General features: G+C 47.0%; 51 protein-coding genes (1 of these 51 running past the window's edge). 32 read left to right on the forward strand and 19 right to left on the reverse strand.

Annotated features, from left to right (window positions below):
- Positions 1 to 342 precede the first annotated feature (342 nt).
- On the forward strand, positions 343 to 1,662 hold the full coding sequence (locus tag Q0224_RS03600) for a hypothetical protein (protein ID WP_297949153.1): 1,320 nt from the start codon (positions 343 to 345) through the stop codon (positions 1,660 to 1,662).
- A gap of 195 nt (positions 1,663 to 1,857) precedes the next feature.
- On the opposite strand, the gene nth is transcribed toward Q0224_RS03600, so the two are convergent.
- Complete coding sequence (gene nth / locus Q0224_RS03605) at positions 1,858 to 2,493, reverse strand: endonuclease III (protein ID WP_297949154.1); 636 nt, start codon at positions 2,491 to 2,493, stop codon at positions 1,858 to 1,860.
- 106 nt (positions 2,494 to 2,599) lie between these two features.
- Here nth and Q0224_RS03610 point away from each other — a divergent pair, with 106 nt between their 5' ends.
- Genes Q0224_RS03610 through Q0224_RS03625 form a run of 4 tightly spaced genes read left to right on the forward strand, consistent with a single transcriptional unit; the run spans position 2,600 to position 6,788 of the window.
- A complete protein-coding gene (locus Q0224_RS03610) occupies positions 2,600 to 3,409 on the forward strand; it encodes a peptidyl-prolyl cis-trans isomerase (protein WP_297896504.1) in 810 nt (269 codons plus the stop codon).
- Between the two features lie 14 nt (positions 3,410 to 3,423).
- On the forward strand, positions 3,424 to 4,488 hold the full coding sequence (gene fbaA, locus Q0224_RS03615) for a class II fructose-bisphosphate aldolase (protein ID WP_297949156.1): 1,065 nt from the start codon (positions 3,424 to 3,426) through the stop codon (positions 4,486 to 4,488).
- Position 4,489: 1 nt separating this feature from the next.
- Positions 4,490 to 5,779, forward strand: a complete 1,290-nt coding sequence (locus Q0224_RS03620) for a MotA/TolQ/ExbB proton channel family protein (RefSeq protein WP_297949158.1) — start codon at positions 4,490 to 4,492, stop codon at positions 5,777 to 5,779.
- Positions 5,766 to 6,788: an OmpA family protein gene (locus Q0224_RS03625; protein WP_297949159.1), complete on the forward strand. Its 1,023-nt coding sequence runs from the start codon at positions 5,766 to 5,768 to the stop codon at positions 6,786 to 6,788. Before Q0224_RS03620 ends, Q0224_RS03625 begins: the two co-directional genes overlap by 14 nt.
- 347 nt (positions 6,789 to 7,135) lie before the next feature.
- Here the strand turns inward: Q0224_RS03625 and Q0224_RS03630 are convergent, their stop codons facing one another.
- Positions 7,136 to 8,809, reverse strand: coding sequence for a hypothetical protein (locus Q0224_RS03630; protein ID WP_297949161.1), 1,674 nt, complete (start codon positions 8,807 to 8,809; stop codon positions 7,136 to 7,138).
- A gap of 147 nt (positions 8,810 to 8,956) precedes the next feature.
- Between Q0224_RS03630 and hisD the strand changes: the two genes are divergently transcribed.
- Together hisD and Q0224_RS03640 are read left to right on the forward strand one after the other, a co-directional pair.
- Positions 8,957 to 10,246 carry a histidinol dehydrogenase gene (hisD, locus tag Q0224_RS03635; RefSeq protein WP_297949163.1) on the forward strand — a complete coding sequence of 430 codons (1,290 nt, stop codon included), beginning with the start codon at positions 8,957 to 8,959 and terminating at the stop codon, positions 10,244 to 10,246.
- A 257-nt stretch (positions 10,247 to 10,503) separates the two neighbouring features.
- Positions 10,504 to 10,794, forward strand: coding sequence for a DUF5339 domain-containing protein (locus Q0224_RS03640; RefSeq protein WP_297949165.1), 291 nt, complete (start codon positions 10,504 to 10,506; stop codon positions 10,792 to 10,794).
- 454 nt (positions 10,795 to 11,248) lie between these two features.
- Here Q0224_RS03640 and Q0224_RS03645 read toward each other — a convergent pair whose 3' ends face one another.
- The 9 genes from Q0224_RS03645 to Q0224_RS03685 all read right to left on the reverse strand — a co-directional run bounded on the left by Q0224_RS03645 (position 11,249) and on the right by Q0224_RS03685 (position 19,178).
- A complete protein-coding gene (locus Q0224_RS03645; RefSeq protein ID WP_297949166.1) occupies positions 11,249 to 11,911 on the reverse strand; it encodes a hypothetical protein in 663 nt (220 codons plus the stop codon).
- Between the two features lie 150 nt (positions 11,912 to 12,061).
- On the reverse strand, positions 12,062 to 12,763 hold the full coding sequence (locus Q0224_RS03650) for a YbaK/EbsC family protein (protein WP_297949167.1): 702 nt from the start codon (positions 12,761 to 12,763) through the stop codon (positions 12,062 to 12,064).
- A 584-nt stretch (positions 12,764 to 13,347) separates the two neighbouring features.
- Positions 13,348 to 13,761, reverse strand: a complete 414-nt coding sequence (locus Q0224_RS03655) for a hypothetical protein (protein ID WP_297924389.1) — start codon at positions 13,759 to 13,761, stop codon at positions 13,348 to 13,350.
- Positions 13,762 to 13,778: 17 nt separating this feature from the next.
- Complete coding sequence (locus Q0224_RS03660) at positions 13,779 to 14,204, reverse strand: ecotin family protein (RefSeq protein WP_297949168.1); 426 nt, start codon at positions 14,202 to 14,204, stop codon at positions 13,779 to 13,781.
- A 68-nt stretch (positions 14,205 to 14,272) separates the two neighbouring features.
- Positions 14,273 to 15,004: a hypothetical protein gene (locus Q0224_RS03665; protein ID WP_297949169.1), complete on the reverse strand. Its 732-nt coding sequence runs from the start codon at positions 15,002 to 15,004 to the stop codon at positions 14,273 to 14,275.
- Positions 15,005 to 15,252: 248 nt separating this feature from the next.
- Complete coding sequence (locus Q0224_RS03670; protein WP_297949171.1) at positions 15,253 to 15,600, reverse strand: hypothetical protein; 348 nt, start codon at positions 15,598 to 15,600, stop codon at positions 15,253 to 15,255.
- A gap of 399 nt (positions 15,601 to 15,999) precedes the next feature.
- The gene (locus Q0224_RS03675) at positions 16,000 to 16,302 is read right to left on the reverse strand and encodes a hypothetical protein (RefSeq protein WP_297949172.1); all 303 of its coding nucleotides are present in this window, start codon (positions 16,300 to 16,302) and stop codon (positions 16,000 to 16,002) included.
- Positions 16,303 to 16,318: 16 nt separating this feature from the next.
- On the reverse strand, positions 16,319 to 17,761 hold the full coding sequence (locus Q0224_RS03680; protein WP_297949174.1) for a hypothetical protein: 1,443 nt from the start codon (positions 17,759 to 17,761) through the stop codon (positions 16,319 to 16,321).
- A gap of 181 nt (positions 17,762 to 17,942) precedes the next feature.
- Positions 17,943 to 19,178 carry a hypothetical protein gene (locus Q0224_RS03685; protein WP_297949176.1) on the reverse strand — a complete coding sequence of 412 codons (1,236 nt, stop codon included), beginning with the start codon at positions 19,176 to 19,178 and terminating at the stop codon, positions 17,943 to 17,945.
- A gap of 249 nt (positions 19,179 to 19,427) precedes the next feature.
- Here Q0224_RS03685 and Q0224_RS03690 point away from each other — a divergent pair, with 249 nt between their 5' ends.
- A complete protein-coding gene (locus Q0224_RS03690; protein WP_297881746.1) occupies positions 19,428 to 19,751 on the forward strand; it encodes a multidrug efflux SMR transporter in 324 nt (107 codons plus the stop codon).
- An 89-nt stretch (positions 19,752 to 19,840) separates the two neighbouring features.
- Here Q0224_RS03690 and Q0224_RS03695 read toward each other — a convergent pair whose 3' ends face one another.
- The 4 genes from Q0224_RS03695 to pyk all read right to left on the reverse strand — a co-directional run bounded on the left by Q0224_RS03695 (position 19,841) and on the right by pyk (position 23,415).
- Positions 19,841 to 19,984, reverse strand: coding sequence for a hypothetical protein (locus Q0224_RS03695; protein ID WP_297949179.1), 144 nt, complete (start codon positions 19,982 to 19,984; stop codon positions 19,841 to 19,843).
- Positions 19,985 to 20,081: 97 nt separating this feature from the next.
- Positions 20,082 to 20,789 (reverse strand): cytochrome-c oxidase, encoded by a 708-nt coding sequence (locus Q0224_RS03700; protein ID WP_297949181.1) that lies wholly within the window; start codon positions 20,787 to 20,789, stop codon positions 20,082 to 20,084.
- Positions 20,790 to 20,985: 196 nt separating this feature from the next.
- Positions 20,986 to 21,936, reverse strand: a complete 951-nt coding sequence (locus tag Q0224_RS03705; RefSeq protein WP_297949183.1) for a hypothetical protein — start codon at positions 21,934 to 21,936, stop codon at positions 20,986 to 20,988.
- A gap of 9 nt (positions 21,937 to 21,945) precedes the next feature.
- Entirely contained in the window at positions 21,946 to 23,415 is a 1,470-nt protein-coding gene (pyk, locus tag Q0224_RS03710; protein WP_297949184.1) for a pyruvate kinase, read from the reverse strand.
- Positions 23,416 to 23,524: 109 nt separating this feature from the next.
- Between pyk and Q0224_RS03715 the strand changes: the two genes are divergently transcribed.
- Entirely contained in the window at positions 23,525 to 23,692 is a 168-nt protein-coding gene (locus Q0224_RS03715; protein WP_297949186.1) for a hypothetical protein, read from the forward strand.
- Positions 23,693 to 23,726: 34 nt separating this feature from the next.
- Here the strand turns inward: Q0224_RS03715 and Q0224_RS03720 are convergent, their stop codons facing one another.
- Positions 23,727 to 25,073 carry an FAD-dependent oxidoreductase gene (locus tag Q0224_RS03720; protein WP_297949187.1) on the reverse strand — a complete coding sequence of 449 codons (1,347 nt, stop codon included), beginning with the start codon at positions 25,071 to 25,073 and terminating at the stop codon, positions 23,727 to 23,729.
- A 121-nt stretch (positions 25,074 to 25,194) separates the two neighbouring features.
- On the opposite strand from Q0224_RS03720, the gene dctP reads away from it, so the two are divergent.
- Positions 25,195 to 26,379, forward strand: a complete 1,185-nt coding sequence (gene dctP, locus Q0224_RS03725; RefSeq protein WP_297944883.1) for a TRAP transporter substrate-binding protein — start codon at positions 25,195 to 25,197, stop codon at positions 26,377 to 26,379.
- Positions 26,380 to 27,435: 1,056 nt separating this feature from the next.
- Here dctP and metK read toward each other — a convergent pair.
- A complete protein-coding gene (gene metK, locus Q0224_RS03730; protein WP_297949190.1) occupies positions 27,436 to 28,635 on the reverse strand; it encodes a methionine adenosyltransferase in 1,200 nt (399 codons plus the stop codon).
- Between the two features lie 144 nt (positions 28,636 to 28,779).
- On the opposite strand from metK, the gene sstT reads away from it, so the two are divergent.
- From sstT to Q0224_RS03805, 15 genes are all read left to right on the forward strand, one after another.
- Complete coding sequence (gene sstT, locus Q0224_RS03735) at positions 28,780 to 30,039, forward strand: serine/threonine transporter SstT (RefSeq protein ID WP_297949192.1); 1,260 nt, start codon at positions 28,780 to 28,782, stop codon at positions 30,037 to 30,039.
- 111 nt (positions 30,040 to 30,150) lie between these two features.
- A complete protein-coding gene (locus Q0224_RS03740) occupies positions 30,151 to 32,064 on the forward strand; it encodes a M3 family oligoendopeptidase (protein ID WP_297949194.1) in 1,914 nt (637 codons plus the stop codon).
- A 1-nt stretch (position 32,065) separates the two neighbouring features.
- On the forward strand, positions 32,066 to 32,473 hold the full coding sequence (locus Q0224_RS03745) for a hypothetical protein (RefSeq protein WP_297949196.1): 408 nt from the start codon (positions 32,066 to 32,068) through the stop codon (positions 32,471 to 32,473).
- The gene (locus tag Q0224_RS03750) at positions 32,470 to 34,530 is read left to right on the forward strand and encodes an ATP-dependent helicase (RefSeq protein WP_297949198.1); all 2,061 of its coding nucleotides are present in this window, start codon (positions 32,470 to 32,472) and stop codon (positions 34,528 to 34,530) included. The genes Q0224_RS03745 and Q0224_RS03750 overlap by 4 nt, the downstream gene beginning before the upstream one ends.
- Complete coding sequence (gene truB / locus Q0224_RS03755; protein WP_297949200.1) at positions 34,523 to 35,371, forward strand: tRNA pseudouridine(55) synthase TruB; 849 nt, start codon at positions 34,523 to 34,525, stop codon at positions 35,369 to 35,371. The genes Q0224_RS03750 and truB overlap by 8 nt, the downstream gene beginning before the upstream one ends.
- An 805-nt stretch (positions 35,372 to 36,176) precedes the next feature.
- Positions 36,177 to 36,920: a 4-(cytidine 5'-diphospho)-2-C-methyl-D-erythritol kinase gene (locus Q0224_RS03760; RefSeq protein WP_297949202.1), complete on the forward strand. Its 744-nt coding sequence runs from the start codon at positions 36,177 to 36,179 to the stop codon at positions 36,918 to 36,920.
- Between the two features lie 125 nt (positions 36,921 to 37,045).
- Entirely contained in the window at positions 37,046 to 37,510 is a 465-nt protein-coding gene (smpB, locus tag Q0224_RS03765; RefSeq protein ID WP_005871759.1) for an SsrA-binding protein SmpB, read from the forward strand.
- A gap of 55 nt (positions 37,511 to 37,565) precedes the next feature.
- A complete protein-coding gene (locus Q0224_RS03770) occupies positions 37,566 to 38,264 on the forward strand; it encodes a TlpA family protein disulfide reductase (RefSeq protein WP_297949203.1) in 699 nt (232 codons plus the stop codon).
- A complete protein-coding gene (locus tag Q0224_RS03775) occupies positions 38,254 to 38,559 on the forward strand; it encodes an ATP-dependent Clp protease adaptor ClpS (protein WP_297895840.1) in 306 nt (101 codons plus the stop codon). Before Q0224_RS03770 ends, Q0224_RS03775 begins: the two co-directional genes overlap by 11 nt.
- 15 nt (positions 38,560 to 38,574) lie before the next feature.
- Positions 38,575 to 40,956 carry an AAA family ATPase gene (locus tag Q0224_RS03780; RefSeq protein WP_297949205.1) on the forward strand — a complete coding sequence of 794 codons (2,382 nt, stop codon included), beginning with the start codon at positions 38,575 to 38,577 and terminating at the stop codon, positions 40,954 to 40,956.
- Positions 40,956 to 41,639: a leucyl/phenylalanyl-tRNA--protein transferase gene (gene aat / locus Q0224_RS03785; RefSeq protein WP_297949207.1), complete on the forward strand. Its 684-nt coding sequence runs from the start codon at positions 40,956 to 40,958 to the stop codon at positions 41,637 to 41,639. Before Q0224_RS03780 ends, aat begins: the two co-directional genes overlap by 1 nt.
- 62 nt (positions 41,640 to 41,701) lie before the next feature.
- Positions 41,702 to 43,522, forward strand: a complete 1,821-nt coding sequence (locus Q0224_RS03790) for a penicillin-binding protein 2 (RefSeq protein ID WP_297949209.1) — start codon at positions 41,702 to 41,704, stop codon at positions 43,520 to 43,522.
- 103 nt (positions 43,523 to 43,625) lie between these two features.
- A complete protein-coding gene (locus Q0224_RS03795) occupies positions 43,626 to 43,814 on the forward strand; it encodes a hypothetical protein (RefSeq protein ID WP_297949211.1) in 189 nt (62 codons plus the stop codon).
- 199 nt (positions 43,815 to 44,013) lie between these two features.
- Entirely contained in the window at positions 44,014 to 45,249 is a 1,236-nt protein-coding gene (locus Q0224_RS03800) for a nucleotide sugar dehydrogenase (RefSeq protein ID WP_297949213.1), read from the forward strand.
- Between the two features lie 232 nt (positions 45,250 to 45,481).
- Positions 45,482 to 46,801 carry an ankyrin repeat domain-containing protein gene (locus Q0224_RS03805; RefSeq protein ID WP_297949215.1) on the forward strand — a complete coding sequence of 440 codons (1,320 nt, stop codon included), beginning with the start codon at positions 45,482 to 45,484 and terminating at the stop codon, positions 46,799 to 46,801.
- A 159-nt stretch (positions 46,802 to 46,960) separates the two neighbouring features.
- Here the strand turns inward: Q0224_RS03805 and hemH are convergent, their stop codons facing one another.
- Together hemH and Q0224_RS03815 are read right to left on the reverse strand one after the other, a co-directional pair.
- A complete protein-coding gene (gene hemH / locus Q0224_RS03810) occupies positions 46,961 to 48,058 on the reverse strand; it encodes a ferrochelatase (RefSeq protein ID WP_297949217.1) in 1,098 nt (365 codons plus the stop codon).
- Complete coding sequence (locus tag Q0224_RS03815; protein ID WP_040304050.1) at positions 48,055 to 48,927, reverse strand: Gfo/Idh/MocA family oxidoreductase; 873 nt, start codon at positions 48,925 to 48,927, stop codon at positions 48,055 to 48,057. The genes hemH and Q0224_RS03815 overlap by 4 nt, the downstream gene beginning before the upstream one ends.
- 122 nt (positions 48,928 to 49,049) lie before the next feature.
- Here Q0224_RS03815 and alaS point away from each other — a divergent pair, with 122 nt between their 5' ends.
- The 7 genes from alaS to Q0224_RS03850 form a co-directional block, all read left to right on the forward strand.
- Positions 49,050 to 51,593 (forward strand): alanine--tRNA ligase, encoded by a 2,544-nt coding sequence (gene alaS / locus Q0224_RS03820; protein ID WP_297949219.1) that lies wholly within the window; start codon positions 49,050 to 49,052, stop codon positions 51,591 to 51,593.
- Positions 51,590 to 52,099, forward strand: coding sequence for a hypothetical protein (locus Q0224_RS03825; RefSeq protein ID WP_177386618.1), 510 nt, complete (start codon positions 51,590 to 51,592; stop codon positions 52,097 to 52,099). Before alaS ends, Q0224_RS03825 begins: the two co-directional genes overlap by 4 nt.
- Positions 52,099 to 52,644, forward strand: coding sequence for a septum formation inhibitor Maf (maf, locus tag Q0224_RS03830; RefSeq protein WP_297949222.1), 546 nt, complete (start codon positions 52,099 to 52,101; stop codon positions 52,642 to 52,644). Before Q0224_RS03825 ends, maf begins: the two co-directional genes overlap by 1 nt.
- Entirely contained in the window at positions 52,638 to 54,548 is a 1,911-nt protein-coding gene (locus tag Q0224_RS03835) for a transglycosylase domain-containing protein (RefSeq protein WP_297949224.1), read from the forward strand. Before maf ends, Q0224_RS03835 begins: the two co-directional genes overlap by 7 nt.
- Positions 54,549 to 54,693: 145 nt before the next feature.
- Positions 54,694 to 55,344, forward strand: coding sequence for a hypothetical protein (locus Q0224_RS03840; protein ID WP_297949226.1), 651 nt, complete (start codon positions 54,694 to 54,696; stop codon positions 55,342 to 55,344).
- Between the two features lie 41 nt (positions 55,345 to 55,385).
- The gene (locus Q0224_RS03845; RefSeq protein ID WP_297949228.1) at positions 55,386 to 56,036 is read left to right on the forward strand and encodes a hypothetical protein; all 651 of its coding nucleotides are present in this window, start codon (positions 55,386 to 55,388) and stop codon (positions 56,034 to 56,036) included.
- Positions 56,037 to 56,180: 144 nt separating this feature from the next.
- Positions 56,181 to 57,671: the 5' portion of a nitric-oxide reductase large subunit gene (locus tag Q0224_RS03850; RefSeq protein ID WP_297949230.1), read on the forward strand. It continues 747 nt past the right edge of the window; 1,491 of the gene's 2,238 nt are visible here — the first part of the coding sequence; its start codon is at positions 56,181 to 56,183; its stop codon lies beyond the right edge, outside the window.

The following is a 57,671-nucleotide window of genomic DNA, read 5'->3' on the forward strand; positions in this document are numbered from 1 at the left end:
GTTTGAAATTTTAAGTCTGCGGCAGACTACTTGTCTAGCCTTGACTTAAAATTTCCGCACAACATTCAAATCCATCTCAAAAATACTTCGCCTTAAAATTTTTGCGGTAGTTTGTCTTTTTCCTTTATACATCGTTGGAAACTCGGTCGGCTTCGGTCACGTATTACATATACGCTCTCTCGCCTCCGTCGTTTCCGCCTAGTCTAAAGAAAAAATACTGCGCCTTAAAATTTTCGGCGGCTCGTCTCGCGAGTGCTTTTTCGAAATTTGGCAAAATTTTTATTCTGCAGGCTATATGACGGGACCACCCGCCGCAAATAGCAAATTTAAAAGGATATAAAAATGGAAAACCAGATCAAAAATTTTCTGCAAAATTGCGAGCAAATTGCTAAATCACAAGCAAAGCGATACGAAAGTCGTAGCTCTTTTGCGACGAAAATTCCACCCGTTTTTATACTGCCTTATGATGAATTTGAGAAAAAATACGGCTCAAATTTATATTTGGATCGTAATTTTGACGTGCTGATGTTTGACGGCGATCTTAGTCTTTCGGAGGACACGATAAATTCCGCTTGGCTTAAGGATAAATTTAGCGAAGCGGGTGGCAAAAATAGCGCACGAGCGATGTTCGTTAACGGAAATTTATCCACCGGCGGCGATATCATCGATGATGATTATCTGTTTTTGCAAGTCGCCAAAGATACGGCGTGTGATTATCTGCATTCGCAGGACGGCGTTATCGCAATCGGCGGCAATCTAACGGCGCTTTGGGGCATAAGCGGCGAATACAACGACGGAATGTTGCAGGTTTTTGGAAAAACGCAAGCGCCGTATATAGTCTCAAACGATCACGCAATGCCTGATCATAGCGCTAGCGAATGCGTCTATGTCCTGGACGGACGGATCGGTCAAAGCTACATGGATGCGCTTGATGGTTGGGAGTTTTTTGAAAATAGCGAGCTGATGTTTAAGGACGGAATTGGCGAAGATGAGTATCAGATCAATATTTCCGCCTTTTTTGAATTCGTAAAAAAGGGCGTTAATCCGCTGGTGGATTTTAAAACTTTTGAAGCTAGAAAAGCCGCCATGGATGAAGAGAATGAAGAGCAGGAGCCAGAATGCGCGGGTGATTTGCCTAAAAATTCCGAGACGATATATTTAGAAAATTTCAGCGGCAACGACGAGGAGCTATACGAGTATATGATGAGCGAATTCGAGGCTATAGAAAAAATCGGCGACGAAAGCGAAAAATATGCTTATGGCGGCAGAGCTTTCAAGCTGTCTATCATTGCGGCGAGGATGGCGGAAAATTGGCGGCTGATTACCCAGCGTTACTCTGCGCAGCAGATAGACGATCTGCGCAAAATCATCATCAAAAGCGCGACGAATTTAGCCGATTATTTTTTAAAAATCGGCGATAAAAAACAGCTTGCGTTCATCTATGAATTTTTAAACGATGATGCGGTAAGCATCGAAAAAGACGAGCCGTTTTTATACGAAACGCTGGTGCGCGCGGGCTTGGAGCTGCAAGATTACGATAGTACTTACGCGTTAGTGTCCGTCATCGATAAAAAGTCTGAATTTTTGCCGCAGGAGATGGCAGAAAGCATCGCGGACGTGATTAAAAGCGAAGGATACCGGGCTTGGCTAGAAAAGCAGTAAGCTCCGAAAAGCAAAATTTTAAATTTTTCTAAAAGATAAAAATCAAAGAGGCGTTTATAAAATTTCAATCTAAATTTTTTGCGCCATAATAAGCCGAACGTCTGCTATAAAGCGGGTTTAAGCAAGGCGTCAAAATTTTAAAATTCCGTCAAATTTAAGTGCGTAAATTTAAGCTCACATTTGCAGGCTAAAATTTTACGGAAAATTCTTATCCTTGCTGCTGCATAGCTCGTTTAAAAAGCACTCCTTGCAGTTCGGCTTTATCGCCTTACAGGTGTAGCGGCCAAAAAGCACCATGCCTTGGTGCAGCTTACCAAGATCTGTTTTAAAAGCCTCGCTCAGATCGCGCTCCGTAAGCTCGGGCGTCTTTGCACGGCTCAGTCCCAGGCGATGCGCGACGCGAAATACGTGCGTATCCACCGCCATCACATTTGCGCCCGCGCCCTCTAAAAGCACGACGTGAGCGGTCTTTTGCCCCACGCCTGCAAGAGATTTGAGTCCCGCTTCATCAAGCGGCACGACGCCGCCGAAGTCGCGAACCACCGCCTGCGCCATTTTGATTAAATTTACCGCTTTGTTGTTGTAGAAATTGCACGAGCTGATTAGCAGCTTAACGCTTGCCAGATTGGCCTTTGCAAGCTCTGCAACGCTTGGGAATTCCGCAAAAAAGCGTGGCGTGATCAAATTTACACGCTTGTCGGTGCACTGCGCGCTAAGCATCACGCAGACCAAAAGCTGATAGTTGTCTTTAAATTTCAACTCGCTGCGCTCTTCCGCGAAGTTTTGTAAAATTCTCTTTTTTATCTCTAAAATATCTTTTTTACTTCTCATTTGCATTTCCTCAAGGCGGAATTCTACCCTAAAATTCTAAAAGTACAGTTTGATTGTTAACAACTTTGAGTTATAATCGCCGTTAAAATTTTTTTAAGGAATTGTGATGAAAAAAGTTTTATTTACAGCACTTAGTTTGGCTGCCGCTATCAGCCTTAACGCTACCGTTTATGCTACCGTAAATGGCAAAGACGTAACTGAAAAAGAGCTCGCTCCACTACTTCAAGGCATAGGCAATGTAGATATCGCTGCTCTTAATGCCGATCAAAAAAAGGAGCTTATCGATAAAGGCATTGATCTGATGCTGCTAACGGATGAAGCTAAAAAATCGGGCGTTATGGACGAAGACGTTTATAAAAAAGAGCTTGAAATCGTAAAAGATAACTTAGCGCTTCGTGTATGGCAGGCTAAAGAAGCCAGCAAAATAAATATTGATGATAAAGAAATAGCTGATTTTTATAACAAAAACAAAGCGCGCTTTACCGAGCCTGCGAGAATCAAAGCGGCTCAGATCGTCGTTAAAACCGAAGCTGAGGCAAACGATATTATTAAGCAGTTAAAAGGGCTTAGTGACAGTGCACTATTTACTAAATTTGCAGAGCTTGCCAAAGCCAAATCTATCGATCCGCAGGCTAAACAAACCGGCGGCGAGCTAGGCTGGATGCCTAGCGATCAGGTCAAGCCTTTTGCCGATGCGATCTCTAAGATAAAAGATGGTCAAATCACTACTAAAGCTATTAAAAGCAGAGTCGGATACCACGTCGTATTAAAAGAGGAGTCTCAAGCTAAAAAGCAGTTAAGTCAAAGCGAAGCAAAGCCTTTTATTGAGCGCGTGCTTAGACAGCAAAAAGCGGCGAAAGTAGTCGAGCAAAAAGCGGCAGATCTTCACAAAAACGCTAAAATCGAGTATAAATAATATAGGAGCTAAAAATGGGCGTTTTAGATATAGTAAAACCGGGCGTTTTAAGCGGCGATGACGTAAGTAAGGTCTATGCGTATGCGAAGCAGCAAGGCTTTGCGATCCCTGCGGTAAACGTAGTGGGGAGCAACTCCATAAACGCCGTCTTGGAAAGCGCTAAAATTGCAAATTCGCCTGTAATAATTCAGTTTAGCAACGGCGGCGCAGCGTTTTATGCGGGCGCTACTTGCCCTAATGCCGCAGTTTTAGGCGCTATCGCAGGCGCACATCAAGTGCATGCTTTGGCGGCTCATTATGGCGTTGCGGTGATTTTGCATACCGATCATGCCGCAAGGAAGCTGCTTCCGTGGATTGATGAGCTTATCAAAGCTAATACCACTCATAAAAAAGCCCACGGCGTGCCGCTGTTTAGCTCACATATGCTTGATCTTAGCGAGGATGATTTGGAGCTAAATTTAGCGACCTGCGAGAAGTATTTGGAAATTTTAAGCGATCTTGGAATTTCGCTTGAGATCGAGCTTGGCGTCACGGGCGGCGAAGAGGACGGCGTCGATAATACCGGCGTCGATAACGCGCGGCTTTACACCCAGCCTGCAGATGTCGCGCTTGCTTACGAGCGACTTGGCAAAATCAGCGACAGATTTAGCATTGCGGCGAGCTTTGGCAACGTCCACGGCGTGTATAAGCCGGGCAATGTCGTGCTGAGACCTGAAATTTTGAAAAATTCGCAAAAATTCGTGCGCGAGAAATTTAATCTGCAATCCGAAAAGCCCGTAAATTTTGTCTTTCACGGCGGCAGTGGCAGCGAGACCTCCGACATCAAGGCAGCCGTTAGCTACGGCGTCGTTAAGATGAATATCGACACCGACACGCAGTGGGCATTTTGGGACGGCGTGCGCGCTTATGAGGCCAAAAATCGCGGCTATTTGCAAGCTCAAATCGGCAATCCGGAAGGTGAGGATAAACCGAATAAAAAATTCTACGATCCTCGCAAATGGCTGAGAGCAGGCGAGCAGAGTATGGTGGCGCGCTTGCAGGTCGCATTTGACAATCTAAATTGCCTAAATAGGAACTAATATGGATCGCCCGAATAACGAAGTGCTCGATATCACGCTACCTGAGGCGAAGGAGCGCTCGTTAGCGGGCGTTTTTTTTAAGATTGCAGCTCTGCCTATCGCGGTTTTTGTGGTGTTTTTGCTGGGCTATTTGGGGCTTATTGGGCTGAAGGTAGAGACGCACTCGATCCTAATGCTTGCGGTTTTGCTCATTATTGCACTAATTTTAGCTCGTCATAATGCAGAATATGGCTGCTTAAATTTTCAAAATAATATCGATGATTTCAAGCGAGAGCTAAAAAATTACATCGTCGCCAATCTCCTAAGCATTGGCGGTAAGAAAAAATCCGATGCCAGCTTTGATCTTTTTGTGGACGAATACGGCTACTCGCTGCGTAATCAAAACTACGCTTCCGTCGCGTCGGCAGTCTTTCCGATGCTTGGAATTTTAGGAACTTTCATCTCGATTGCGATTTCGATGCCGCACTTTTCCTCAAGCAATATCGATGGGCTCGAAACCGAGATCGCGCAGCTTCTAGGCGGCGTGGGCACAGCGTTTTACGTCTCGATCTATGGAATTTTCTTAGCGCTTTGGTGGATATATTTTGAGAAAAAAGGCATTAGCAAATATGAGCGTCTGCTCATCAAATACAAAAATTCCACTAAAAATTTTTTCTGGAACAAAGACGAAATAACACAGGGCTATCTGAGTGAAATTTTAAACGCTAATTCTGAAATTTCGCGCTCATTTGCGATGATGAGCTCTACGAATTTTACTGAAAGGCTAAACCGCCTAATCGATGAAAAAATCGGCGCTTTTGAAAGCGTGATGGAAGCCGAGAAGCGAAGTATGGCGATTACACAAGAAGAGCTTGAAAAGGCAGGAGAGATGATCCAAAGGACAAATCTCGCTCACGGTGAGTTAGATAAGAGCTTCGCTCAAATTTTATCTGCGCTTAAGTCCGTGTCTGCAAGCCTAATCGAAATTCAAAACGGAATTTCCGCGCAGTATCTAAGCCAGTCCAAGGCTTTAACGGACGGGCAAGGCGAGCTGGCTAACGTTACGAGTGCATTAAGCGCTCAAATCAAGAGCCTAAATGCTTCCTTGGGCGGGTTTGCGGGCGAAATTTCAAGTTCGCAAAATGCTTACGCCGCTAAAATTGACGCTAGCTTTAAGGGACTAAGCGCGGATTTGAAGGCACTTTTAGGTGGAGAGGGCGCTGCGCGGACGAGCAACGAAAGCATCATCGAAGAGCTTCGAAAAACGCTTGCGAGCATCGATGAAAAAGCACTTTTAGATGAAAACGAATAACGAAGAAAAAGAGACCTTTTGGATCGCATACGCCGATTTGATGGCGGGGCTGCTTTTTGTTTTCGTGCTTTTAGTAGGCGGCATCATCGTCAAATACTTCCTCACGCAAAGCAGCCTGCAGGAGAAAGAAAGTCAAATTTCAAGCGCTCTAGCAAGCCTGCAAAGCCAGGAGAAAAAAAGCGCCGAGCTTGAGGCGCTGAATAAAATTTTTAGCGACCAGCTCGAGAAGCTAAATATCGAAAACACCGACCTTCGCAAGCAAAATTCCATCTACTTCATACAGATCGAAGATCTAACCGAGATGGCTGAGAAGCTGAAAAAAGAGAATTTAGACATCAACTCGCTTCTGCAAAAAGCGCGCGACGACGCCAACGCTACGATCAGTCAAAACGAGCTTAAAATCGCCTTTTTGCTCGATCAACTCACGCAGAAGCAGAGCGATTTTAATAAAATTTTACAAGACCTCAACGTCACGAAAAATCGCATCCGTAACCTAACCGGAATGAAGGTCAAGATCATCGCCGATCTGAAGGAGAAGCTGGGCGGCAAAATCCGCATCGACAACGAAAGCGGCGCGATGACGCTAAGCTCGTCGATCCTTTTCGACAAAGGCTCAAGCGAGCTGAAAGAGGGCGCCAAAGAGACGCTCCGCTCGACGCTGCAGAGTTATTTCGCCGCGCTTTTGAATAACGATGAAATTCGCGAAAATTTAGATCAGATCATCATCGAAGGGCACACAGATAGCGACGGCGGGTATTTGTACAATCTCGAACTCTCGCAAAACAGGGCGTTTGCGGTGATGGATTTCATCAACTCATGGAATAAAGATGAGCGGCTGCAAAAATATCTCATCGCCAGCGGTCGCAGCTACACGCAGCCCGTGATGCGCAGAGGCGTCGAGGACAAAGACGCCAGCCGCCGCATCGAGATCAAATTTACCCTTTCAAACAAAGAGGCGATGGAGGAGATCAGGAAATTTTTGCAGTTCGACGCGAACGCTACGAATTAGTAGCTCGCCCTTAACGGCTCGCTCGAAATTTTAGCCTGCAAAAAAGAGGGCTTAAAATTTTAAAATTCTTAACGAATTCGCGAATTGCTTGAAATTTCAGCGGCGACGGAACGCATCCTTTTATTTTGACGCGAATATTATGAACGAGCGTCTCGCTAAATTTTACCGTAGCCCTTACGTGGCGTTTATGTAGTATCTGCTGCGGCGGAATGGGTTTAAATTTTAAACCCGCGTATTTTGCCGCGCTTTTAGTGCTGCTGTGCGCGACGATATAATTCAAATTTTGACCTTTAAATTTAAGTCGCAAATTTAAGCAGGTTTAACGGGCGGCTTAAAATTTATGTAGGTTAAAATCCTTGTTCGTTCAGTTTTCTATATCCGTCACAACCGGCTTGATCACCCAAATCGCAAGCCTTGCTGAAGTATTTTTTTGCCATACTTATATTCTGACTTATGCCTTTTCCTAAATAATATGAAATTCCGATATTATAGCATCCGCTTCCATCTTTTAAATTGCAAGCTTTTAGATATAGTTCATTTGCCTTTTTATAATCTTGCTTTACGCCTTTGCCAGAGCTATACAAAACTCCTAGATTATAGCACCCTTTGCCATATTTTAAATCACAAGCCTTAGAATATAACTCATTTGCTTTATTATAGTTTTGTTCTACACCTTCTCCTTGTTCATATAAAAACCCTAGATTGTTGCATCCTGCGTCATATTCTAGGTCGCAAGCTTGAGAATATAGCTTGCTCGCTTTTTTATAATCTTTATTTATGCCTTTGCCGTGTTCATATAAAATTCCAAGATTAGTACATCCTATGCCATATCCTAAATTACAAGCTTTAGAATACAATTCACTCGCTTTTTTATAATCTTGTTTTTCATATAAAGCCCCTAGATCATTACATCCTAACCCATATCCTAGATTACAAGCTCGAGAAAGTAAGTTTCTTGCTTTCTCGATATTTTGTTTTATGCCTTCGCCTAAATAGTGTAAGACTCCAAGATTGTAACATCCTTCGGCAATTTCTAAATCGCAAGCTTTAGAATACAATTCGCTTGCTTTCTTATAGTCTTGTTTTATACCTTCGCCCGAGGCGTATAAGAGCCCAAGATTATTACATCCTGTGCCATGTCCTAAATCACAAGCTTTAGAATATAGTTCACTAGCTTTTTCGAAGTTTTGTTCTACATCTTTTCTTGAGTCATACCAAAGCCCTAATATATAGCATCCTTCGCTATATCCTAGATTGCAAGCTTTAGAAAGTAATTCATTCGCTTTTTTGTCGTCTTGCTTTATAGACGTACCTAAATAGTATGAAGCTCCAAGATTGTAACATCCTTCGGCAACTTCTAAATCGCAAGCTTTAGAATAGAATTGATCCGCTTTTTGGTAGCTTTGTTTTACGCCTTCCCCTTTTTCATATAAAATTCCAAGATTATGGCAGCTTTCGCCATGTTTTAAATCGCAAGCTTTAGAATATAGCTCGCTTGCTTTTTTATAATCCTGTTTTACACCTTCGCCCGAGGCATATAAAAGCCCGAGATTGTAGCATCCGCGGCCTTCTTGCAAATCGCAAGCTTTGGAAAGCATTTCGATCGCTTTTTTGTAATCTTGCTTTACTCCCTTGCCTGAGTGGTATAAAACACCCAGATTGCCGCAAGCTATGCCATTTTTTAAGTCGCAGGCCCTAGAATACAGTTCGGCCGCTTTTTTATAATCTTGTTCTGCGCCCTTGCCGTATTCATATGACGCCCCTAAGGTGGTGCAACCCCAGCCGTCTCCCAAATTACAGGCTTTAGAATTTAGCTCTTTTGCTTTCTCATAATCCTGCTTCACGCCATCCCCTGAATAGTATGCCATGGCGAGATTCACGCATGCTAAGGTATTGTTGCTATCGCATTCGCTTTGTAATCTGCTTATACCGGGATCTTCTTGTTCCGCCGATGGCAAAGCCGTGGCTTCTGCTATCGATAAAGCCGCCGTAGCGATCAGCGCTAAAAATATCTTTTTCATACATCGCTCCATTTAAAATTTCGGCTATTTTATTTCATTTTCGCTTAATCTTTTGAAAATCGGCGAGCTGTAAATTTACATCGCCGCGAGCTTAAAGGCGAAATTTAGCAAAAAGCGTTAAAATTCCAAGCATTACAAGGAGCAAAAATGAAAATTTTAAAAAGCACGGACGCAAATTTCAAAGAGGAATTTGCGAGGTTGGTGCGCCGCGGCGAGACGGATATGAGATCGGTAATGCCCGTCGTAAGCGGCATCATCGAGGAGATCAGAGCGCGCGGCGATGAGGCGCTAGCTGAACAGATTGAGAAATTTGACAGATGGCGCGTGCAGGGCGATCTGGCTATCACGCAAGAGCAGATGAGCCGCGCGTATGAAGGCTTAACCGCAGAGCTTAAAAACGCGCTACAGGTCGCATACGAGCGCATCTACGCTTATCATGAAAAACAGCTTGAGAGAAGCTGGTTTAGCTTCGATCCAAGCGGCGCGATGCTCGGACAAAAGATCACGCCGGTAGATCGCGCGGGGCTGTATATCCCGGGGGGCAAGGCAGCGTATCCGAGCTCGCTTCTGATGAACGCGATCCCCGCAATCGTCGCGGGCGTGGAGGATATCAGCGTCTGCACCCCCGCCGTGGGCGGCGTCGTAAACGAGCTACTGCTTGCGGCGATGCATGTGCTAGGGATCAAAAAGGCCTACAAAGTGGGCGGCGCCAGCGCGATCGCGGCGATGGCATACGGCACGCGCACGATCGGCAAGGTCGATGTCGTCACGGGCCCCGGGAATATCTTCGTCGCAACCGCTAAAAAGCTCGTGTTCGGCGACGTAAATATCGATATGATCGCGGGCCCTAGCGAAGTGGGCATCATCGCAAACGCCGCGGCAAATCCGCGCAACATCGCCGTGGATCTGCTCAGCCAAGCCGAGCACGACGAGATCGCAAGCAGCTTTTTGATAAGCGACGATGAAAAATTCGCCCTCGCCGTCGCCGAGCACATCGAGCGCGAGCTGCCTACGCTCGCGCGTGAGCCGATCGCTCGCGCCAGCATCCAAAACAAAGGCGCGATCATCATCGCGCGCGATATGAGCGAGTGCGTGGGGCTAATGAACGAGCTTGCGGTCGAGCACCTCGAGATCGCGACCGAGAACGCCTACGAGCTGCTTCCGCGCATACGCCACGCAGGCGCGATATTTTTGGGTCACTACACGCCCGAGGCGATGGGCGATTACCTCGCAGGTCCTAATCACACGCTGCCGACCGGCGGAAGCGCGCGATTTTTCTCGCCTCTGGGGGTTTATAACTTCATCAAACGAAGCTCGATCATAGCGCTAAATAAACGCGCCATAGACGAGTTAGGGGGCGCGTGCATGGCGCTAGCGGATGCCGAGGGGCTGGGCGCGCACAAAAAATCGGTGCAGATTAGATTTGATGAGAAGTGATTTTGCGCTGCAGCCCCAAGAGGCGGTGGGGACGGAATTTTAAAAAGCACTGGCGGCAGTTGCGAAACCGCGAACCGAAATTTTAAAATTTAAATATGCGTTAAATTTTAAAAAGCAGTAGCGTCTTAGCGAGGGCGAAATTTTAAAATTTAAAGACGCATTAAATTTTAAAAAAATAGGTGATATTTAGGTAAAATTTAAGGTAAATTTGCCAAGCCAGATGCTATACTTTCGCTGATTTTTTACAAGGAGAGAAAATGAAAAAATCACTTTTAGTTTTGGCTAGTTTTGGCTTTGCGCTAAGTCTTAGCGCCGCAGATCTTGCAGATAGCTGCAAAGAGTACTTCGCAGATCTTGACAAGATGGTCGATACCTACAAACAAGCAGGTCAAGAGCAGCAGGTCAAGATGTACGAGGATCAAAAAAAACAGTCCATGGATCAGATCAGCGCACTTCCTAAGGAGCAGCAAGAGGCCACTTGCAAACAAGCTAAAGAGATATTTAAGCAAATGATGGATCAGATGAAACAACAAGGCGCTATGAAATAAGCACCTTCGCAGGCACGATGATGCCTTCTTCAGTCGCGGCGATGTGATATCGTCGCGATTAATTCTCTTTAATCTCACATTTTTTTAAAAATTTTTAAATTTTAAAATTTGGATGTTTTATCCTCGTTGCTTTCAGGGCTTGCTAAGAATTTCAGATTTGATATTTAGCTTGTTGCAGGAAGTCAAAACCAATAAAGCGCTCGTCGTCGTTAAAATGCTCCGCAAGGCGACGCATCTTAGTGGGACGCTGCGGTGCACCAAAGATTTACGAGCCGTTTTGGCGCGGCTCGAAACAGCGCCTCATCAATATGATGAATTCGAGGCTCGGTTTAAGCGTTATTTTATCGCGATTTGAAATAGCCGGGGCTCATAGATAGAGCGAATTTACGTATAAGTTTGCGGCTCTGCCTATGAAATTTACGGCCAAAAACATCTCGCAAAATCGCCTCGGATTTTAATCCTTAGTAACGATCGCGCCGTTTTTTATTTCGTGCACGCAGACATTTCTGTGCAGCTCCTTGCCGGCATCTAAAGTATAGTAGTGCGTTGTTACTGTGCAGCGTAAATCGGCGTCGATGACGAACTCCTGCTTGGCGCGCATCGGCGGCTTGCTTTTACCGCAGTGCACGTAATCGGCGTAAATTTCGCGACAATCGCTTATATGAAATGCGTCGTTTAAAAGGCAGATAAAAACGTATTCGTGCCCCTGTTTGCTATCTTGAAAATCCATCAGATAAAGCCTTAGCAGAATTGTTTTGGCGCTCTTTTTTGGCAAACGACAAGCCCTTATGTCTCTGATCCTCTCCCAATACGCGCTTAGATTGTCGATTAAAAAATTCTCCTTTGCGAACGAAAACAGCTCATTTTTATCAAGTAAATTTTTATCGATAGCTGCTAAGGGCGAAATTTCTCCCGGATAGCGCATTGGCAGTTGCGCGATCGGTAGATCGTCGTAGATATTTTTCATACTCTGATAAATCTCTGGCCGCGGCGCATCGTCTTCCTTGACCGCGGCATTTTCCATGCCGCATAGCGCAAGTAGGCACAGCAAAAATATCCACACCTGCTTCATAACATTTCCCCTCGTTTCGGTCGCGATCTCTTTACTCCTGATCATACTGCAAATTTTAAAGCCTTAATATGAAGAAAAAAAGATCAAAAATCAAAGCGCCCTTTTTACAACCACTCTCGCGCTGTCTTTTTCTGCCCTTACTTTTGGGTTAATTTAATCAGAGTTTTCTTCTTGTGTGAAACGGACGATGCGCTGCTATTCGTCTTCCGTAGCCTTTTCGGTGAAGCTAACGATGCGCGGCGCTGCGATGCGCGCGTAATCCCGCGCGTTTAAAATGATCGAGTGATCGAGCAAGCCTGCGTTGAAAGCGATCTCATCAAAGCGTCCGAATAGCGACGGATCGGCGATTAGCAGCAGCTTGTCGTGGAAGCTAAAGGGTGGCACCGAGCCGATGACGCAGTCCGTGAGATCGCCCACTTCATCGGGGCTTACGAGCGATGCTTTCGTGCCGCCGAGCCCCTCTGCCAAGCGCTTTAGATCGGTTTTATGATCGGCTGCGAAGACCGCTAGGACGTAGATTCTGCCGTTTCTGCCCGCGGGTTTGTCGCTAGGAAGCTTCAGCTGCTGCGGCACGTTGGCGCAAATTTGATCGGCGGTTAAAGCTAAATTTGCTGCGCAGGCGCCGTTTTCGCAGCCTTGAGCGCTCGCAAAGCTGGAAGCGTTAGGGTTTTGCGCATCATCGACGTTTGCTAAATTTAAATTTTGCGCGAAAGAAATTCGCCCGTCCTTAAAGCCCTTGATCGTGCAAACTAGCGCCTTTGCGCCTTGTCCCAGCTGCGTGCCTCGGGCTTTGGCGACTTCGGCGGAGGTGCCCGCGCTTTGGTGAGCTACTACGCGGAAGTGCGCGCCCTGCTGCGTCAAAAGCTCTTTTAGACTTTCAAAAATTCTCTCTGACATGCTCTCTCCTTGTTTTTGCGAAATTATACTGAAATTTTAACTAAACGACGCATCGGCGCCAAATTTTGCAACCTCGCCACTTTTGTTGGCGCAATGCTTGCCGCCGCCGCATAGGCTTTGTATGTCGCGCATTTTACGGCTAAATTTTTAAAATTTAAAAGGCGGATAGGCTGAAGGCGCGCTAAATTTTACGGCCGCAATCTACGCAGAAGCGCGATAAGGTCCCGTCGCGCATAAAATTTACGCAAAGCCCGCGGTAAAATTTCGCGGTTAAAATTTGTGCAAAGGCGCAGCATAGTTTTTAAAAAGGGCGGTTAAATTTTCTACGCGCAGTTCAGCTCTTGCGAGCGATTTGACTTTTGTGAGCAGTTTGGCTTTTGCAAGTAGTTCGGCTAGTCGGCTCGTTTGCAAACGGCTAGGCTTTCCTTGCGGCGCGGACATCTATAGGCGGGGCTTAAAAGCAGATCGCGTATCTCTTTTGCAGGCGGTTAGGCTTTTCTGCGTGCACGCACCCGTGCGACGACCTGCCAAAGCCCTGTATCATTTCGCAGCTCCTTCCGCCACGAAAACGACGCCTCGCTCATCTATGAAAAGACGTAGCGCATCGCCCCCTCGCCGTTTTGCACGAGCACAATCTCCTCCGCTTCTTTGTGCGCGGTTAGGCGCAGCGCCGTGCCGACGCAGCCGTAAAAAATATCCCACGTCCCGCTTGCGGGCTCATAAATCCTTATCGTCGTGCCGTATTCGGCGTCCGGTTGCGGATTTGCGAGCCGCTGCGCGCGCGAGGGCACGATAAATACGTCCTGTACCGCGGATCCGTCCAAAACCCGCGCGAAGAGCCACTCGCCTCTGACTTCACGCGGCGTGCCGCTCTGCAGGCCGTCCGTCCACCATATGTCCCAATCGCCGATGAGCGGTGCGAAAAAATCGTGCTCGCTCGGTATCTTTGCGCTCCGTGCGTCGCTGCACAGAGCCTTTGCAAATCCGCTTTTTTGCATTAACGCTCCTTGTGAAATTATTTCATCTTGCGGATTTTAGGCTCTTTGCTCTCTACGAGCTCGTAAATTCTAAGCTCGACCTTGACGTCTTTGGGCGCTAAAATTCTAATTTCGCCGCCGTCGTAGGCGAATGGATGCGTAAGCTCGTAATAGATCCGCTTCTTTTGCTTCTTGCCGTCGCAGAGCATCAGCGTTTGAGCAAGCTCATCGCCGCCGCTAAACTCGTAATAAAGCCCGTCCGAGCCCTCTTTTTGCTCTATTTTGCCGCCGATTAGATACGCGTCGTTGCAGTCGGCCTTGATCTCTTTTGAAAAGATCGCTTCGACCTTAAATTGCTGCGGCGGCATCTTTGACGGCATTAGCTGAAAGACGTTTAGCTGCTTTTGCGCCTCGCCGCCGAACAAAAATAGCGGCAAGAGGAAAAATAAAACGATTTTTCTCATTTTTTACTCCTTGAAAAGATATTTTTATTCAAAATTTTAGCGAAATTTTTACTCATTAGTCTGAATTTTCAATTGACTTCGTTTTTGCCTACAATACAGATGATGTCTTTTAGCGCCTCCGTCTCTGATTTTAACGCCTCGCTATCGGTTTTTTGCGCGGCACTCTTTTTGTTTGCTAAATTTTTGCTAGAGCCTTGCGGCGAGGGTTTTTCGCGCGAGTTTAAAATTTCGGCGGCGTCGCGCGATATTTCGCCCTGCGTCTGCGCGATGGAAATTTCGCCGCTAGCCCCGCTGGCCTTACCCGTGCGGCGGCTTAGCACGCTTTTGACGCTTATCTTTTCGCCTGCGTAAAACGCCTCGCAAAGCCCGTCTCGCGCCTCATAGTCCGTCACCTTGACGCTGCCTTCTTGAAATTTATAAAATTTCACCCGTTTTGCTCCTCGTAGTTCTTCGGCTCCGCGCCATACGTCGCTCTGCGCATCGAGACCCGCGAGCGCAAATGCGCCGTCTGCCGCCTTATACATATCGCCGAGCCTTATCGGTATTCGTTCGCCGCTCTTTTTGGTAAGCACGAAGCCGATCTTTTCGCCATCTTTTGGGTGCGGGCGGAACTGCCCCGAGAAAAACGCCGTGAAAAACGCGACCTCCTTGATCTCGCCGTCGGTGCCTAGGTATCTCGTCCAGCCATCTTCGGGCACGTCGATCTCGGCGACGTCTCGCCCGTCTTTTGCGCCGCATTTTAAGCCCGCGCAGCCGCTAAGCGCTAATGCTGCAAGCGCGGCTAAAAATAAGTTTTTCATATTTTCCCTTCAAATAAATTTTGGCTCAGAGCAGGGCGCCCGCCCCGCCTCGGCGCGTAAATTTGCGCAAAATAGGCGCGCTAGCTTGCTCTGCGGTATTGAGGCGCTACCGCATCTAAACACACATAAATCGCGCGAGATAAGCGGTAGCGCGGAATTTTAACGTCGCTCGGCGCGTTTTGCAAGCGCTTTGCGGCAAATCCGCTTGAAACCTCGGGCGCGCAAAGCCCGTATTGCGGCTAAATTTATCAAGCCGACGTCGCCCAGATGCGTAAAAATCGCTGTCCGCTCGTCTCAAACGAGCACTCCTGCCAGTCCCAGTCGTTTTCGCCGCCCATTGCAAAATTTTGAGGTTCGCCTGATAGATCCGCCGCGCTCAAAGCAGCCGTTATCCGCTCTTTCATAAAATCATCGGGCTCGCAGGACTTGAATTTTTCAAATTTTATCTCGTGAAGGGAGGCGAGCCCAAAGTCCGCGCGCACGAGCTTGCCGCACTCTCGCGCGAACTCCGCCGCGCTGCATTCGTGCTTTGGGGCGTAGTACCAAACCTCCAGCTCCTCGATGCTTTCGCCCCCAAATTTTATGGATTTTATCATTTCGTCTTCCATTTCGCTAGTCGCGGCGGTTTAAATTTGATCGCTTAAATTTCACTTGCCCCATACGGCGCATGGCTTACGCGCAAGATAAAACCTTCGCCATTTGGCGCAAGCGCGCTGCGCGGTCAAATTTTAAATTTATCCGCCGCGCTTTAAATTTAGACGCCGAAGTCCGCCCGCATCCCCTCTTTGCCTTTCGGCGTAAAATAGCAAACGACGTAGCAGAGCATTCGGTCTTTGCAGTCGTATTTGGCTTCGAGAGCCTCGATAATGCGCGCAAACTCCTGCGGCGCTCTGCCCTCAAAGGCGCCTCGTAGCTCCTATGCGGCTATGTGTTTCGGACTAAGGAGCAGATATGTCGCGCCGCCGTCCTCATCCTCGCTTATCGCGCGTAAAATTTCACCGCTCGCGCGAATGCCCCTTGCCGTCCCACTCGCGCAGGCTTAAAAACGTCGTGCCGCCGTCAGCGTCCAAAGCCTTTTCGTTTAAAATTTGAGCGCGTAAGGCGCCTTCATTTAAGCTTTCCTCGCTCGCGACCTCGATAAAAACGTCCGTGCCGAGTAGATAGCTGGTCCGCTCAAACTCGCTTTCGTACTCCCAGCTGTCAAATTTAGCGACAAATTCGCGCACCCGCTCGTCTGCTTCGCAGCCGAACATCATCGCGTCGCTATCTGAAATTTTAACGATATAAGGCTCGTTCATGAGGCTTTTCTAAATTTTATTGCGGCTCGCATTTGCCGTAAACCCACTCGCGAGTTTCGTTTAACTTAAACTCGCCGTCTTTTAGAAAGTACTGCTTGCTGCTTTTGATCGCGTTTTTGCCCGCGGCTATGTAGTCGCCGATGAAGCCGCGATCCAGGACGTCGTGCGCTAAAATTTCAGGCTCAAAGACGTTTTGCGTCTTTTGCGTTTCGTGCCATTTGCCGCTCTCATCAGGCTCGCGCAGGGTGATCGAGATGTTGTTGCCCGCCTCGTCGTAGTCGTAGATATACTCGTACTGCTTGCCATTGGAAACCTGGCGATTTTTTATCACGTTGCCGCGCGCATCGTAGCTAAACTCGTTTTCAAACACGACCTCCCAGCGCTGCAGCTCCTCGCGCCAAAGCACGGTTTGCTCGCGTAGAGGCCTGCTTTCCTCGGTCTCCTCGTGTACGTTTTTGTAGTACTCCCTCCACTCGTTTTTTGCGGCGTCCCAGCGCGATCTTAGCTCGGTAAAACGCCTATGCTTAGGCTCGATTTTGCGCAAGATCTTTTCATCGCGCTGCCATGTGTCGTCCTTCCATATAAAATTTATCTCGCTGCGCGTCCCGTCCCCTGCCGTAAAGACGGTGTGTTTTGTAAGAGGTACCCATTTGCCGCGCCACGCGTAGCCTTCGGAGCCCGCGTAAACGTCGCCGTTATAGTGATATATCGATTTTTCGTATGGCATCCATTTTTTTGCTTTGGCGTTCCATTCATAGGTCGCTACGAAATTGTTTCTATCGTTTTCATCGACAATCCTTTTTGTAAGGTGCGTCGGCGTCCATCTGCCCTTTTTTAGCGTGAAATTTTGCAAAATTTCCGTTTTGCCTTCGCGCTTTTCGACGGCTTTTTCACCCTCGTATGGCTTGCCGTCCTTGCTTTGCAGGCTGAAATAAATTTTTGAGCCGTCAGCAGCGATCTCCTGCTTGCTCATCGCCGTTTCGCGCAATTTGTTTGTATTCGCGTCCCAGTCGTATTCGACATTTTCGATTTCGCGCTCGCCGCTTTCGTCAAATTTGCTAAAGCTTTTCGATACGGATACCCCCTCTTCGCCGCTCTTTTTGTAGATTTTTTCTAGGCGGCGGGTTTTGGCGTCGTAGTTTTGGCTCACTTCATATTCGTAGCGCGGTACGGCGCCGCCCTCTGTTTTGTAGCTCGTCTTTTGCAGGCAAATTTTATCCGTTCGCGCTTTGAAATTTGATGCCGTTTCGTGCGTCTCGCCCGTCTCGGCCGCGCCCACAGGCATCGCAAGCGCTAATGTCGCCGCCAAAATAAAGCCTGCTAAAACCGCCGTCCGCGCCCTCGAATTTACCGCCGTCCGCGCTCTAAAAGCGCCCGCCGAAATAATCGCTCGCGCCTTTAAATTTAGCGCTGCAAAATCTGCCGCACCCTCGGGCGAAATTTTAAAAACACCTCTCATGACCGCTCCTTTTATTGTCTAAATTTTAATCCATGCTATGTCCGCTAAATTTAAACGCAAAGCTCGCGCAACGCCGCGTCCGCATAAATAGCGTCGCACCTGCTAAATTTAACCGCGACGTTCGCGTAAGGCTGCGCAGGTAAAATTTATCCGCGAAATTTTACCTGCGCATCTTCAAACGCTACTTTATCTTTTTATATTTCCACGTCTGCTCCGTTATGAGCTCGAGTTTTCCGTTTTTAAGCTTAAATTCCTTAAAGCTCGTTATCGCGTAGATACTAGGCATCTCAAACATCATCAGCGCGGCTCCGTGCCCCACGCTGTCTGCCGGGATTGCGGTATCGTAAGTAGCCTCCGAGCGCCCGGTTTGCACCCATTTGCCGCTCGCATCAAGCTTGTAGATATCCATCGCCGTATTGCTGCCGTGCTCGTCGTAGCTATAGACGTATTTGCCGCTGCTGGAATTTGATTCGTAGCTTTGCACGAGCGGGCGCTCGCCCGATTTGTCGTAAATTTCGCCGTTTGAGTAGCTTTTGATCCAATCTTTAAGTTGTTCGTCCCACAGATACGAGGTCATATTAAGATCTGCGCCCTTCTTTATAGCGGTCTGTTTGCTCATATTATCCCACGCGCCCTTCTCGTCGTTCCAGATGAAGCTCGTAACGACCTCCTCGCCCTTTGCGGCATCAAGCTCATGCTTACTCATCGTCGCGTTTTGCCATGCGCCGCCCCTAAAAGTGCTGCGGATCTGCTCGTAGCTGCCGTTTCGATCGCCGTTAAGCATCTCTCGCTCGCTGTTTTGCCACGCGCCGTTTACAAACTCGTAGCTCACGTATCCGCTCATTTCTCCTGCGGCGTCGTAGAAAATTTCGGTTTTATCTTTGGGCTGCCAGCTCTTGCCGTCCCATTTGAAGCTTATCGTAAGCTCCTCCTTATCCAACGCGTTTTTTACGGATCTGTTCATGCTATCTTTCTGCCATTTGCCCTTTACAAACTTATATCGCACGTCCTGCGTCGCGTTACCGTCGTAGCTGGAGACGGTTTTACTCGCATTGCGCGTGCCGTCATCCGCTATCGAATTGCTTTCGCGCGTCGTGACGTTACCCTTTACGCTTTCCGTGTAGTCTTCTATTTTTTTCCACTTGCCGCTTTTAAGATCGAGGTTAAATACTTCAAATTTAACCATATCCCCCTTTTCGTCAAAGTAGCTGATCTCTTTGTAGCTAGAGCCTAGGCCGTCCGAGGAGTTCGTATCTCTTACCTGCTCCAGCTTGCGCGCCGCCGCGTCGTAGCTTAGATGCGTGCTCTCCTTGCGCTCCCCGAGTGAGCTGTAGCTCATGCTTTGCACCATATACTCATACTCCTTGGCAAACGCCGCCGCACAGAGCAGCGCAAGTATCGTAGCGAGCTTTTTCATCCTCTCTCCTTGGAAAAATTTTTGATAATTATATAATATTCGTATATAAAAACGGATAAAATTTCGGCGCGCGGCTAAATTTAAAAAACTTCGATTTCTAGGCGGTAGCGGTGGAATTTTACGTCGCCGAAGCGCCGGTTTTACTCAAATATGTGGCGCAAATTTTACGCAAGCCGCCAGGGACGCCTTTGGGTGAAATTTAAGAGAAATTTCTATAAAATTCGGCTCAAATTACATTAAGGAGCGCTTATGGGATACGTTTATTTGGGGCTTGCTATAGTTTTGGAGCTAGCGGGGACCAACTGTATGAAGCTCTCGGACGGATTTAGTAAGCTGAATTATTCTCTAGCCACGCTAGCGGCATACGGCGCGTGCTTTTATTTTTTAGCGCTTGCGCTAAAAACGGTAAAGCTTAGCGTCGCTTACGCTACGTGGGGTGGGCTCGGCATAGTATTAGCATCGCTGCTTTCGGTGTTTTACTTCCACGAAAAGCTCTCTGTGCCCGCGATATGCGGCATAGCGCTCATCGTGATAGGCACGGCGATGTGTAATTTCTTCGGCGCAGGACACTAAGGCCGCGCGCCTTTACGAGCTAGCAATGCGTTTAAATTTGGGCGAGGAATAGGGTGTAAAAGCGGATCGAATGACGCAGTGGCTAAATTTTAAGCCGCCCAATCTCGCAAAAATTTCTTATCGATCAGGTCGTAGTTTTTATACAGCCTGTGCAGCTCGTCTCGCACCTCCATCAGCGCAAAGCCGAGCAGATTTCGCTCACGCCTTTTCCTTAAAATTTTATTTTGAAGCATAGTTTGAAATTTGCCTAAATTTAGCCTGTAAGCTGAAATTTAGACAAAATACGGCTAAGCTAGCAAAGCCCGCCAGAGGGCAAGCTTAGCCGCAAATTTAGTCGCAGAAGCGCTCGTCCGTACGGTATTTCTTGCGCTCGGCGATGTAATCGGCTCTGTTTTTCGGATCGGCAAAATACTGCTTTTGCTTCTGCTGATCGGCTTTGAGCTTTTCTATCACTTCCTTTAGAGCCGCCTTGCGGTCGCTAGCCATGGATGGGAATTTATCCGAAAATATCGCCTTGTACGGATGATCCTTTACCCAATCGACCGCCTTTTCGACTATGATCTGCTGCTTATCGATGTCGCAAAACGCGTATGGGTTGATCACGTCGCCCGCAAGGTGCATGAAAGCGGAATTTGCCTCTACCGTCTCCATAAACATCGCGCCGCTGACGTCGATTACCGAAGCGAAAGAGATAAAGCGGTATTTGCCCGCGTAGAACCAAAACACCGCGTCGTCCTTGAGCCCTAGATCATAAGCGCGCGCAGCGACGGTCATCAGCGTGGTCGGAGCGACCATATCCGGGGCGTCCTCGATGATTTTGATCGCCTTTTTTAGGCTCGGCACGTCGTTTTTCATCAACAGATCGTCGATCGGCTCGTAAACATGCACGTATTCGGGCTTACCCTCCTTAGCCGAATAAAACGGCGAAACATAGATGTCGATCGAAGTGATTTTTTCCACCTTACCCTCACCCTGGTCTTGGGCGCTCAAAGTCGCAGCCGCCGCCGCGCAGAGTAGCAGTGAGCGAAATTTTTTCATGGTTTCTCCTTCGGTTAAATTTTGTAAATTTGCTTCGTAATTATACCTTGAAATTTAAGAGCGCGAGCTTGATTTTTAACGAATATATTTTTGCGGAATTTTAATTTTTGCGGCGGCTCTATTTTCTTTTTATTCGGCTTTATCGCGACGCTTTACGCGGCTAAATTTAAGCGCCGTTAGCTGCTAAATTTACATTTCAATTTAGCTCGCTCACGCAAATTTTATAAATTTTGGCGCCTTTTAAAAGAGCTAAATATTCGCCGTTCCCGTACGAGCCGCAGCCCTCATTTTTGTTATTTTTCGATCCGTCTGCGCCGAGAAAATTTAGGCTGATTTTTCTGTCGAATTCTAGCGTTTCGCCTTTAAATTTAAACAAAAACAGCTCATCTTTGTCGTTATCAGCCGGGCAAAACAGCACGCTTCGCTCATCCAGCGCGAAGTCGCGGCTCGCAAAAATATAATCGCTCTTTGAAAATTCTAGCTCGCACGTTTCAATAGCCGCGGAGCCTGGTTTATAAGAACTGATTTTCGGAGTATACGCCGTGGCTTGCCCGTCCTTGATACGAACGAAATCAAAGCTACTGCAATAGTGCGCGTAGCACGCGCCGCCAAATAGATTTATTGCGTAGCAGTCGTGAATCCGGCTGAGGTCAAATCCATAGAGCTTTTCGCCCGCTTCGTTCCAAACGGCGAGTTCGCACTCGTCTCCGCCGAAGTTGCCGAAGAGCCCGTCGCCAAAATATGAAACGTAGAGGTGCCCGCCTTGCGCTATGATCTTTGCTATGCCGTCGCCCACGCAAATTTTGCCCGTTTGGGCGCCCGGCTCATCGATAAATTTTAAATTTTCCTCGCTGCGTCTTAACTTCTCATCGTAGCGCGAGCGAGCGTTTAGCAGCGCCCAACGGTTTGGAAAATCCACGGGCACGGCGAAGCGGTAGCCGTTTTCGTCCGCGCCGGTTTTTATCTCGCGCAGCCGCCCGTCTCGCATAAATTTTATGACGTATTCGCCCGCATCCTCGCATAGAAAATATATCTCGCCGTGCTCGGTGATGCCGATGCTGACGAGCTCTCGCGCCTCTTTTGGCGTTAGTTCATAACAAGGGGTTAAATTTAACCGCGATTCTTTGATTTTAATGGACTTTGACATTTTGATTTTTTAAATTTTACCGCTAAAGCCCGTTTCCGCCGCGTCGCGGTAGAAATCGATCTGATCTTTTTTGATGATGCGGATGTAGTCGGTGCTGCCGGGATGACCGCTTTGAAAGCCCGCCGTCATCACATAGGTGCCGTCCTCTTCGATGAGCCCGCGCTGTAGAGCCTCGCTTATGATACGTGCGAGCAGCGAGTTGATGCTCGTTTTTTCCCTGACCATCGCTGGATTTACGCCCCACACGAGACTTAACGCGTGCGCGGTTTGCTCGTCGTGTGCGATTGCGATGATGTCGATTTTGGCGCGGTTGCGTGCGAGTTTGATCGCCGAACGCCCCGAGCCCGTGATCGAAAGTATCGCGCCCGCGCCCAGCCTTGCGGCAAGCGCTGCGGTGCTTGAGGTGATCATATCGGTCTCGTCGTAGAAATCGTAATCGTTAAATTTATCGTAAGGGTAGATCTTTTCGGTCTCGCGGATCGTCTCGCTCATCGCGGCGACCACGGCTGCAGGGTTTTTGCCGATGGCGCTTTCCTCGCTTAGCATCACGGCGTCGGTGCCGTCGAGCACGGCGTTTGCGACGTCGCTGATCTCGGCTCTGGTAGCGCGCTCGTGCTCGGTCATGCTAAGCATCATCTGCGTGGCGGTGATGACGGGCTTTGAGCGGGCGTTGGCAAGAGCTATGATGCGCTTTTGTATACGCGGGATCTCATAAAACGGCATCTCGATGCCCAGATCTCCGCGCGCGACCATTATGCCGTCGCTTGCTTCGATGATCTGCTCGATGTTTTCTACAGCGTCGAATTTTTCGATCTTGGCGTAAATTTTAGCCTTTGAGCCCAGCGAGTTTAAAATTTCGCGCACGCGCAGGATGTCGTTTTGCGACTGCACGAAGGAGATGCCTACGAAATTTACGCCGTGCGCCGCGCCCCAGCGCAGATCCTCGAGGTCTTTTTGCGTTATAACGTCGATATTTAGGCGGGTGTTTGGGAAGTTCACCCCCTTATTCGAGCTCAAAAAGCCGTCGTTTTCGAGCACCGCTCGCACGCCTTGCTCGCTTACCGCGACTACCTTGGCGCGGATTGAGCCGTCGTAGAGGTAGATAAACTCGCCTACCTTCATCAGCGGCAAAATTTCGGGGTGGTTGATACACAGCTCGTATTCGCCCTCTGCGGTCTTTTTGCCGATGATTTCGCGAGGAAGGAAGGTGATTTTATCGCCCGTTTTTAGTTTAAAATTTTCCTCGAGTTTGCCGACGCGGATCTTTGGGCCGCTGATGTCCTGAAAGACGCCTACGCGCACGCCCAGGCTCTTTTCTATGGTGCGGATTTTGTTTAAATTTGCCTCGTGATACTCGTGCGTGCCGTGGCTGAAGTTCATCCTAAAGGCGTTGCAACCCGCCTTTACCATCGCGCTCATCATCTCTTCGCCATCGCTTGCGGGCCCGATGGTCGCTAAAATTTTGGTTTTTTTAAGCATCTTTTCTCCTTTAAATTTAAAATTTATCGCCGCATTAGGCGAAATTTTACGTGAAATTTTAAAATTTCTAAATTTTAAAATTCGCTAGACGAAGGAATTTTAAAATTTTATGGCTCGAGAGAATTTCAGAATTCTACGGCATGGTGAAATTTTAAAATTTCATAGCTTGCTGTGTGGGTTAAATTCTAAAAATTCGCGTTTGAATGAAATTCAAAAATCCCCTATATATGTGAAGCGCGAGCAAAATTCTAAAATCCTCGCCGAAGTAAAATTTTAAAATTCTTGCCCGAGCGAAATTTAAAAATTCCTCTTTATCGCATCATTTCCGCGTCAAATTTTGCATCATCAAAGCTCACTCCCAAATATTCGCAGGCACTTTTTGCGTCGCGAAGTGCGTTGCCTAGGCAGCTCGTAGCGCCGGGGCTTGGGGTCATATTAAAGATAATCCCCGGATTTTCGCCTATTCTAGCTTCGCCTAAAAGCAGCTTTTTTTGCGAGTGTGAGATTACTTGTGGGCGCACGCCGCCAAAGCCCTTGGCATAATAAATATCCTCCTCGCGGATGCTAGGTATGATCTTGCGCGCATTTTTGACGAAAAGCTTTTTACCTAAAATCGGTATCTCAAAGCCTATATTGCGGATTAAGAAGTCCCTTACCTCGCTATCGCCAAAATTTTGCCAAATGACCTTGGCTACGTCCATGTCAAAATTTAATGATTGAAAAAATTCCGGCACCGAACGACAGCCCTTGTAGCGCTCAAGCTTCGGCATCGTAAGCGCGGTAGGACCAAATCTCGTGCAGCCGTCTGCGAGCAAATCCGGATCGCCGTGAAGCGCGGCAAATGGAAGCTTTGGGTTTTGTACCATGTAAACCTTGCCGTTTAGAAGTTTTTGCTTGGTTAGATAGAAGCTGCCAGCGATGCAAATCGTGCTAAGATCCTGCCCAAGCCCCATTTTGTGCGCGAGCCATAGCGAGTGAGCGCCCGCATCTACGACTACGAAATCAGCACTTAGCGAGAGTCTATTTGCGGTGCGGATATAGAACTTATCGCCTACTTTAGTGATGTTTTGCACCTCGGTGTTTAGGTACAGATCGCAGGTTTTACCCTCCACGTTTTTAGCGTTTTGCACGAAGGAATTCGCCATCGCGCCGTAATCGATCGTCGTGTAAACTCCCGATTGCACGCCCATTGCTACGATATCCTCCACTCGCTCCTCGCCGCGTCCGTCAAAAACTAACTTGGGCTCGATTTTTTTGAGCTCTTCCTTGTCGAAAAGCTGCAGATACGGATAAAGCTCTTTAAATTTTTCAAAGCGCTCTTTAATTAGCTCTACCTCGCTCTCGCCCACGCCAAGAGCCATTTTCTGCCCCTGAAATAAAAATTTATTCTCATATCCGTGCTTTTGGCAATATTTCACGATCATATCCGCCTTGCGCTTGACTTCGGTCGCTTTTTGCAGGTCGTAGTTGGTCTCGATGTCGCCGCAATGAATCGTCTGGGAATTTGCACTGGCTTTAGAATTCAGCGTCGCAAGCCCTTCGTATTTTTCAAGTAGAGCTATATTTTTGATTCCGCTAAATTCCGCCAGTACATATGCTAGCGCGCTGCCCGTGATACCGCCGCCTATGATGATTACTTCGTAATGTTTTTCTTGCATGCCCTTTCCTTATCGAATTTGGCTGCAATTGTGCGAAAATTTCGCTTAAAAGCTAGTTATAAAAGCGTGAATTTAGATGATTTTATATAAAATTCGCACCATTTCATTTTGGGAGTAGTATATGAAAAAATCGATTCTTGTCGGATTAAGTTTGATTATAGCCACGTCGCTGTGGGGCGCGGATAAGAAAGTTTATCACCTTAAGCTAGCTCAGACTTACGAGCTTAGTATGCCTATCGTAGGCGATGTCGCCAAGCGTATGGCAGATCTTGCAGATAGTATGTCTGATGGTAGACTAAAAATCAGCATCGACGCGCCTAGCAAGCATAAAGCGCCTTTTGCAATCTATGATATGGTCAAAAACGGACAATACGATTTAGGCTATACTGCGAGCTACTATTATAAGGGTAAAAATAGCGCGAATATGCTGTTTACGACGGTGCCTTTTGGTATGACGAAAGACGAACAGCACGCTTGGTATTACTTCGGCGGAGGCAAGGAGCTAGCCGATAAATTCTATGCTAAAAGCAATCTAAAGGTCTTTAATATCCTAAATAGCGGTATGCAGATGGGTGGTTGGTTTAAAAAAGAGATTAATACGCTAGACGATTTAAAAGGGCTTAAATTTAGAATTCCAAGCTTTGGCGGGGAGGTTATGAGCCGCCTTGGCGTCGCAGTCGCTACGATACCGGTAGGTGAGCTATATATGGCGCTAGAGATGGGCACTATCGATGCGGTCGAGTGGGCAAGCCCCAGCTTTGATATACCTCTAGGCTTTCACAAGGTCGCAAATTACTATTATACGGGATGGCAAGAACCCGCTAGCGAGCAGCAGATCGTGATAAATCTACAAACTTGGCAGAAGCTTCCTAAAGACTTGCAAAATATCCTAGAGGCTTCGATCGCAAAGGCGCGCGAATACGCAGAAAACGAGACGTTTTATAAAAATGTAATAATTTGGGACGAGATCAAAAAGAAATATCCGAACGTTCAGATTCGCTCTTTTTCGCCCGAGATCATGCGTGCGCTTCGCAAGGCGACGGATGAAATTTTAGCCGAAGAAAGCGAGAAAAATCCTGATTTCAAAGAGATTTGGGAGAGCCAAAAGGCGTTTTTAGCTAAAGCTAGAACGTGGACGAAGATGGGCGATTTTACATATATCGAAAAAACGGGCGACGTTGAAGCCGAGCAGAATTTCACCGCTTCGGTGAAAAAAATCTCTGTTCCTGAGCCCGTAAATAGCGCAGCCAGCGAGATAAATGCAAGCACTGCTGCGCCAAAAAACGAGGATAATCAGACGAAATAGTGCTTCGCTTTTAAGTTGCGTTTTTATGCCACGCGGCTAAACTAAGCGCCAGATAAAGGTGTATGCGACTTAAATTTGATCGGCAATTTAGGCGAGGTGCGGGTGATTAAAATGCAGGCGATTTACTTATTTGCAGCTGCGTAGTTCGGCAATATCTTTAAAATTTTAATTTATGAAAGCGGCGATAAAATTTTATCGCCGCTTTAGCATTTAAGTTAAGGCGTGCAATTCGCATCACTGCGTTTAAAGCCCAATTTAAAAGCTGCTCGGTTGCCGCCGCACAAGGCTAGAATTTTAGAAAGCTTTGAGCCTCCTCCTTTTGTCTTATTCTTTTATCTCTTATGTTATTTAATCTTGATATTTTGCCGTGCTTGCTTGCGGGTGACATTGAGCGAGAGAGAATTTAATCTTGCTTTTTCATTTCGCGTAGTTAGCGGAGGAGCTTTGGCGAAGCGCGCCAATCTGAGATTTTAAATTAGTAGCGTTCATAAATTCCACATTTTAAAATTTTAATGTTTTTGTCTTGCCGATACCGCTTTTAAATAGAATTTGCTTTGGGTTTTCTTGCTGTATAAAACAGTGAACTTCAAATAAAATGCAAAATTTTAAAATTTTGGGCCTGAATATCACAAGTAATGAGAATTTAAAATTTTGTCTTTCGGAGGTTAAGTACAAAGCGCGTTAGGAAAAATTTTATAGGTCAAATTTCATTTTAAGCGATTGCAGATTTAAAGCTTGTATGCAAATACTTTTAAAGCCTGCTCTAGTTAGAATTTATCACTAAACTAGACGGGCTTAGCCTTGGAATTTCACCGCGTCAATTTTAAAATTTTGCGCGAGTTAGGCTTAAAATTTTAAAATTCGATTCTACCTGCGAAAACTCTTAAATTCCACGGTTTAGAATTTTGATGGAGAATTTTGCCATAACGCTATTTCTTGGGATGCGATAAAACTACGCGGCATGCAAAAGCCGCGTAGAATATTGAGCTAGGCTCGCTGCTGCAAGCCTAGCGAATGTCGTAAGCTAAAAAAGGCGCTACTGCAAAGCGTAAAATTTTATTTCAAAGCCCTAAAAAGCTCCACGCCGTCAAGCTGCTCCCACGGGTATTCGTCGTTTCCGACTTGTCCGCGCGCTGCGACGTCGGCGTAGAGAAAGCTTTCTCTACCGGGGCGATCAAGACCGAATTTATCGATGATCCAGCGCGGCGTGAGCGGGAATTTTTCAAGCACGAAAGCGGACAACTCATCGTCACTCGCCGCGCCTAAGTTCGTCCCCATGCAATCGACGCTGACGCTGACGGGTTTAGCTACGCCGATTGCGTAGCTGAGCTGGACGATGCATTTTTTCGCAAGCCCCGCTGCGACGATGTTTTTGGCGATATAGCGCGCCGCATAAAGCCCGCTGCGATCGACCTTGGTGTAGTCTTTGCTGCTTTGAGCGCCGCCGCCGATCGGGCTGTAGCCGCCGAAGCTATCTACGATTAGTTTGCGCCCCGTTAGGCCGCTGTCGTGAAGCGAGCTATGATTTACGTAGCGGCCGGTAGGATTGATGTAGATGATCGTTTTGCTTTTGTCGTAAAGCTCCTTTGGAAGCCCCGCCGAATCGATTAAATTTCCGATTAGATCTCGGACTCGCTCGATACTCATGCTCTCGACGCATGGCGCTGAAACCACGATCGTATGGATGCTTTGCGGCTTACACTCCTCAAAATTGCTCTTCGTGCCGTAATCGACCGTAACCTGCGTTTTAATATCGACGCCAAGCTCGTTGGGATGAGATTTTGCGTAGGCATAAACGTGATCGCAAAGCGCTCTTGCGTAGGTGATCGCCGCCGGCATAAAATTTTTCGTCTCGCAGCTTGCGAAGCCGAACATTATGCCCTGATCCCCCGCTCCGATCTCACCGCCCTCTTGATCGACGCCTTGGTTGATGTCGGGGCTTTGCTGGTTTAAAAATACGTCCACTTGCAGATCCTGCGGATGCAGGCACTGCGCGCGCGTGAAATGAGGGTTGTCATTGTAACCAATCTCGCTAAGCGCGCCCTTTACGATGTGGCGGTAATCGTCGTGGGTAAAATCGATCTTGGCGTTTACTTCGCCGCCGATTACTACGTGTTTGCCCGCGATGAAAACCTCCGCCGCGACGCGCCCGTTGGGATCTTGCTTTAAAATTTCATCCACGATGCTGTCTGCGATGATATCGGCGCATTTATCCGGATGTCCGGGGCTTACTACTTCGCTTGTGAATAGATACATATCTGCTCCTAATTAAAATTTCGGGGCATTTTATCTAACGAGGTTTTAAGATTAACTAAAAATTACGAAATTTCGCCCAAATTTAAATGTGCTTAAATAAAATTTCGATATATTTCAAACGACGTTTTGATTGAAAGGTAAAAAATGAGTTCGATTCAAAAATTAGTAGCCAGCTACAAAGATAAAAATCTAGTTCTGCGCATAGTTACAGGCTTGATAATAGGCGCCATTTTGGGCTTTGCTGCGCGTTCGACGGCGGGCGATATTGCGGCAGAGCACGCTTCATTTTTAATAAACGTAGTAGCTTTTGGGGAAATTTTAGGAAATTTATTTGTAGGTGCCCTTAAAGCGGTAGCTCCGATTTTAGTTTTTATCTTGATTTTAAGCTCGATCGTAAATAAACAATACGGCAGCGCAAGCGGCTTAAAACGCGTGGTTGTTCTATATATCGTAGGCACCTTTTTAGCCTCGTGCGTGGGGGTAGCAGCCAGCTTTTTATTTCCGACGGAGCTTGCTCTAAGCAATGTCGGTGCGGCGGAAAATGCGGTCCCTGCGAGCGTTTGGATCGTGCTAAAAGATCTGCTTTTTAAGGTCGTAGATAATCCGCTAAACGCTATCGCGCACGGAAACTATGTAGGAATTTTAACCTGGGCGATAGGTCTTGGCGTCGCGCTTAAATTTTGCACTAATGAAACAAAGAAGATTTTTACCGATCTGAGCGAAGCGGTAACTAAAATCGTGCAGTTCGTAATCCAGCTCGCGCCGTTTGGAATTTTCGGTCTAGTAGCTTCTACCGTGTATCAAACCGGCGTCGATGCGCTGCTTGGATACGTGCGAATAGTAGTCGTGCTAGTAGGCGCGATGGCGTTCGTAGCCCTCGTGGTAAATCCGCTCATCGTCTTTGTGGTGATTAAGAAAAATCCGTATCCGCTCGTATTTACTTGCCTGCGCGAAAGCGGCCTCACGGCGTTTTTCACCCGCAGCTCGGCGGCGAATATCCCCGTAAATTTAAATTTATGCAAAAAGCTCGGCATCAGTGACGAGCTAAGCTCGATCTCGATACCTTTGGGAGCTACGATAAATATGGCGGGCGCTGCGGTGGTAATCGCGATCTTGGCGCTTGCTGCGGCTCATACGCTTGGCGTGCGTCCCGATTTTTGGACGGCGCTACTGCTTTGCGTGGTCTCAGCAGTCGGTGCGTGCGGCGCTAGCGGCGTGCCCGGCGGCTCATTGATGCTGATACCGCTTGCGTGCTCGCTCTTTAATATCTCAAACGATATCGCAATGCAAGTAGTCGCGATCGGCTTTATCATCGGCGTGATCCAAGACTCGGTAGAAACCGCGATCAATAGCTCCACCGACGTGATTTTTACGGCGATCGCGTCGCAAAGTATGCAAAAATAACTCACCTTAAAATTTTACCGCGAATTCCGCTGGAGCGGCGGATCTCGCGGTTTTTAACATTTTACTTATTCTTTTTTGATAAAATTATCCAAAAATTTTAAAAGGAAATCGATGAATTGGAATTTAGGCGAGCTATTTGCAAACGAAGCGGAATTTAGTGCCGCGATAGATAGTGCGGCCGCGCAGGCTAGGGATTTTGAGCTTAAATTTAAAGATAAGCTGCACGCCCTTAGCGCGGAGGAATTTTTAGGCGCGCTTGAGCTTTACGAGAGCATCAGCGAGCAGATCGGCAAGATAATGAGCTTTGCGCATCTAAGATTCGCGCGAGATACGAGCCTTGGGGCGCAGCAGGCTAAGACGGAGCAGGCTTGCAACGACATTTCGCAGAGCCTGCTCTTTTTCGAGCTCGAGTTTAACGAGCTTGACGCCGCAAAACAGGACGAGTTTATCGCGCAAGGCGGTAGGTTTAAATATTATTTGAGCCTGCTTAAGCGGCGTAAGGCCCATCAGCTAAGCTTGCCGCAAGAAAGCGTGCTTTTAAAAACTTCGCCCGTAAGCGGCGAGGCGTTTTCGCGGCTTTTTGACGAAAGCATGGCGCGGATGAGCTTTGATTTTCGCGGGCAAAAGCTTGGAGAGGAGGAAATTTTAAGCCTGCTTCATAGCCCTGATCGCGAGGTGCGAAAGGATGCCGCAGCCTCGCTAAGTGCGGTGCTGCAGCAGAACTCCCACCTACTTGGCTATATCTACAATATGATCAAAACCGATCTTAAAATTCGCTGCGAGCTGCGGGGTTACGATAAAGCCGAGTCGGTGATGCACGAAGAAAATCAAATAAACATCGCAAGCGTCGATACGCTGATCGCAGAGGCGGAGCGAAGCTTCGCTCTGGTCGGCAAATTTTACGCCAAAAAGCGCGAAATTTTAGGCTACAACGCGCTGTATGATTACGACAGATACGCGCCGCTCGGCGGCGATGAGAGCGAGTTTAGCTTCGAGCAGGCTAAGCAGATCGTGCTTGCGGCGTTTGAAAAATTTAGCCCGAAATTTAAGCAGATTGCGCTGATCGCGTTTGAGCAAAACTGGATCGACGCGATGCCCGCGCAAAATAAGCAAAGCGGCGCGTTTTCGCATTCGGGCTCGCGCGATACGCACCCATTCGTGCTTTTAAATTTCACGCGCAAGCGCCGCGACATATTTACCCTCGCGCACGAGCTGGGGCACGCGATACATCAGTATCTAAGCTACGGCGTGGGCTATTTTAACTCCTTCACGCCGCTAACGACGGCTGAGACCGCATCGGTTTTCTGCGAGATGCTGGTGTTTGATTATATGCGCGAAAATTTTTCAAATTTAAGCGGCTCTCAAAATTTAAAAAGCGCCGTCGCCTCGGACGACTCGCAAAATTTAAAGTGCGATGCTTCACAAGAGGCTCAGAGCGGTGAAATTCCAAACGAGCACGCCGTAAAAAATGCCGCTTCGCAAGGCTCTGCGGGTTCGTGCGAGCTTGCAGCACGCGATACGGATACGCCATCGCAGACCGCAAGCGATAAGACCGCGCTAAGAGCGATGCTTGCGGCAAAGATCGAAGATATCTTCGCTACGCTTTACCGCCAGATCGGATTTACGACCTTTGAACGGCGCGTGCATGCGAGCGCGGATGAGCTAAGCACGGGGCAAATAGATGAGCTTTGGATGGAGGAATCGCGCAAGATGTTTGCGGGCGAGCTGATCTTGCAGGATCATTACAAAAGCTGGTGGAGCTACATCCCGCACTTCGTTCACTCGCCGTTTTACTGCTACTCCTACGCCTACGCGCAGCTTTTGGTGCTCGCGCTTTACGGGCTGTATAAGAGCGGCAGGCTCGAAAATTTCGTTCAAATTTACACCGAGTTTTTAAGCTCGGGCGGCAGCGACGCGCCGCAAAAGCTAGTGGCGAAATTCGGGTTTGACATCAATAAAAGCGAGTTTTGGCGCATCGGCATAGAGCAGGTCGCGGCGCTTGTAGATGAGTTTGTGAGGGGTTAGGATGATAGATAAAATTTTAAAAGACGATAAATTTATCGCTGCGAGCAGCGCGAATATAGGCGCGGTTTTGGATTACGTTTTGGCTCTTGGATGCGGATTTGGCATCGTTGTGAGGACGGATCAGATAAAATTTGACCCGCCGCTGCCGGAGGAAATTTTAAAAAGCTTCAAAATGCCCGCGATCTTTTTGCAGCTGGAGGAATACACGCTTTCTAGCGCGCATCTTAGCAAGGATGAGCTGGTTTTCGAGGCGGGATTTGGACCGCAGGATTTTGCAAGCACGCTTAGCGTGCCGTTTTACGCGGTTTTGCAGATCGTCGTGGACGGCAAGCCCATCGCGGTAAATTTTTCTCGTCCCGAGTCCGAGTGGCTTAAGCGCGAAAAATCGCGTAAAATTTTTTCAAAATGAGCGATATTTTAGAAGGTCTTAATCCCGCTCAGCGCGAGGCTGCGAGCCACGTGGACGGAGCGATGCTAATCTTAGCGGGTGCTGGTAGCGGCAAAACCAAAACGATCACCGCGCGCCTTGCCTATCTGCTATCAATCGGCGTGCCTCCGGGAAATACTCTCACGCTTACGTTTACGAATAAAGCCGCCGCCGAGATGCGCTCGCGAGCGCTTAATCTGATAAGCGGGTTAAATTTAAGCGGCGTGCCGCTTCTGTGCACCTTCCATAAATTCGGGCTTTTGTTTTTGAAATTTCATATTAGCGAGCTTGGTCGCAGCGCAAACTTCCAAGTAATCGATACCGATGATAAGAAAAAGATCATCAAGGGCTTTGAGATAAATTTGCCCACATCGCTATTAGCGGCTAAAATTTCAACCTACAAAAATTCTCTGATCGATCCCAAGGATATCGACGAGATTCTAAAGGGCGAGGACGACGAGCTAAGCAGGATGTATAGCGGATTTTACGCGCATTGCGCTAGAGCGTATAAGCGCTACGAGGCGTATTTGGCGGCGAATAATCTTGTGGATTTTGATGATCTACTGATCTTGCCGTATAAAATTTTAAGCGCGAATGAGCGACTATGCGATGAAATTTCGCGCCGTTACGCCTACATCACGGTCGATGAGTATCAGGACACCAACGACATTCAATTCAAACTGCTGCAAAAGCTCTGCACCGCGCACGAAAACCTCGTGGTGGTGGGTGATGACGATCAGAGTATCTACGGCTGGCGCGGCGCGCGGATAGAAAATATTCTAAATTTTAAAGATCAGTTCTCAAACGTAAAATTTATCAAACTCGAGCAGAACTACCGCTCCACGGATGAAATTTTAAATGCCGCCAACGAGCTCATCTCGCATAACAAAAACCGCCTCGGCAAGAGCCTTACTAGCATGAACGGCGGCGGCGAAAAGATCGAAATTTTGCGTTCAGACGAGGAGAGTATCGAGGCGGCAAAGATCGCAGAAGCTATCAAAAAGCTGCTTTCAAGCGGCGTAGCGCCCTCTCAAATCGCCGTGCTTTACCGCGTAAACGCTCTTTCGCGCGCGCTGGAAGAGGGGCTGAATCGCGCCAAAATCCCGTACAAAATGGTAGGCGGCGTGAAATTTTACGAGCGAGCCGAGATCAAGGACACGATCGCCTATCTGCGCTTGGTAAACGACGAGCACGACGACTTTTCGATGAGGCGGATCATAAACGTGCCCAAGCGCGGCATCGGCAAGGTCTCGCTGGCAAAGCTCGAGGAGCTTTCGCGCCTGCGACTCATAAGCCTATTTGACGCTTTTAGCGAGCCGGACGCGGGGCTTAGCGCCAAGGCGGCGCAGGCTCTAGCGGAGCTTAAAAGCGGCATCGCTTCTATCTCTGCGCTAGCCGATACGATCAAAAAAATAGAGGCTTTGGAGCCCGCTTTCGGGCTAAAGGCTTACTACGCCTCGCTTCCGGACGGCGCCGATCGGGTAGCGAACATCGACGAGTTTTTGGCTATGCTAAAGGATGAAGCTAGCAATAAGCCCGATTTTGATCTGGCGGAATTTTTAAACGAGCTGAGCCTTCTTAGCGATCAAGACGCCATCATGGGCGATGCGATAAATATAATGAGCGTGCACGCGAGCAAAGGGCTTGAGTTCGAGCATCTTTTCGTAATCGGACTGGAGGAGGGCTTTTTCCCGCTTTTGGGCGACAGCAATGACATCGAGGAGGAGCGTAGGCTCGCATACGTAGCGATTACGCGCGCCAAACGCACTCTCACGCTTAGCTTTGCCGCTAGCCGCTTTTATCGCGGCAAGCGCGAGAGGCTTGATGCTAGCAGGTTTATAGCCGAGGCGGGTTTGGTGGCTAAAGAGCCTCCGCGCGAGCAAAGCAGCGGCTTTAGTAAGGGCGAGCTGATCAAACACAAACTCTTCGGTATCGGACAGATCACGGCGGTAAACGGCGATCGGCTCACTATAAATTTCGGCGGAATTTCGCGCGTGATAATGTCAAATTTCATAGAAAAGATCGGCTCTTATGAATAGATTGTTTTTGGCGGACAAGCCCGCGGGCATCGGCAGCAATAAATTTTTAAGCGCTCTTAAACGCAAATACGGCGTGAAAAAGGCTGGCTTTAGCGGTACGCTCGATCCCTTCGCAAGCGGCGCGCTGATCGTGGCATTCGGGCAATACGCACGCTTTTTTAGGTTTTTGAAAAAGGAGCCAAAAGTCTACGCCGCGACGCTGTGGCTGGGCGCGCAGAGCCCAAGCGGCGATAACGAAAACATCGAGCGCGTGAAGCAAATCCCGCCGCTTTCGCGCGAGGTTTTAGATGCCGCGATGGCGCAAATGCGCGGCGAGATAAAATTTATCCCACCCGCTTTCAGCGCCAAGAAAATTGACGGCGTGCGCGCATACAAGCTCGCTCGCGCGGGCGAAGAGGTGAGCTTGAAAGAGAGCTCGATGCGGGTTTTTGATGCCGAAATTTTAAGCTATGCTCACCCCTTCGTAAGCTTTCGCGTAGCACTCAGCGAGGGTGGCTACGTGCGCTCTTACGCGCAAATTTTAGCAGAAAAGCTAGGCGTTTGTGGCACGCTAAGCGCGCTTAGACGAGAAAGCGAGGGGGTTTTTGATTTGAAAGATCCGCGCTTTGCGGACGAGGCAGCGCTAAATCCGCTCGAGTTTTTGGACCTCGCGCCGAACTTTTACGACGGCGACGCGCGCGACGTGATCTTGGGTAAGAAGCTTGCCGCAAAGGATCTGGCGAGCCGCGCGGACGGCCGCTATCTGCTTATCTGCGGCGATTTTTACTCGATCATCGAGATAAGCTCGGGCGAGGTGCGCTATCTTTGGAACGACGTTCCGATCGCAGGCGGCATGTTTTAATCAGCGGCTCTAGCCTGCGGCGGAATTTTGATCGGGCGGCCCTGGCTTGAAATTTGAGCGGTTATAAATACGGTGCGTTTTAAATTTGCTCGCATAGCGCGCCGCCATGCGCGGTTAAATTTTATCACGGGCGGCGGCGGGATTGCGCTCTTTCGTTGCGAGCAGATCGCAAATCGGCATCGGGCGGAGTAAATTTAAAATTTAAACATGCGGCTTCTTGGGCGGCGCTCGCTCGTGAAAGGTATAAATCCGCGGGGGCTAAATTTAAACGCGGCGAAGCGGCGTTTAAATTTGCTTTTGTCGCGCGATGGCGACGCGCTGCGAGATTAAAATTTCTCGATTTAAAAAGCGCGTAGGTTGGAGCTTAGTGCCGTGGCAAGCGGTCTTTGCCGAATAAAATTCCGGCTCGCGGCGGCGCATAGTATGCAACGATAGACTTGATTGCGGCGTACCGATAAGCTAAATTACGATCTATCGCAGCGCGCGGCTGCACGGTCTTGGTTTATAGCGAGGCTTAGAATTTTAATCACGCAGATAGATTTGCACCGCGAGTTGAAATTCGGCCGCATGCGTTGCGGATTAAAATTTCGCGCTTTATAAAATTTACGTATCAGGCGCCGCGATCGCGGGTTAAATTCTGCGGTGCGCGCTTCACGGTACGCGGTTTTAATTTTGATTGCACTGGGCGGGCGCGCCGCAGGCTGAAATTTAACTCGCGCACGGATTGAAATTTTAATCGCGCTAGATAAGCTCGCCGCCGGCTAAATTTAACGCAAGCGCGCCAAAGCGTGGAAGGAGTAAAATTTTGAAAGCTTATGCAAAGATTAACGTTTTTTTAAAAGTCGTCGGCACGCGCGGCGGCTACCACGAGATCGCCTCGCGCTTCGTGCTGCGCAGGGAGCTGTTTGATGAGATAAGCTTTGAGCGCGCGAGCGGCTTTGCGCTTGAATGTGACGCCGCGCAGATCGCGGATAATATAATTTTAAAGGCCAAAGCGGCGCTTGAGCGGGCGGGCTTTGCGCGCGAGCTTGCAGAATTTTTCAGCTCGCACAAGATCGTGCTTAAAAAACATATTCCGATCGGTGCGGGTCTTGGGGGCGGTAGTAGCGATGCGGCGGCGTTTTTGCAGCTTGCGAACGAGGAATTAAGCTTAAAAATTCCGCGCGAGCGGCTTACTAAAATCACGCAAAGTATCGGCGCGGACGTTGCGTTTTTTGTTAGCGGGCTAGAGGCCGCAAACGTGCGCGGCATCGGCGAGATCATCGAGCCTTTCGAGGACCGGCTGCCCGCGATCGAAATTTTAATGCCCGCGATCTTTTGCTCTACCGGCGCGGTTTATAATGAGTTTCGCGCAAGCTTTATGCAAAATATAAACGCCGCGCAGGCGCAAGAGATGTTGCGTTTAAGCAGCGAGCAGCTGCTGGCACGATACGGCAGCTTTACGTTAAATGATCTTTTCGCGCCGTGCATAAAGCTATATCCGCAGATGAGCAAGTATCGCGATATGTTTCTAAGCGGCAGCGGCAGCAGCGTGTTTTTCTTAAAATAAGAATTCCAAGGCGCGCGGTTAAAATTTAAAAGCTAAATTTAAAGATAAAATTTAAAATTTGCTCGCCCGCTTTTAAATTTAAGCAAAAACGGGCTAAGCTTAGGACTAAATTTAGAAGGAAAAAGATGAAAGAACTGAGTAAAAATCGCAAGGCATTTCACGATTTTACGATACTTGAAAGCTTTGAAGCGGGCATCGTGCTAAAGGGAAGCGAGGTCAAAGCTCTGCGCGCGGGCAGGGGCAATCTCAAAGATAGCTTTTGTCGCGTGATCCGCGGCGAGCTGTTTTTGCTAAACGCGCATATCAGCTATCTTGAAAGCACAAACGCTCACTTTCGTCCCGATGAAGGAGCTGCGCGAAAGCTTTTAATGCACCGAAAGCAGATCGATAAACTGCTTGGCGCGGTTAGCAAAGAGGGCCTTACCATCGTGGTTTTGTCGCTGTATCTCAATGATAAAAACCGCGTAAAGGCACGTATCGCTTTAGCAAAAGGCAAAAATCTGCACGACAAGCGCGAATCGCTAAAGCGCAAGGAAGCCGACCGCGAAGCGCAAAGCGCGATGAAGCGATACGACAAGCATTCATTTTAAATTCACAAAACTTTGGTTAAAATGCGGGCTTAAATTTAAACCCGAAGGAAATGCAATGAAGAAATTTTTACTATTATGTTTGGCGATTTTTGTTTTAAGTGGCTGCGGAGATGATTCGCAGAAAAAGACGGGCTCTGCTGGCGAGAATCCTGCCGCGAGCGAGAATCAGATGGCAAAAAATTCCGCTCAAGATAAAAATGGCGAGCGTATTGGCGGAGAAAGTGGCGAGGAGGTAGCTTTTGCGCCGTTTAAAACGGGCGAGCGCCTTACGCTTAAAAGCGTCGTAGGCGGCGAGGTAACGATTGAGCGGACAGAAAAGGGCTTTAAGCTTGCGGACAGCGATAAAATTTTAATGTTTGATATTTTTGGTACGTACTGCCAGCCGTGCCGCATCGAAGCGCCGCATCTGATGGACTTTCAGTTAAAAAATTCCGCGGATTTTCTAATGGTCGGCTTGATTTATTTTGAGGACATTACGGACGCGCAAGTGATCGAAAATTTTACGAAAAAGTTTAATGCGTATTATTTCATCTCCAATTCAAAACAAAACGAGCGCATAGTGGGTCAAATTTTAAGCGACATCGGTTATCGTCACGCGCTTTCGATCCCTTTTAAGGTAGTACTTAAAGATGGAAAATATCAAAGGCTTACCGACATCAATGAGGGCGATGAGCGGGGCAAGCCGTATTACTTAGGCATGGTCGATACCGATGTGATAAAAAGCGATATTGCCAGGATAAAAAATGGCAACTAAAACCGGTGTGCAGATTCACACTCGCGCCAAAACAAAATCTTTCGTGCCTCGCCCGTATAAAGTAATTTTGCTAAATGACGACGTGACGACGATGGATTTCGTGGTTTATATTTTGATGGAGATTTTCGCCAAAAACTTTAACGACGCCGTAGATTTAATGATGAAAGTTCATAGGCAGGGTCGCGCGGTTTGCGGCGCGTATCCCAAAGAGATAGCCGAGTGCAAGCAACAAGCGGTTTTACAAGCGGCAAAGGCCGCAGGATTCCCTCTTAGATGCGAGATCGAAGAGGATTAAATTTAAAGGAAAGCAATGATAGGATTTTTTTTAAACAAACATTTTGAACAAGCAATCAGCGTCGCAAACGACGGCGAGGATGAATATATCACCACTTCGCACGTAGTTTATGCGATTTTTAAATACAATAAGCCCTTCCATGGGCTCATCGCCAAAGAAATTCCGGATATTAACTACCTAAATATCTTGGATAATCTGGGCGGGCTTTTGGATATGATGCCTAAATCAAGCGGCAAGGCTCCGGCGCAGACGATAGAATTTAAGCAGTTCTATACTGAATTAAATAACGCTAAAGAGCCTAAAAACGAGCTTGATTTTATGCTTAAAATTCTAAATGATAAGGAAAACGACTGCACTAAAATTTTAAATCACTACGGTATCAATGCCGCGATTTTTGAGCTCATCGTGCGAAAGTACAAATCCGCTTTCGATCACCGTGATGAGGTCGTTTCTCGCGACGAAGCCGCAGCGATTAAGCTAAACTCATACGATATCGATGATATCACGCATGCGATGAATTATGACGAAAGTCGCAGGCAGTGGCAGAATACGGAATTTGAGCCTGCGTTTGAGGGCGAAAAGGACGCCATAAACGAGCGCGATATTAAAAAGGACTCGCCTAGCTCGCTTTATACAGCAAACCTCAATAAAATTGCGCTTGAAGGTAAGATCGATCCACTCATCGGACGCGAAAAAGAGATCGAAAAGACGCTGCAAACCCTCTGTCGCCGCAAGAAAAACAATCCGATCTTAGTGGGCGAAGCAGGAGTTGGTAAAACCGCGATCATTGAGGGTATCGCGCTAAAAATCGTCCGCGGCGAAGTGCCAGAAAAGCTAAAAAACAAGGTGATTTACGCCCTTGATGCTGGCGCGCTGATCGCAGGCACTACGTTGCGCGGTGAATTTGAAGAGAGGCTAAAGGATCTCATAGACGAGTTTAGCGCTAATCAAAATGCGATTTTATTTATCGATGAAATTCACACGATCGTGGGTGCAGGCACGGGCAATCGCAACGAGCTTGATATGTCAAACATCCTAAAGCCTTCGCTTGCAAGTGGTGAGCTATCGGTCATCGGCGCTACTACATACGGTGAATACCGCTCGTTTTCGCAGGATAAAGCGCTTAGCCGCAGGTTTTGCAAAATTGACGTGAGCGAGCCTAGTATCGACGATAGCGTCGAAATTTTAAAAGGCGTAGCCAAAAAATATGAGGAATTTCACGGCGTAAAATTTAGCGACGAAATTTTGCGTGATAGCGTAACGCTTGCTAAAAAATATCAAAGCGATAAATTTCTTCCCGACAGCGCCATTGATCTCATCGACGAGGTGGGCGCGAGCTTTGCGTTTAAGCCGCATGAAGCTCCGCTTGAAATCAGCAAGGACGATTTAGTAAATACGCTTTCGATTAGCGCAAATATCGCAAATTTAAGCAGTAGCGTCGATAATAAACAGGTACTAAAAAATCTGGAAGCTAATATCAAGCGTGAAATTTTCGGTCAAGACGAAGCGGTTAGCAGTCTTTGCAAGGCGCTTCTGCGCTCTTACGCCGGGCTTGGAGGCGCAAGCTCCCCAATCGGCGTATTTTTGTTCGCAGGTAGTAGCGGCGTGGGCAAAAGTGAGCTAGCTAAGGTCTTAGCCGCGCAGCTTGGAGTACATTTTGAGCGCTACGATATGAGCGAATATATGGAAGCTCACAGCGTCTCTAGGCTCATCGGAGCACCTCCTGGATACGTGGGCTTTGAAAATGGCGGAATTTTAACGAATAATATCAAAAAGCACCCTTACAGCGTCATTTTATTTGATGAAGTAGAAAAAGCTCATCCTAGCATGACGAATATTTTTTTAGGAATTTTCGATAACGCAAGTCTTACCGATAACAACGGCGTTACGACCGATTTTAAAAATACGATCATAATAATGACGTCTAATTTAGGCACGAAAGAAGCGCCGCAGGTCGGATTTACAAAAGACGAGAGCTATAAAGTAGATAGCGCCATAAGAAGCTTCTTTGCGCCGGAATTTCGCAACCGCATCGATAAAATCATAAATTTTAACCGCTTAAGCGGCGAAATTTTAGAAAAGATCATGGATAAAACTATCGGCGAGCTAGAGTCGCAGCTAAAAAATGTAAAGATTAGTCTAAACAAGGAAGCAAAAGATTTGATTATCTCGCGCGGCTATTCGGACGAGTTTGGCGCGCGAAATTTAAAGCGCGAGATCAGCTCTCAGATCAGCGATCATATAAGCGGCGAGCTGCTTTTTGGCGCGCTGCAAGAGGGCGGCTTAGTTAGCGTGAGCGTAAAAGATGGCGAGCTAAGCTTTAGCTTTGCTTCTACGCCTTTGCCGCAGATAGAAAAAAAGCAACCCGCACTAGCTCAAAGCAGTGTCGTTAAATAATGGCTCGGTTTTACGATTTTCCAGATCCTATGGATGCGCCCGATTTTGCGCCGCTTGCAAGTGGCGGCGATCTGAGCGAGGATTGCTTGCTTAGCGCTTATAGCGCAGGGATATTTCCGTGGTTTAACGAGGATGAGCCGATTTTATGGTGGTCGCCCGATCCGCGCGCAGTGCTTGATCCACGCGAAGTGCGTGTGCAAAAGTCCATCAAGCCCTATCTTAAGCGATATGAAGTGAAATTTGACGCAAATTTTAAGGGCTTCATCGAGCGCTGCAAAGACGTACGAAAAAAAGAGAGCGACGGCACGTGGATCAGCGAGCAGATCGTGCAGGCTTACTCGCGTTTGGCAGCAGACGGCTACGCTCACAGCGTCGAGGCGTACGAGGACGGCGAGCTTGTGGGTGGGCTATACGGGCTAATTTTTGGGCGTGTGTTTTGCGGCGAGAGTATGCTGAGCCTAAAGAGCAATGCTTCGAAAGTCGCGCTGATTAGGCTTTGTGAGGTGCTTGCAAATTTCGGCTTTCTAATCGATTGTCAGATTATGAACGAGCATCTGAAATTTATGGGTGCTAAAGAGATGCCGCGAGCGGAATTCCTCGCTCTATTTGCTGAGCTTAGTGCGCAAGATAGCGGCTTTGAGCGCTTTGCGGATCTTAAAGTTCCGCGCGGAGCGCAGCATTGAGTCAAAGCTTGAGATGCAGCAGCGTAAAAAATGCGCGGAATTTAGAATTTTAAAGAAATAAGATGTGGCAAAGAGATAAAAGCTCCTCGGTCGGTATGATTATTGTGATGTTTATATTCGTGCCGGCGGCGCTTTTTGTATTTTTGGCGATTTTATATTTTTGGGGCAGCACTGAGCGCAAGCTACCGCGCCTGGATGTCAATGAAACCAACAGCGCGATCCGCGGCGCGATAATCGCAAAAGATAATTATGTCGCGGCAAATTCCGTCAAACTCTATAAAGTTAGCGTCGATGCGCGAAGCATCGATAAAAACAAGCTTGATCTTTTCGTGCGGCTTTATTGCATCTATACGGGCGATAGCGAAAAGCGTGTCAAAAGCGCGATCGAGGGCTCTGGCGGCACGACCGTGCTGTCGTATAAGATCGACGCCAAAACCGCCGTGCATCTAAAAGAGCTTGCATATAAGCTAAATTTAAAAAAGGTCTTCGTCAGCTTCATGGGCTCAAACGGCAGGTTAAATCCGCCTATCCGCATGAGCGTGACCGAAAGCGGCGAGAAGCGCAGTTACAATGTCGGCGATTCGCTCACTCCGTTAATCGGCTATATCAATAAAAAAGAGGTTGATGGCATCACCAAGGTTAGCGGCATCAAAGGGATCGAGAAGTACTATGAGTATTATCTAGCGCCGGTTAGAGATGAGTTTATCGTGGGTCCGCGCGATATCGGCGGCAATATCATTCTAGAGCGCAGCAGCAAAAAAACGGGAAGGATCGACGGCTACAATGTCCGCCTAAGCGTGCCGCTAACGCTGCAAAGAAAGATAGAGCGCCTAAGCGATGAGGGCGCTGATAATTACGATGCGCGAGAAATCGTTGTGGGCATTATGAACTCCAAAACGGGCAAAATTTTATCTCTTGCGACCAACGCTCGCTATGATCCCTCAAACATCACGAAAAACGATCTTAAGAATTTAAATTTTACCGCGAGCGAATACGCCTACGAAGTGGGCTCGATTATGAAGCCGATAATTTTCGCAATCGCCTATGATGCCAAAGCCGTCAAACCGGGCGAGATCATTAATACCTATAACGGCAGCTATAAGCTTGGTACTCGCACGATCCGCGACACGCATCCTGCAAAGCAGATGAGCGGCGAGGAGATCATCATCCACAGCTCAAATATTGGAATGATTAAAATTTCAGAGCGGCTGGAGGGGCAGGCTATTTATGACGGGCTGATGAATTTTGGTATGTCGCAAAAAACGGGTATCGATCTGCCGTATGAGCAAAGCGGAAATATACCTAGTATCAAAAGCCTGAATAATAAAATTTACAAAGCCACGATCAGCTACGGCTACGGCGCGCAGATGACCTTCCTTCAGATGCTCAATGCCTATACCGTCTTTAACAACGGCGGCGTCATGATTAGCCCGCGTCTAGTCGAAAATCTAGAAAATAACGGCAAAACTTACATCGTCAACGAAAGCGAAACCCGCCAGGTCATCTCTAAACCTACCGCCGACGTAATCAAAGGAATTTTAATCAAAACGGTTGAGAGCGGCACTGGGCGCAAGGGGCGGGTAGCGGGGCTGCAAATCGGCGGTAAGACGGGCACTGCGCGTATCGCCAAGGGAGGCGGCTATTCGAGCGCCTATAACAGCTCGTTTTTCGGCTTTGCCAACGACGCGGACACCAGCTACACGATCGGCGTTTTGGTGCGCGAGCCTAAAAGAGGCAGCTACTACGCCGCTCAAAATGCGCTGCCGATCTTTAAGCGAGCGGTAGGAATTTTGATTGAGGAGGGCTATCTAAAGCCCGCAGCTGACGCAAACGCTACGCAAAAGGTTGAGATCAAGGATGAGGCAGTTGAAATTAAAGATTAAATTTGCTAAATTTCGCGAGGTTTTTTAAAATTTTGCGACTTGCGACGACGAAAATTCGCGGAATTTGGCGCGGCTTTTTGAAATTTTACGGCGTTTAAATTTTATGGCGCGGAATTTTGGCGGCATAGAATTTCGTGGCGTAAATTTTAACGGCACGAAGATGGAATTTTATCGCGATGCGGGATTTTGGCGCGGTAGTAAAATTTTATCACGGTTTGAAATTTTGCATGGCGCCGCTCGCTGCACTAAAGCAACTGAATTTTATCGTGATGCGAAATTCGGTGCGGCATAAAATTCCGTATCAAGGCAAAATTTTAAATTTGCCGCCGTGCAAATAAGCGCAAGTAAAACGGCGAGCGAGCTTGAAATGTTAAATTTAAGACGCGCAATGTATCTGCGTAGCCCTGAAATTTAGCGAGTTTGAGAGCGAAATTTAACTATGAAATTTAACGCAAAGAAAAGAGGAAAATATGAAAGCAAATGAGGGAAAAATGAAAATAGCGATAATCGGACTTGGCTACGTGGGGCTTCCTTTGGCGGCGGCGTTTGCCGCAAAACACGAGGTTGTGGGCTTTGACGTCTCGCAAGAGCGCATAGAGGAGCTGCGCGGCGGGCACGACCGCACGCTGGAGCTTAGCGACGAGGAGCTTGCTGCGGCGATTCAAAACGGACTTAAATTTAGCGCAAATCTAGATGATATGAGGCAGAGCAATTTTTATATCGTGTGCGTGCCGACGCCCGTAGATAGGCTAAATCGCCCCGATCTCACGCCGCTAATCAAGGCCAGCGAAAGCGTTGGAGCCGTGCTTAAAAAGGGCGACATCGTCGTGTATGAAAGCACCGTCTATCCGGGCGCTACGGAGGAGGACTGCGTGCCGGTGTTGCAGCGCGTAAGCGGGCTAAAATTTAACCGCGATTTTTTCTGTGGATATTCGCCCGAGCGTATCAATCCGGGCGATAAAGTTCACACCGTCACGAAGATCAAAAAGATCGTCTCGGCAAGCACCCCAGAGGCTCTGGACGTCGTAGATAGCGTCTATCTTAGCATCCTGCAAAACGGCACCTTTCGCGCTAGCAGCATTAAGGTCGCCGAAGCCGCGAAGGTGATCGAAAACACCCAGCGCGACATCAACATCGGCTTTATCAACGAGCTTGCGATCCTGTTCGGCAAGCTCGGTATCAACACCAACGACGTCATCGACGCAGCGGCTACGAAGTGGAATTTCTTAAGCTTCCGTCCGGGGCTCGTCGGCGGACACTGTATCGGCATCGATCCGTATTATCTGGCGCAGAAGGCGACCGAGGTGGGCTATCACCCCGAAATCATCCTCTCAAGCCGCCGCATTAACGACAATATGGGAAGCTACGTCGCTACGGAGGTCGTTAAGATGATGATAAAATACGACGAAAAGGTAAAGGGCGCGAAGGTCTTGATCTTGGGGCTGACGTTTAAAGAAAACTGCCCCGACACCCGCAATACGCGCGTCGTGGATATGATAAACGAGCTTAAAAATTTCGGCTGCGAGGTAAGCGTCTATGATCCTTGGGCGAGCGCCGCCGACGCCAAGAGATACTACGACATCGATCTGCTGCAAAAGCCTGACTTGCGCAAATTTGACTGCGTCGTAATCGCCGTAGCGCATAAGCAGTTTTTCGAGCTTGATTACGCGGGCTCTCTGGTTTACGACGTGAAAAACGTCTATAAAGGCGCGCAAGGAAAGCTCTGAAATTTAGCCGAGGTTTAAATTTAGATTTTATCAGTGCGGTTTACTTTTTATGTTTTGAAGCTCAAACATAATGTAAGCCGCAAAATAGATAAAATTTTGTATAAGTGAAAGTTAACCCTTATAGTTATATAATCGCGGCACTTTCGGGGAAATAAAACGAGTTGTCGCTTTAGGTTTTGTTTAAAAGCTAAAGCTCTTTGCAGGCTAGTGTTTTAAGGCTAAAGGATCAAATTTGAAGACCTTTTTGAAGACCTTGCTTAAAATCATAAAAAACATCTTTAAAGGTATATTTTATATAGTTGTTTTTATAGGTCTTTTTGCCTTGGCGCTCAAAGTTCAGACCGGCAGATTTAAATCAACCTCCCATCACTATACCGTCACTGCAAATACCAAAGTAGATCCTAACTCCGAGCTAGCTAAATACGTAACACAAAAGGAGATAAACGCAGTTGGCTATAGATATTGGGATATAGACGAAGAGGAGGTTAGAGATAACCCCACGATGGAACTTTTACGCAGGAGTTTAAAATCAAAAGATACGGATAAAATTTTAAAATTTATGCAGGATAATAATATAAGCGTAGATACCCCTCTTCATTTCGGCGTTACCCCTTTGATGTACGCTAGCTTTTACGATGACGAAAAGACAGCAAAAAAGCTGATAGAGATGGGTGCCGATCCTCATAAGAAAGATAATTACGAGCTATCTCCTATGGCATACGCTATGGAAAATAACGCCACTAAGTCGGTTAGGCTTTTACTAGATAGCGGAGTTAAGTTTGACGAAGTAGAGATAGTGCAAGAAACCTACGGCATTAGAGATGTCGAAAATTGGATAGATTCTGTAAGCTTTGACGAAAACGCTACTCCGATCATACATTACCGCACGAAAGAGGTTCTTTTTAGCGGCGGAGGCGAGCCATATTATTTTATCAGCCACCTAGTTAGAAACAATATGTACGATATAATGAAAATGGTGCTAGAGAGTGGTTATAGACCGTATACCTACTCCACTTTCAATATGGGAGAGGTCTATGTTTCAAATAAACTAGAGGAGATACCGAGCTATAGAAACATAAAGAATACCCATAAAAGATATGGAGTAGAGGAGTTTAGGCTTTATAAATCGGTATATGGCGATCTGTTAGACGTGCCCGAGCCCGGAGCTATGATAGATCTACTTTTGCAATATGATATAGGCGGAATCCCAAACGATGAATTTTTAAAAAGAATGTATGATGATAAATGCTATAAAGAATATAGGTATGATATAGAAAGCGAATATTATAAGAAAGCAACTAAAGCTAGGTTCGAACTTGCTTTTTTACAAAAACATTGTTCCGACAAGAACGCTACCTTTAAAAATATCAAAGAGTATATACTATTTGCGGTAGAGCGGAAAAAAGTTCGCGTGATAGAATTTACGGCAGATGAAAGAAATATAAAAAATCCCAACTTCCATATATCTAAAGAGGAAGTCGAGAGGCTAACGAACGATTATAAAGAATATAAAAGAAATTTATTTAGTAAAGAAGCGGAAGATCAAAAATAATAGGCGGCTAGGCAACCCGCTGTGAAATAATTAAATTTAAAGCCCCATCTAATTACCGAAAAAGATAAAATTTCGCCGATTTTATCGGCATTGTATTTGGCCTGCGAACTCCGCAAAAGTATAAAAACTCGAATAGAAAAGTTAAATTAATCTCTAAATTTACAGCGCCTGCGCGAGTATAAATTTTGCAAAATCCTCGCGGGAGTTCGGGCATTTGCACACTTCGTAGTATTCATAACCCAGCTCGCACGCCTGGGCCCTATAAAAAATATCCAGCTCAAAATCGGTCTCGGAGTTATCCACGCAAAACGCGATCGGAAATATCAGCGCTTTTTTGCTCTGCAGATCTCGCAAAACGTCCGCGACATTGGGCTCTAGCCACTTCACGGGGCCAAGGCGCGATTGATACGCCAAAATGATCTCTTTAAATTTAATCCCGCGCGCAGCCAGCAGATCTTTTAAAATTTCCACGTGTGCTTCTACCTGCGCCTCGTAAGGATCGCCCGCGGCGATCATTTTTACCGGCAGCGAATGGGCAGAAAATATGAGTGAAATTTGCGAAATTTCATCCGCGCTAAATTTTGCGACGCAGCTTGCGATTAAATTTAGCAAAATTTCGTTGTAAGCGGCGTTGTCGTAGAAAATATCAACTATCTTATAATTTTTTATACCGAGCTGTTTAAGTGCCGCCTCGGCAGAGCACAGGCTCGATTGCACCGTAGTTTTTGAGAAGTGCGGATACAAAGGCATCAAAATTATCTCATCAAAATCCGCATATTTTTTAAGCACGTCCTCCGCAAATGGCGGCGTGTAATTCATCGCATAATCGCAAATTAACTCGTCTATCGGTTTTTTATCCCGCGGCGCCTCGTTTTGCAGCGCCTTGCCCTGCGTCGGGGCGTCTTGCGGCGGCTTGCTCTGCAATGAAATGTCTTGCGGCGGCTCATTCGCGGCGCCCGCATCCGCTGCATTTTCAAATTTTAATCCCGCGCCTAATTTTGCTCGCGCGAGTAAATTTACCCGCTCGCAAAGCGCTTCGGTGATGGAGCATATCGGCGAGCGCCCGCCCAATTTTTCGTAGTTGCTGCGCGCCGATGCGGTTCTGCTTTTTACGATGAGCGCGGCTAAAACGCTGCGCCAAAAATCGCTCTTAACGCCCAAAATAAAGGGGTCGTTAAACATATTTTTTAAAAAAACTTCAACCTCGCTCAGATTGTTCGGACCGCCCATGTTGAGCAAAATTAGGGCTTTTTTCATGAGATGATTTCTCTGATTTTTATCGCATCCTCGACGCTTGCAAGACCTGCGTTAGTACTGCTGTCGCACATCGCGCAAAATGCTTCGTGTTCGCGGCGCAGCGAAAAGTCATCGCGATCGACGCGCAGATTTACGCGCCCGTCAGGCGTAATTTTAAAAAGAGTTATTGAGATTAGATCGCCGAAATACACACCGCTGTCGGTGCAAATCTCGATACCGTGGCGTCTGATCGGATAGAGATTGGACTGCATTAGCGTGCAATAGCAGCCGCTTTTTGTGTGAAGCGTCGCGCATGCGGCTAGAGTGCGCTCTTTAGAGATATTTTTGCTAAGTTCTATGCAGGCGATCTCGCTGTGAGAAAGCAGCCGCACAAGATCGATATCTCTAAAAAGGGCATTGGCGACAATATCTGCTCTATCATCGTTTGCAAAACCGCTTACAAAGCTCATCGAAAAAATTTTATCCCCCTTGGCAAGCTCGCGTAGCAAGGATACGATGACGGGATTGTAGCGGTCGGAGTAGCCTACGGCTAGGCGCGTACCGTTAGTAGTGACTGCGTAGTTTATCTCTCTGGCTTCGGCTAGGCTTTGTGCGAGCGGAGATTCTACAAAGATATTTTTGGTAAACGGCAGGCATTTTAAAATCAGCTCTTTATGCGATGGCGGGGGAGCCGTTATGACTACGGCATCGGGCTTGGCGACGTTAAAAAGATCGGTTAGATTATCAAAGATCGGATAGCGCGGGCCGAAATTTTCACTGCTGCCCTTATGATAAAGCGCTACAAGCTCGAAATAATCGCTCCTTCTTAGCTCGCTGAAGTGCTTTTGACCAAGCTCGCCCATGCCTATGATCGCTATCTTTTTTTTCATCGCCATGCCCTAAATTTAATCTTTCGCGCCATTATAACTAAGAATGGTTAAAATTTTATAGTTTTTAAAATCTAATTTAGCTAAAATGCGCCTTTAAAATTTAACTTGAAATAGGACAAATCATGGATATTAGAAGCGAATATTTAAATTTCTTTGCAAGCAAGGGCCATCAGATCATCCCCAGCGCGCCGTTGGTGCCCGATGATGATAGCTTGCTTTTTACGAATGCGGGCATGGTGCCCTTTAAAAGCATATTTACAGGAGCCGTTCCGCGTCCGACGCCGCCTATCCGCACGAGCTGTCAGACCTGCATCCGCGCCGGCGGCAAGCACAACGACCTAGACAACGTCGGCTACACCGCGCGCCACCATACGTTTTTTGAGATGCTTGGAAATTTCAGCTTCGGCGAGTATTTTAAAGAGCAAGCGATCGCCTATGCGTGGGAGTTTATCACTGAAATTTTAAAGCTTCCCAAAGAAAAACTCTACGTCACCGTGCACGAAAAGGACAACGAAGCTTACGAGTTCTGGGCGCGCCACATAGCACAGGAGCGCATATATCGCTTTGGCGATCACGATAACTTTTGGGCGATGGGCGATACCGGACCTTGCGGACCGTGCAGCGAAATTTTTTACGATCAGGGTGAGGAGCATTTTCACTCATCCGAGGATTATATGGGCGGCGACGGCGACCGCTTTTTAGAGATTTGGAATTTAGTTTTCATGCAGTATGAGCGCAGCAAAGACGGCAAGCTTAGCCCGCTTCCAAAGCCTAGCATCGACACGGGCATGGGGCTTGAACGCGTCACGGCGATTAAGGAAGGCAAATTTAGCAACTACGACAGCTCGCTTTTTATGCCGCTAATAGACGAGGTTGCAAAGCTTTGCGGCAAACCTTACGTTTATGAAAGCGGCGCGAGCTATCGCGTCATCGCCGATCATATCCGCTCGGTTACGTTTTTGCTAGCGCAGGGAACAAATTTTAATCGCGAGGGCAGAGGATACGTTTTGCGTAGAATTCTGCGCCGTGCCGTTCGCCACGGCTATCTGCTCGGCATCAAAGAGCCCTTTATGTATCGCCTTGTGGATAAAGTATGCGAGCTGATGGGCGGGCACTATGCCTATCTGAACGAGAAAAAGCAAGCCGTAAAGGAGCAGATCAAACTCGAAGAGGAGCGGTTTTTTGCCACTTTGGCAAACGGTATCGAGCTTTTTAACGAGGAGCTTAAGCATACTAAAGAAATTTTTAGCGGCGAGGTCGCGTTTAAGTTATATGATACCTACGGCTTTCCGCTCGATCTGACCGCCGATATGCTGCGCGAGAAAAATTTGCGCGTGGATGAAGCTAAATTTGACGCGCTTATGAGCGAGCAAAGGCAGATAGCTAAAGCCGCATGGAAGGGCAGTGGCGATAAAAATGTCCGTGGCGATTTCAAGGCGCTGTTAGAGAAATTCGGCGAGAATAAATTTAGCGGTTACGAAGAGCTTAGCCGCACGAGCAAGGTTTTAGCACTACTTAACGAGGATTTTGCAGAAGTGGATGAGCTCAAAGCTGGCGATATCGGCTGGGCGATGTTTGATATCACTCCGTTTTATGCACAAAGCGGCGGTCAAACGGGCGATAGCGGCGAAGTGGAGTCCATAGCCGATGTGTTTGATACGCAGAAATTTTATGGGCTAAATTTATCCCACTTGCGCCTTAATCGTAACCTGAAAATCGGCGATATCGTCGGGCTTAAAGTTTCTGAGGAGCGTGAGCAGATTGCACGTCATCACAGCGCGACACATCTTTTGCACGCGGCGCTTCGTGCGGTGCTAGGGGCTCATATCGCTCAAGCAGGAAGCTTGGTTGAAGCGGACCGCTTAAGATTTGACTTCTCGCATCCTAAGGCACTTAGCGGCGAGGAGCTAGCTAAAATCGAGGAATTTGTAAATAATGCCGTTTGCAAGGGCTGTGCGGCAAAAACTGAGATTATGGATATAGATGACGCTAAAAACAGCGGCGCGATTGCGCTTTTTGGCGAAAAATACGGCTCAAAAGTGCGCGTTGTGAGCTTCGGAGAGATTAGTAAGGAGCTTTGCGGCGGAATTCACGTGCGTAATTTAAGCGAAATAGGACCGTTTTTTATCGTCAAAGAAAGCAGTGTAAGTGCGGGCGTTAGGCGTATTGAGGCAGTTTGTTCGCGCGCTGCTTTAAATTTGGCGCTTCAAAATCGCGCTAAGCTTGCTGAAATTTCTGCGGAGCTAAAGGGGATTGAGCCTCTCCGCGCGATTGAGAAATTAAAAGATGAGATTAGATCGCTAAAAGATCAGATCAAGCATGCAAGCAGTTCTCATGCACTGGCTTTTTTAAATGTCGGCGATACCAAACTTTGCGTAGCCTCGGTCGAAAGCGGTGATATAAAAACTATGATAGATGAGTTTAAAAATAGCCACGAAAAGGCGGCGATAATGCTGATGCAAGTGGGCGCGGACGGTAAAATTTCAATCGCGGCGGGCGTTAAAAACGCGCCGATCAAAGCTGGCGAGTGGGTTAAGCTCGCGGCACAAATTTTAGGCGGTGGCGGCGGCGGACGCGACGATTTTGCGACCGCGGGCGGTAGGGACGTGCTAAAAATCGAAGAAGCGATCAAAGAGGCGATCTCTTACGCAAAAGGTAAAATTTGAACGAAATCGATACTGGCTTCATCAAAGCCTCGCAAATTTTGCCGCTGATTCACATTTTAAGCGTGATTTTTTTGGTCTGCGCGCAGATCTGCGTATTTTTGATCGCGCGGATTTTTATGAATTTAAGCAGTAAAAGTCAAGCGGATGCGAAGGATGTAAAATTTGCAGAAATTTTACGATATATGAAACGCTATGAACAGTTCTTTGCACTATTTTTGGTGATCGTTTGCGTAAGTGGATTTTTTCTTGCGGACGGCGGAAGTTTTAAATTTTCAGATCCTATGGTAAAAGGTGCGATTGCCACGCTATGGGCTGGCGCCGGCTTTATACTACTAAATTTTATCTACATGCATTATAAAATTTCATCTTTGAAGCGAGCTTTGGATGCAGGAGATGAGCTTGAGGCGAATGAGCATTTAATCATCGTCGTTAAATATTTCATCCCACTAAATATCGTAGTTACGCTGATTTGCGTTTATTTGGGCGTGACGGTGGGCGAGTTTTGATGATCTATTTAGCTTCCAGCTCGCCTACTAGGGCGCAAATTCTAAAAGATAACGGCGTAGAATTTACGCAAATTCCTTTTAATTTCGACGAAAGCGGCATTAGTAAGGACGATGCACGCACCTATGCTTACCGCGTTGCCGTAGCCAAGAAAGTGCAGTTTTTTAAAATTTATAAAAATTATGATAGAGTGCTGTTTGCCGATAGCTCCGTACTTGCCGGCGGCGAAATTTTAGGCAAGGCGCGGGATGAAGCGGACGCGTTAAGGATGCTGCGGGCTCAAAGCGGTGCTAGCTGCGCTGTTTATACTGCGATGATTTTTTGCAGTAAGGCGCTAGAACTTTCGGCACTTAGCGTCGCAAGCTTTGAATTTGCAGAATTTAATGAAGCAGATTTAAAAGGCTATATCACTAGCGGCGATTGGCGCGGCAAGGCGGGTGCGATGAGTATCGAAGGCTTTAACGAAAAATATATCAAAAGCTCGCGTGGGTCGAAATTTACGGCGATGGGGCTTGATCTGGAAATTTTAAAGAGGTTTGTATGGTAAGAGTTTTATTTAGTTTTATTACGGTTTGTGCGTTTGCCGCAGGCGGGATTTTTTTGTATTTTTACTCGCAAATCCGCTTGGAATCGGACTCTATCATCGATTATCATCCCGAGCTTACGACTAAAATTTATGACCGCAACGGCAATTTGATAGCCAATGTTTTTAATGAACAAAATAGAATTTACGTAAAATTCGACGAGATTCCAGGCCGCGTAATCGAGGCGCTCGTAGCTATCGAGGATACGGCGTTTTTCGAACACGGCGGCGTGAATGTCGAGGCGATTTTTAGGGCGATTATTAAGGATGTCAAAGCGATGAAATTCGTCGAAGGGGCTTCTACGATTACGCAGCAGATCACGCGAAATTTAGTTCTTTCGAGCGAAAAGAAGCTTGATCGCAAGATCAAAGAAGCGATCCTATCGCTTAAGATAGAAAATGCTCTAAGCAAGGAACAAATTCTAGAGCGTTACTTTAACGAAGTGTATTTTGGGCACGGATATTACGGCATTCGCACGGCGGCTTTGGGATATTTCAAAAAGGATTTGCAAGATTTAAGCCTTAAAGAGATCGCGATTTTAGTGGGTTTGCCGAAAGCTCCTAGCAGCTTTGATCCTACTAAGCACCTGGATTTGTCGCTTTCGCGTGCCAATAACGTGATTTATAGGATGCATGAGCTCGGCTGGATAAATAAGACCGAATATGAGCTTGCGATGAACGAGCAGCCTACGATCTACAACGAAACGCTCACGCAAAACGTAGCGCCGTATGCCGTAGATGAGATCATAAAAGAAGCGGAAAAAATTCTACCGGACGTCCGCACGGGCGGATACCGCATAGATACGAGCCTTGATTTAAAGGCGCAAGCGATGGCGCAAGAGGCATTAGTTTTCGGCTACAATGAAATTTTAAAGCGCAATAAAGACGCCAATGCAAGCAACGTAAACGGCGCTATGGTCGTCACGCATCCGCAAAACGGCGAAATTTTAGCCTTAGTAGGCGGCGTGGATTACGCGAAATCAAATTTCAATCGCGCCAGCCAATCCCAGCGCCAAACTGGCTCCAGCTTTAAGCCTTTCGTCTATCAAATCGCCCTTGATATGGGCTACTCGACGATGACTGAGGTGCCCGATATAGCTAGAGAATTCGACGACGGCAGCGACAAAACGTGGAAGCCGAAAAATTACGACAAGACTTACAGTGGCTATATCACGATCAAAGAAGCTTTAACTCGCTCGCGTAACCTTGCCTCGATCAATTTGATGCAATCTATCGGCGTTGATCGCGCGGTAAAAAAGCTGGGCGAGTTCGGCTTTAAAAACGTTCCGCCCGCCCTGTCGGTGGCTATCGGCAGCTACGGAATTTCGCCGCTTGAATACTCCACGATGTATTCGATGTTCCCGGGGCTTGGGATTACAGCAAAATCAAAATTTATCGTTTCGATTACCGATAAGGACGGCAAAACTCGCTTTATCGAGCCTGAGAGACGTCGCGTGCTGCGCCCTGAACAGGCATATCTGATGACCACACTACTAAAAAATATCGTGCAGCGCGGCACCGGTACTCGCGCGCGCGTGCAAGGCATCGACATAGCGGGCAAAACCGGCACCTCAAACGATAGCATAGACGCGTGGTTTTGCGGCTTCACGCCCGATTTGCAGATCATTATATGGTACGGCAACGACGATTATAAACCGATGCGAAAGGTCGAGGGTGGCGGGCGTACTGCAGCACCAGTCTTTGCGCGCTTTTTAGCAAACTACCTCAAAGAGTATCCGCAAACTAAACGAAATTTCACGGTTCCGGACGGCGTCTTTAGCAGCTCATACAACGGCAAGGAGGAGTATTATACTAAAATTTCGCCGCTTCCTAAACCCCGTGAAAGCAGCAGCGACGGATCATTTTAAATTTGGATGGAAATCTAAATTTGATCCACTTTCGGAAGCCCTTGCATGAATTGCGTTTATTACACAAACATAAATATGCTAATTTTATAGTTTGTTTAAGGTTGTAGGCGCTAAAATGCGTAATCATTTTATTTAGGGGTTAAGATTGCAGGATTTAGAATTCGAAAGTAAAAAGATAAGAATAGAAAATACTCGTGTAAAATTCGGCAAATTTTTTACGAAATTATGTTTTATATATTTTTTATATTCTCTTAGCGCCTTTATAATTCCTAAAAATATTTTAGATATTTCTCCTGCGTGCTTGAATTTCGTAAATTTTATGAAAAGCTATTTTCCAAATATCGAAATTATCGGTAGTATTAGCCCATACACCCAACTTTCTGAATTTTACGTTAGTATTATGTGGATATACGGGATTATTATTTTTGCGGTTTCTAGCTTATATTCATTGGTTTATTATATTTACTTTTGCAGATATGATGATGATTTTATATTGCTTTCAAAAAAGAAGTGTGAAAACGATTGCCCGTTTTTGTTGCTTCCGTTTATGTTTGGTCTTGGTATTTTTATGTTTGAGGTTTATTATACCGGATATTTTGCAAGCAGCGGTATAAGCATAAGAACAAGCCATTTTATGCCGGAATTTCAAAGTAGATTTTCAATTTTTGGATATATTATTTTCTTTCAATCTGGTTTTTCTCTTTCTGGTTCCGTAATATTAATGTCTGCATTTGAATTTATTTACAAAATATATTTCTATTTAAAAGAAGTGAAAGATGCAGAGCAAAGTCAATGAAAAGAGCGGTGTATTGAATTAAAAATTTGGAGTATTATCGTATGGAATTTCAAAGTTATAAATCTGAAATGCCTCTTTTTATGATCAAAGATTATTGGACTAAAATCAGCACAGAATGTTATTTAATATTAGCTGTATTTTTAGTTATATTCCTATTTTTCTGCAGAGGAAGTGCTTGGGCATACCAGTTTTTAGGAGCCGTTACTTTTTTGGTGGGAATTTTATTTATTAATAAACATAAATTTTTAAATTTCTATTCCGATAGAATAGAATATAATTCTTTATGCAAAAATTATAACGATGTATATTCGGTACATAAAAGTGTAAAGACTTCTAATTTCGATAAAATCGCTATTTATAAATTTTCTGGACTCGTGATTGAAGACGCGTGCAAATACAATGCCAATATAACTAGGTTTAAAAAATTTCTCTTGCTAATTTTATCGTACGCTCTACATCCGATAAATCTTCTTTGCTTCGGTGTACTTAAAATTTTAAGAAGAATAGATAGCATAAATTTAAATGTTCTAATTTTATTAGATAGTACTCATAGTAATTATTTTGCCATTCCGCTAACTATGTTAAGTGAGTATGAACGAGTAAATTTGAAAAAGTATTTAAAAGACAAACTAAATCTAAATCTTAATAATATCGAGGTAAGGGATAGATTTATAGATATAAATTTTATATAAAATTTTTTAAAACCCTTTATTTCAGTATATTTTAATAAATTCCAGCTTAAGCAGATAAATTTTATCTTTTTATTGACGAGCCTCAATGCTTATCGAAATTTAAATAGGTAAAATTCTCTCCTAATTTCAGTTAAAGGAGTGAGAATGAGAGAATATAAAAAGCTCTGGATGGCGCTTGTAGCGGTACTCATCGTGGGCTTTAGTTTCTTGGGTTTTTACGGCGGCGAGGTGTATAGACAGTCTCCGCCGGTGGTAAAATTTACCGATGCTAGCGGCAACGAGTTAATCAGCACCGAGCGCATTTACCGCGGGCAGGAGGCCTGGCAGAGTATCGGCGGTATGCAGGTAGGCTCGATCTGGGGTCACGGAGCGTATCAGGCGCCTGATTGGAGCGCGGATTGGCTGCATAAGGAGCTGGTCGCGTTTATGGATATCAAGGCGCAGGAGCGTTTCGGCGCTAAATTTGACGCCTTAAATGACGAGCAAAAGGCGCAGATTAAGGCGCTTACCAAGGCTGAGTACCGCACCAATACCGTAAAAGACGGCACCGTCAAGCTAAGCGATGATCGCTTGAAAGCTATGGCGGTCGTAAAAGACGAGTACATGGGCGTTTTCGGAAACGATCCGCGCTTTAAAAAGCTTCGCGAGGATTACGCGATGAAGGAAAACACGCTCGCAAACGAGCAACACCGCGCCGAGCTCGTGGATTTCATATTTTGGACTGCTTGGGCTGTTTCTACGGATCGTCCGAGCGGAGAGGCGACCTATACCAATAACTGGCCGCACGAGCCGCTGATAGACAATGTCCCTACCACGGAAAACGTCATTTGGACTATCGTAAGCCTCGTTGTTTTGCTTACCGGCATCGGCTTGTTGGTTTGGTTTGGAAATTTCTACGGCAAAAAGGACGAGGATTTCGAGGCTCCTGCGAAGCTAAATGCAGATCCGATCGCCGCTTTAGCGCTTACGCCGTCGCAAAAGGCGCTCGGCAAGTACCTTTTCGTAGCGATTGCATTGTTTGCATTTCAAGCCTTTATCGGCGGCTTTGTTGCGCACTATACGATCGAGGGTCAGTCCTTTTTCGGGCTTGATATTTCGCAATATATCCCTTACTCGCTAGCTCGCACCTGGCACGTGCAGGCATCCATTTTCTGGATTGCTACGGGCTTTTTGGCGGCGGGATTGTTTCTAGCTCCGATCATCAACGGCGGCAAAGATCCTAAATTTCAAAAGCTCGGCGTGGACGTGCTTTTCTACGCGCTTCTTTTCTTGGTCGTCGGCAGCTTCGCGGGCGAATATATGGCGATTGCGGGCAAGATGGATCCAAGCAGCAGCTTCTGGATCGGACATCAAGGATACGAGTATTTAGACCTCGGTAGAATTTGGCAGCTGATACTGTTTGTGGGCCTTGTGATCTGGATGGTGCTCGTGCTGCGCGGCTTTATCGCGGGCTTCAGAGCCGAGGGCGATAAGAATTTATTGGCGATCTTTACTGCTTCGGTTATCGCCGTAGGGCTTTTTTACGGCGCAGGTCTGTTCTACGGACAGCGCTCGCCGATCCCGGTGATGGAGTACTGGCGCTGGTGGGTCGTGCACCTTTGGGTCGAGGGATTTTTCGAGGTTTTCGCGACGGCG

The sequence above is a fragment of the uncultured Campylobacter sp. genome (assembly GCF_938002845.1).
Classification (GTDB): domain Bacteria; phylum Campylobacterota; class Campylobacteria; order Campylobacterales; family Campylobacteraceae; genus Campylobacter_B.

Bases quoted from the DNA above. Each gene is read 5' to 3' on its own strand.
- Q0224_RS03610 (WP_297896504.1), top strand. From the start codon at position 2,600: ATGAAAAAAGTTTTATTTACAGCACTTAGTTTGGCTGCCGCTATCAGC.
- fbaA (WP_297949156.1), top strand. From the start codon at position 3,424: ATGGGCGTTTTAGATATAGTAAAACCGGGCGTTTTAAGCGGCGATGAC.
- Q0224_RS03700 (WP_297949181.1), bottom strand. From the start codon at position 20,789: ATGAAAAAATTTCGCTCACTGCTACTCTGCGCGGCGGCGGCTGCGACT.
- Q0224_RS03715 (WP_297949186.1), top strand. From the start codon at position 23,525: ATGGCTCGAGAGAATTTCAGAATTCTACGGCATGGTGAAATTTTAAAA.
- Q0224_RS03845 (WP_297949228.1), top strand. From the start codon at position 55,386: ATGGAATTTCAAAGTTATAAATCTGAAATGCCTCTTTTTATGATCAAA.
- metK (WP_297949190.1), bottom strand. From the start codon at position 28,635: ATGTATCTATTCACAAGCGAAGTAGTAAGCCCCGGACATCCGGATAAA.
- maf (WP_297949222.1), top strand. From the start codon at position 52,099: ATGATCTATTTAGCTTCCAGCTCGCCTACTAGGGCGCAAATTCTAAAA.
- aat (WP_297949207.1), top strand. From the start codon at position 40,956: ATGGCTCGGTTTTACGATTTTCCAGATCCTATGGATGCGCCCGATTTT.
- smpB (WP_005871759.1), top strand. From the start codon at position 37,046: ATGAAAGAACTGAGTAAAAATCGCAAGGCATTTCACGATTTTACGATA.
- pyk (WP_297949184.1), bottom strand. From the start codon at position 23,415: ATGCTTAAAAAAACCAAAATTTTAGCGACCATCGGGCCCGCAAGCGAT.
- Q0224_RS03665 (WP_297949169.1), bottom strand. From the start codon at position 15,004: ATGAAAAACTTATTTTTAGCCGCGCTTGCAGCATTAGCGCTTAGCGGC.
- Q0224_RS03675 (WP_297949172.1), bottom strand. From the start codon at position 16,302: ATGAACGAGCCTTATATCGTTAAAATTTCAGATAGCGACGCGATGATG.
- Q0224_RS03790 (WP_297949209.1), top strand. From the start codon at position 41,702: ATGTGGCAAAGAGATAAAAGCTCCTCGGTCGGTATGATTATTGTGATG.
- Q0224_RS03720 (WP_297949187.1), bottom strand. From the start codon at position 25,073: ATGCAAGAAAAACATTACGAAGTAATCATCATAGGCGGCGGTATCACG.
- alaS (WP_297949219.1), top strand. From the start codon at position 49,050: ATGGATATTAGAAGCGAATATTTAAATTTCTTTGCAAGCAAGGGCCAT.
- Q0224_RS03690 (WP_297881746.1), top strand. From the start codon at position 19,428: ATGGGATACGTTTATTTGGGGCTTGCTATAGTTTTGGAGCTAGCGGGG.
- Q0224_RS03645 (WP_297949166.1), bottom strand. From the start codon at position 11,911: ATGATCAGGAGTAAAGAGATCGCGACCGAAACGAGGGGAAATGTTATG.
- Q0224_RS03815 (WP_040304050.1), bottom strand. From the start codon at position 48,927: ATGAAAAAAAAGATAGCGATCATAGGCATGGGCGAGCTTGGTCAAAAG.
- dctP (WP_297944883.1), top strand. From the start codon at position 25,195: ATGAAAAAATCGATTCTTGTCGGATTAAGTTTGATTATAGCCACGTCG.
- Q0224_RS03625 (WP_297949159.1), top strand. From the start codon at position 5,766: ATGAAAACGAATAACGAAGAAAAAGAGACCTTTTGGATCGCATACGCC.
- Q0224_RS03745 (WP_297949196.1), top strand. From the start codon at position 32,066: ATGATAGATAAAATTTTAAAAGACGATAAATTTATCGCTGCGAGCAGC.
- Q0224_RS03670 (WP_297949171.1), bottom strand. From the start codon at position 15,600: ATGATAAAATCCATAAAATTTGGGGGCGAAAGCATCGAGGAGCTGGAG.
- Q0224_RS03780 (WP_297949205.1), top strand. From the start codon at position 38,575: ATGATAGGATTTTTTTTAAACAAACATTTTGAACAAGCAATCAGCGTC.
- Q0224_RS03630 (WP_297949161.1), bottom strand. From the start codon at position 8,809: ATGAAAAAGATATTTTTAGCGCTGATCGCTACGGCGGCTTTATCGATA.
- truB (WP_297949200.1), top strand. From the start codon at position 34,523: ATGAATAGATTGTTTTTGGCGGACAAGCCCGCGGGCATCGGCAGCAAT.
- Q0224_RS03650 (WP_297949167.1), bottom strand. From the start codon at position 12,763: ATGTCAGAGAGAATTTTTGAAAGTCTAAAAGAGCTTTTGACGCAGCAG.
- Q0224_RS03600 (WP_297949153.1), top strand. From the start codon at position 343: ATGGAAAACCAGATCAAAAATTTTCTGCAAAATTGCGAGCAAATTGCT.
- Q0224_RS03835 (WP_297949224.1), top strand. From the start codon at position 52,638: ATGGTAAGAGTTTTATTTAGTTTTATTACGGTTTGTGCGTTTGCCGCA.
- nth (WP_297949154.1), bottom strand. From the start codon at position 2,493: ATGAGAAGTAAAAAAGATATTTTAGAGATAAAAAAGAGAATTTTACAA.
- Q0224_RS03680 (WP_297949174.1), bottom strand. From the start codon at position 17,761: ATGAGAGGTGTTTTTAAAATTTCGCCCGAGGGTGCGGCAGATTTTGCA.
- sstT (WP_297949192.1), top strand. From the start codon at position 28,780: ATGAGTTCGATTCAAAAATTAGTAGCCAGCTACAAAGATAAAAATCTA.
- Q0224_RS03740 (WP_297949194.1), top strand. From the start codon at position 30,151: ATGAATTGGAATTTAGGCGAGCTATTTGCAAACGAAGCGGAATTTAGT.
- Q0224_RS03770 (WP_297949203.1), top strand. From the start codon at position 37,566: ATGAAGAAATTTTTACTATTATGTTTGGCGATTTTTGTTTTAAGTGGC.
- Q0224_RS03800 (WP_297949213.1), top strand. From the start codon at position 44,014: ATGAAAATAGCGATAATCGGACTTGGCTACGTGGGGCTTCCTTTGGCG.
- Q0224_RS03705 (WP_297949183.1), bottom strand. From the start codon at position 21,936: ATGTCAAAGTCCATTAAAATCAAAGAATCGCGGTTAAATTTAACCCCT.
- Q0224_RS03685 (WP_297949176.1), bottom strand. From the start codon at position 19,178: ATGAAAAAGCTCGCTACGATACTTGCGCTGCTCTGTGCGGCGGCGTTT.
- Q0224_RS03750 (WP_297949198.1), top strand. From the start codon at position 32,470: ATGAGCGATATTTTAGAAGGTCTTAATCCCGCTCAGCGCGAGGCTGCG.
- Q0224_RS03640 (WP_297949165.1), top strand. From the start codon at position 10,504: ATGAAAAAATCACTTTTAGTTTTGGCTAGTTTTGGCTTTGCGCTAAGT.
- Q0224_RS03655 (WP_297924389.1), bottom strand. From the start codon at position 13,761: ATGCAAAAAAGCGGATTTGCAAAGGCTCTGTGCAGCGACGCACGGAGC.
- Q0224_RS03660 (WP_297949168.1), bottom strand. From the start codon at position 14,204: ATGAGAAAAATCGTTTTATTTTTCCTCTTGCCGCTATTTTTGTTCGGC.
- Q0224_RS03695 (WP_297949179.1), bottom strand. From the start codon at position 19,984: ATGCTTCAAAATAAAATTTTAAGGAAAAGGCGTGAGCGAAATCTGCTC.
- Q0224_RS03775 (WP_297895840.1), top strand. From the start codon at position 38,254: ATGGCAACTAAAACCGGTGTGCAGATTCACACTCGCGCCAAAACAAAA.
- Q0224_RS03795 (WP_297949211.1), top strand. From the start codon at position 43,626: ATGGCGCGGAATTTTGGCGGCATAGAATTTCGTGGCGTAAATTTTAAC.
- hisD (WP_297949163.1), top strand. From the start codon at position 8,957: ATGAAAATTTTAAAAAGCACGGACGCAAATTTCAAAGAGGAATTTGCG.
- hemH (WP_297949217.1), bottom strand. From the start codon at position 48,058: ATGAAAAAAGCCCTAATTTTGCTCAACATGGGCGGTCCGAACAATCTG.
- Q0224_RS03620 (WP_297949158.1), top strand. From the start codon at position 4,490: ATGGATCGCCCGAATAACGAAGTGCTCGATATCACGCTACCTGAGGCG.